We start from the raw sequence: 57,554 nt of genomic DNA, 5'->3' as shown, positions 1-57,554 counted from the left end.
GGCGTTCTACCAACTGAGGCAGTTTCTGGAATACAAGGCGAGAGTTGCGGGGGTGACTGTGGTGCTGGTGCCGCCCGCCTACACCAGCCAGACCTGCCACAAGTGCCTGCACATCCATCCCGACCCTGCGCAATCCTACCGCAGTGGTAAGTCGTTCAAGTGTGGACACTGTGGATGGGAAGGGGATGCGGACTTTAATGGTGCGAATGTGATTGCGCTTTTGGGGGCTGTCGTAAACCAGCCTAGAGGTTCGGGCCTGTTTTGTTCTCTGGTAGAGCAAAGCAGGCTCAGGGCTGCTGAAAGCCCGCTCCGTACCGCTTAGCGGTCGGAGTCGGGTAGTTTACGCTTTGCCGCAAAACATTTTTATTCTTGGGCTTTCTTGGGCTCTGCCACTTCGCCAAGCTCAGCAAACGGATGGCGGGATCCCAGGCAATGGCCAACGCGGGGCAGGAAACGCGCTAGGCTAGAGGTTCGAATAGCGGAAAGGCTCTGCACCGTTCAAAGGACAAGGGCGGCACAGGGCTTGTGCAGATGCAAGTCGGATCCACATCATGCGCATTGTCATCACGGGTGGAAGTGGTTTTATCGGGCGTCGCTTGGTGGCCCGTCTGCTGGAGCAAGGGGATCAGGTTTTGGTCTTGACCCGCCGCCTGGAGCAGGCCCGCCGCATTTTGGGGGAATCCCCCAACCTCAAGCTGCTGCCCTACGATCCCTACCAACCGCAAGCCTGGGCAGCCGCCCTGGAAGGGTACGAGGGGATTGTCAACTTGGCCGGAGAGCCTTTGGCTTCTTCTCGCTGGACAGAGACCAAGAAAAAAGAAATCCGTCGTAGCCGTGTGGAAACCACCCAGGCCCTTGTCCAAGCCCTCGCCTCCCTCAACCAAAAGCCCCAGGTGATGATCAGCAGCTCGGCGGTGGGTTACTACGGATCCCATCCAGAAGGGGATCCCCTGACGGAGACGGATCCCCCGGCCCAAGATTTTCTGGCAGAAGTCTGTCAAGCTTGGGAAGCTGCCGCCCGGCCGGTTGAGGAATTGGGGATCCGTTTGGCCATCCTGCGCACGGGGATTGTGTTGGGGCCGGATGGAGGAGCGCTGGGGCAGATGCTGGCCCCCTTTCAGTTCTTTATCGGCGGAACGATCGGCTCCGGCAAACAATGGCTGTCTTGGATCCACCGCGAGGATTGGGTGAGCTTGGTCTGCTTCCTGCTGGAGCAGGGATCCGGAGTGTTCAACGCCACCGCTCCCAACCCGGTGCAGATGGAAGAGTTTTGCCGAACCTTAGGCCAGGTCTTGGGTCGCCCCTCTTGGTTGCCTGTGCCGGAGCTGGCGTTGGAACTGCTGTTGGGCGAGGCAGCTCAAGTGGTTTTGACGGGGCAGAAAGTGATCCCGCAAGCGGCTTTGCAGATGGGCTTTACCTTCCAGTACCCACAACTGAAAGAGGCATTACGACAGATCCTCCTCCCCCGCTGACTTCTCTCTACGCCAATTATTCTTCCGTGAAATCGGCTTCCACCACCCCTGAAGCAGAGCTGGGATCAGGGCTGGCAGCCGCAGTGGGTGCCGGAGCCGGTCGCGATGCCTGGGGCACTTGCACAATTTGGGGAGTAAAGATGAATAGGTTGTACACCGTGTTGCGGCGGATGTTGTCCATCATCTCCAGGAACAGCTCGTAGCCCTCGTTCTTGTACTCGATCAGGGGATCCTTCTGACCGTAGCCTCGCAGGCCCACAGCTTCCCGCAGCGCCTCCATCTGCTGCAGGTGTTCCCGCCAGAGGGTGTCCACCTGTTGCAACAGGAAAAAGCGCTCTGCCTTGCGCATCAAACCGGGCTCAAAGGTATCCAGAAAAGCCTCTTTGGCCTCATAGGCCAGCTCTGCCTGCTTGATCAGGTAGTCCAAGATCTGCTCGTAGGAGAGATCCCGCAGATCCTCAACCTTGAGGTTCTGCTTCAAGAGCGGCACAAACTCCTGCATCTTGGCAGTCAGCTTGTCGATTTCCCACTCTTCCGGGGGCAGCTCCGGGTTGACATGAGCCCGCACAATCTCGCCGACGGTTTTGCGCACGTAGTCGAGGATCTTGGTCTTGAGGTTCTCCCCCTCCAAGATGCGCCGCCGCTCCGAGTAGATGGCCCGCCGCTGGTTGTTCATCACCTCGTCATACTCGAACACCTGCTTGCGCATGTCGAAGTAGTACACTTCCACTTTTCTCTGCGCGTTCTCCAGGCTGCTGCTGAGCAACGGGTGCTCAATGGGCATGTCCTCTTCCACCCGGAACATGTCCATGAGCTTGGCTACCCGGTCGCCACCGAAAATCTTGAGCAGGTTGTCTTCCAAGCTGAGGAAAAACCGCGAAGAGCCGGGATCCCCTTGCCGCCCGGCACGGCCCCGCAACTGGTTGTCGATGCGGCGGGATTCATGGCGCTCCGTACCGATCACGTGCAGGCCCCCCAGCCTCACCACCTCTTCGTGCTCGGCCTCGGTAATTTTTTCGTACTCGGCTTTGATGCTGTTGTAAACCTCCCGCAGTTGCAAAATCAGCGGATCCTGCACCGGCGCTTTCTCCGACGCCACCGCAATAAGATCTTCCACCACCAGCTCCGGCAGACGGTTCAACCCGTACTTGGTCACCGCTGCCGCCACCACTTCGTCCAAGGCTTGGCTGGTGCGGGCCGACAGCTCACAGGGGTAAAAATTGGGGGAGACCACCGTCCAGGATTTTTTCGGCTTGGGTGTTGTCCCACCAAATCCTTGGCCGCCTCCCCGTCCTAGCATCTGAACGGATCCCAAGGGGTTGTCGGCGTCCAATTGGGCCAGCTTGGGCATCAACCGTTCCCGCAGCTTGAGGCGAGCCATGTACTCCGCATTGCCTCCCAGGATGATGTCCGTGCCTCGCCCGGCCATGTTGGTAGCAATGGTTACGGCACCTTTTCGCCCCGCCTGGGCAATGATCTCCGCCTCCCGCTCCACGTTTTCCGGCTTGGCGTTGAGGAGGTTGTGAGGGATCCCCATTTCCTTGAGCATGGCCGAGAGGCGCTCGGATTTCTCCACGCTGGTTGTCCCCACCAGTACCGGTCGCCCCCGCTCATGCATCTGGGCAATTTCCTCGGCAACCGCCTGCCACTTGCCCCTTTCGGTCTTGTACACCAAGTCGGGGGCATCTTTGCGGCGGATGGGTCGGTTGGTGGGGATCACCGTGACTTCTAGGTTGTAGGTTTTGCCGAACTCGGCCTCCTCGGTGCGGGCCGTGCCCGTCATGCCAGAGAGCTTGGGATAAAGCAGAAAAAGGTTTTGGTAGGTGATGGTGGCCAGGGTTTGGCTCTCGCTTTGAATCGGCACCCCCTCCTTGGCCTCCACTGCCTGGTGCAGCCCATCGGACCAGCGACGACCGGGGAGCACCCGCCCGGTGAACTCGTCCACGATCACCACCTCTTGGTTGCGGACGATGTAGTGGACATCCTTGATGAAGAGCTCTTTGGCCTTCACGGCGTTGAAGACAAAGTGCGCCCAGGGATCCTTGGGATCAAACAGGTCAGAGACTCCCAGCAACCGCTCGGCGGCTTCAAACCCCTCGTCGGTAAGGATGACGTTGCGGGCTTTTTCATCCACCTCATAGTGTTCATCCCGGATCAGCTCCCGCGCCACCTGGGCTGCCCGCAGATATTTTTCGGAAGGACGAGCCACTTGGCCGGAGATGATCAGGGGAGTACGGGCTTCATCAATCAGGATCGAGTCCACCTCGTCGATGATGCAGTAGTTAAAGGGCCGTTGCATCACCTCTTTGATGTCGGTGGCCATGTTGTCCCGCAGGTAGTCGAAGCCCAGCTCGCTGTTGGTGCAATAGGTGATGTCGCAGTTATAGCTGCGGCGCTTTTCTTCGGGCGACATGCCCTCTTGCACCAGACCAACCGTCAGGCCCAAGAAACGATGCACTTGTCCCATCCACTCCGAGTCCCGACGGGCCAAGTAGCCGTTGACGGTAACAATGTGAACCCCTTTCCCGGTGAGACCGTTGAGATAGGCGGGCAGGGTGGCGACCAGGGTTTTCCCTTCACCGGTTTTCATTTCGGCAATCTGGCCTTCGTGCAGCACCATGCCGCCGATGAGCTGTACGTCGTAATGGCGCAAGTTCAAGACCCGCTTGGCAGCCTCCCGCACCACGGCAAATGCCTCCGGCAAGAGATCATCCAGAGATTCTCCTCTGTCTAAGCGCTGGCGAAACTCCGTGGTCTTGGCCTTGAGCTCCGCATCCGAAAGAGAGGCGATCTCGATCTCCAGCGAGTTGATCAGCTTGACGACAGGACGGTACTGCCGGATCTTCCGATCGTTGGGATCCCCAAGGAGCTTTTGTAGGGTTTGGAGCATGGGCAAGCCTAGGCCAATGAAGGACATTGATTGATTAACGATGCAATTCTACCATTTTGACTTGGCCGGCCAGGGAGAGGTTGGCCTGGATGAGCTGAGAGCAAAACACCAGAGCCATCGGATAGATGAGGAGAGCCGGCAGTTACTTGCAGTCCGCGGCGAGAAAATGTCAGTCTAGGGAAGGGATCCCGAGCAAACCGTACTCTGCAAAGCTCATGAATTTTTTGGGTGTTGGACTGCCGGAAATGTTGGTTATCTTTGCGGTGGCTCTTCTGGTTTTCGGGCCCCGCAAACTGCCGGAGATCGGTCGCACGCTGGCCAAAACCCTGCGCAGCCTGCAGGACGCTTCCAAAGAGTTCGAGGCGCAACTGAACAAAGAGGCCCAAGAGCTGGAAAAAGCCACCCGCGGGACAACGGCTGCCGCCCCTCCCAAGGTTTCCCGAACAGCAGTCACCGAGTCAGTTGCCGATACGCCCCCCCCAGAGACGGATCCCGTCCCATCCGTAGCCGACGACGCTCAAACCGCAGACGCTGCTTAGTCTATGCCCCGCTTTAACCCCCTTTGCTTCGGCATGGAAATTACGCGCTTGTTCGAGCAAGGGCAGTCCTACTTCGCTCCTGCCAAGGTGGAGACCTGGCTGCGGCAACATGGTCAGAACCCGTCCGACTATGAGATCTCGTTTCACCAGGAACTGCCCCCTGCCGGCTCTTCTGCGGCGATGTGGATTCGCATCGACCTAAAGCGTTGGGATGGCCAGCCGGTGGATTCCTGGCTGTTGGAAGCGATCAACCGGGTAGATTGAAAACGGCTTGCTCCGCAGTAAAACCCAGCCCTACGGTAAGAAGGTTGAGGCTTTTTGTCCACCTATGCCCAGTGCCACCCTGTTGGTATCTTGCCCCGATCAAAAAGGGTTGGTAGCCAAGCTCTCCAGCTTCATCTACAGCTACGGCGGCAACATCATTCACGCCGATCACCATACGGATCCCGAAGCAGGACTGTTCTTGAGCCGCATCGAGTGGGACTTGCAGGGCTTCCAACTGGAGCGAGGGGAAATTGTCCCCGCCTTTTCAGGCATTGCCCGTGGGATCCAAGCCAACTGGGAACTGCATTTTTCCGACACTCGCCGTCGCATTGCGTTGTGGGCCAGCAAGCAAAGCCACTGCCTTTTGGATCTGATCTGGCGGCAAAGGGCGGGAGAACTGCCCGCCGAGATCCCCTTGATCATCAGCAATCACCCCGACCTGGAATCGGTGGCCCGCTCCTTCGGTATCGATTACTACCACATCCCCGTTTCTCCAGAGGGCAAAGCCGCAGCCGAAGCCCGTCAGCTCGCTCTCCTGCAGGAATATCGAATTGACCTGGTGGTGTTGGCCAAGTACATGCAGATCTTGAGTGGGTCGCTGCTCCGCCAAGCCCCGCCGGTCATCAACATTCACCATTCCACCCTGCCCGCCTTTGCCGGAGCCAACCCCTACCACCGCGCCCATCAACGGGGAGTGAAAATCATCGGCGCCACCGCCCACTATGCCACCGAAGACCTGGACGAAGGGCCGATCATCGAGCAGGATGTGGTGCGGGTCAGCCACCGCGATACCGTTGCCGACCTCGTCCGCAAAGGCCGCGACATGGAACGCCTAGTCCTGGCACGGGCAGTGCGGTATCACCTGGAGAATCGGGTGCTGGTATACCACAACAAGACGGTGGTGTTTGCCTGATCAGCCTGCGGGCGCAGCGTTGCTCAACGGGATCCCTTTCTGTTCTCGCAGGAGAGCCAAGATCTCGTCCTTCACCTCCTGAAAAGAAGAAGTGCGCTTGAGGCTGTAGTCGCGCCGGCTGGGGAAATCAACTCGGATCTCCCGTTTCACCCGCCCAGGATGGGACGTGAGTACATAGATGCGCTGGGCCAAAAAGACGGCTTCTTCCACATCGTGGGTGATCATCAGGATTGAAGTGCGCGTGCGCTGCCAGAGATCCAGCAAAAACTCCTGCATGGTCTCCTTGGTTTGCACATCCAAAGCGCCAAAAGGCTCATCCATCAGCAAAATCTTCGGTTGGGCCGCCAGAGCTCGCGCAATCGCCACCCGCTGCTGCATACCGCCCGAAAGCTGCTTGGGCAGAGCCTTGGCAAAACGCTCCAGGCCGACGATCTCCAGAAAATAATCCACACGGGCTTCCCTTTCCTGCCGTTTTACCCCCTGCAATTTCAGGCCAAAGCCGACGTTCTCCGCCACGGTCATCCAGGGGTAGAGGGTGTAGGACTGGAACACGACTCCCCGATCCGCTCCCGGCCCAATCACCGGCTCCCCATCGACGCTGATGGATCCTCGGCTAGGCTGCTCCAACCCGGCAATCAGGCGCAGTAGGGTGGTTTTACCAGAGCCGGAAGCCCCCACCACACAGACAAACTCCCCCGACTCCACATGCAAATTCACCCCATCCAGAGCCAAGATAGGTCCACGACGGGTGGGGAAGGATTTGCTCAGGCCGACCACTTCCAAATGCACGACACCACCTCATAAAAAGGCCCAACGACAGGTCAAACGTACCAAGCGTCGCAGCAGCCAATCCAGCAGAAAGCCGATCAGCCCCAACACAATCAAGCACGCAAAAATCTCGTCGGTTCTAAAGAAGCGCTGGGCTAGCTGGATCCGCCTACCCAAACCCTCATTGGCGGCCACCAATTCTGCCACCACCACCAAGTTCCAAGAGGCAGCCATGTTGACGCGGAAGGTGTCGAGAATGTTCGGGGTGATGTATGGAGTGATCACCTGCAGCAACACCTGCCAGCGCCGCCCCCCCAAGGTGTAGGTGGCCTCGATCAGCTCTTTGGGAATGAACTTCACCGCATCCATGATCATCAGCATGTTGAAGAAAACGGTGCCGATGAAAATTAACCCGATCTTGGGGGCCTCATCCAAACCCAAGTAAATAATCAACAGCGGGGTGAAGGCAGGAGCGGGCATGTAGCGAAAGATGCCGCTAATCGGCTCGATCAAGGCGCGGATGCTGGCGAAGGTGCCCATGGCAATGCCGATGGGGGTCGCCACCACTGCTGCCAACAGAAAACCGCTGCTAACCCGACTGAAGCTGGCCAAGGTATCCTTCCACAGCAGGCCGTCTCGCCACAGGCGCAGCAGGGCCGCCCATACCGAAGGGGGAGAAGGCAAAAAACGCGGCGGTACCCACCCCGAGACCGATAGGCCCCACCACAAGCCGAAAGGCACCAGCACCGATAGCGCCGTCAGCAGCAAGGCCAAGGGGCGCGGGATCTCTTCGGCAATGCGCCAAAACACCGTCGGGGGCAGACTGGGGCGGGTGGGTGGAGGCGATTCAGCCGGAGCAGTCAGCATCGTACCTTACCTCACTGGTGGCCCATGAAGGGATCCCGGATATCTCTCACCGTCTAACACCCACCGACTCGGCATAGGCGCGAACGAAGCGGTCATCGAACAATGTCTCCAGATCCTTGGGCCCCTCCGAGATGAAGCCCACTCTCACCATGAAGTCCACCATTTGTCTGGCCGCATAGGGCATGTGCTGCATTCCCTCGCCGGGGCTGAAGGCTTTTAGGTTGTCTTCTATGGTGAAGAAACGAATGCCATCTTTGAACAGTTGCAGCTCCTCTGGGGTGACACCGGCACGTCTGGCCATGATTTCGTCGGCTCGCTGCGGGTTCTCCTCCATGAACTTCAGAATATCGAACCAGCTATTCACCAAAGCCTGCACCTGATCCGGCTGCTCGTCAATCAATTTTTGGCTGACCACCAACAAATCGGGAATGGCCCCTGGGAACTCCGCCGAAGAGAACAGCTCCTTGCTTCCAGGGCGCTCCAGGGCTGTCAACCAAAAGGGCGGAAAGGCTCCCACCGCATCCACCTGACCGGCAGCAAAAGCAGCGGCGGCGGCTCCGGTTTCCAAGGGCACAATGATCACATCGTCGCGGGAAAATCCCTCCCGCTCCAGCCCCAGCGTCAGCAGAAAGTCACCCACCACGCCTTCTTCCACAGCCACCCGCTTACCCACTAGGTCGGCAATGGTGTTGATCCCTTCCCGGACGATGATCTTGTCGTTGCCTGCCGAGTTGTCGTTGACCAGCACCACCACCTGACCATTCACAGATTTCGGCGCGAAGGAGAGCGTATCGTTCAGGGTTTGGGTATTGGCATCCAGTTGTCCGGCGGCAAAGGCTTCCATCGACTCAATGTAGCCATCGAACCAGCGCAACTGCACGTTGGCCCCATTTTTCTTGAAAATGCCCTCTTCTTCTCCAATGGCCCACGGCCACCAACCTGCCCAATTGCTGTAGCCCATCTGAATGGGGGGTCGGGCCAGAGCGGGAGAGGAGCTTCCCAGCAAAAGGGTGGGCAACAACCCCAGCACCCAGGACAAAAACCGGCGGCGACGCGAGATCTGTGGAGAAGAAGTCATAAGCCTGGAAGTTTAAGTAACTGTGCAGCCAGCTTGAGAATGGCTGTTCGCTGGCCTGGATTCTAGGGTCGGCTTGAGACGAGCAGCAAATAGTTAATTTGGCTACAAAATCCCCCAACTTGTTGCTTGGGTTGGCTTTGGATTTTCCGATCTTCCAGAGTGATGGGACTTAACCAAGGGGATCCCTCAGTACTCAAAGGTCATGGGTGGGAAGCGGGAAGGGCGAGATCTGAGCTGGGCGGGTTCAGAGGCAGGAGCGGGATCCCGAAAGGCTTTTGCCTCCTGCTGAAGGTGTTGCATGGCCTGCTCGATTTCCTGAAGTCGCGCGTGGATTTGCCCTTGCCGCTCTCGAATAAACTCTAGCTCTTGGTTGAGCCGCTGCTTTTCGACAGTGAGCTGCTGCATTTCGGCATAGAGGGCGGATTCGGTTTGGCGGCGAGGGATCGAGCGCAGCTTGGGGCGAGGTCGAGTTCGGGGCACACGGGGCAAGCTCATAAGGGGGGATCCCGGAAAACGGCTTGCGCCTATCCTAGCGTGCTCTTGGCGGCCCTTCTATTCCTAGGTAGGATCCATTCGTCCGGTGTGGAAAACAGCGATGGTGGAAACTGGAGCAGACCTGTTGCAACGCTACGGCAGCGGTGAGCGGGACTTCAGCAACAGCCAACTGGCCGGAGCTGATCTGGCCGGGGCCGACTTGGCCGGGATCGACTTGGGGGGATCCATTCTCCAGCAGGCAAAGCTGGCTTCTGCCAACCTGGAGCGGGCCTACCTGAGCGGCGCCGACCTCAGCCAAGCGGATCTGCAGGGATCCAACCTGCGGCTGGCCAACCTAGAGAAAGCCAAGCTGCAGGGATCCCGATTGCAAGGAGCCAACTTGCGTGGGGCCAACCTGGCCGAAGCGGACTTGAGCGAAGCCGATCTCAGCCAAGCGGACCTGGCAGGGGCCAATCTCACCGGGGCCAACTTGAGAGGAGCCCTTCTTGCCCAGTGCAAACTCAAGCTGGCCAACCTGCGAGGGGCTTGCTACGACGCCACCACTCAGATGGAAGCGGGTGTTACACCGGTGGAGCTGGGCATGGTTCAAGCCTAGAGGGGGAAATGGGGCTAGTCCTCCGGCTCCAAGTCCAGGATCTCCTGAATTTCGGCATCGGTATAGCCCACCGCCCGCAACTTCTCCGATACCGTCTGAATCTCCCCTGGAGACAAATCCTGCTGCCGTACCCGATCCCAGAGATTGGCCACAATCTGCAGCAGCAAACCGCTGCTCTCCGCCTCAAACAGCTCAAAAGCCGTGGCTAGCTCAATGGCCTGCAACACCTCCTCGGCACTGCCAATCGGCTGATCGAGGGATCGTTCCTCCAGCTCCACCAGCAACTGGCGCAGTTGGTTCAGGCCATCCCCAAGAGCAGACATACAGCAGGCTCCACAACGGCACTCGAACCCTCACCCTAGCAGACCCCTATCATTCCGCAAAAGGAATCCCGCCAATTCTGCGGCAGCTACAGCTATTCTGGTTAAAAGAGCGATCTAGCCGCAATCGAGGCGATTGTCGAGTCAGCATAGACAATCAACAACACCCAAACAACACCGAGAGGAGATGCATGAGTATGGCCCCAGCGAACGTCCTGCCCAATACCCCCCAGCCTTTGGCCAATGAGGGTGGCACCACCCTGGACTACGGCAGCGCGGTTTACCGGCAGGCCTACTCTCGCATCAACGGCATTGTGATCGAAGGGGAACAAGAAGCCCACGACAACTACCTCAAGCTGGCCGAAATGATGCCGGAAGGGGCAGAGGAGCTGCGCAAGCTGGCCAAAATGGAATTGCGGCACATGAAAGGCTTTCAATCCTGCGGCAAAAACCTGCAGGTAGAGCCGGATGGGGAGTTTGCCCGCGCTTTCTTCGCCCCTTTGCGCCACAACTTCCAAAAGGCGGCAGCAGCCGGAGATCTGGTTGCCTGCTTGGTCATTCAGTCCCTGATCATCGAATGCTTTGCCATTGCCGCCTACAACATCTACATCCCCGTCGCCGATGAGTTTGCCCGCAAGATCACCGAGGGGGTGGTCAAGGATGAATATCTGCACCTCAATTTTGGAGAGCGCTGGCTAGGGGAGCATTTTGGCGAGGTCAAAGGGCAGATCGAAGCGGCCAACGCCCAGAACCTGCCCTTGGTCTGGCAGATGCTGCAGCAGGTGGACCAGGATGTAGAAGCCATCTATATGGATCGCGAGGCCATCGTCGAGGATTTTATGATTGCCTATGGAGAGGCGCTGGCCAACATCGGCTTCAGCACCCGCGAGGTGATGCGCCTCTCAGCCCAGGGTTTGCGGGCAGCATGACCCACCTCAGCATTCATCCTCTGCCGGCGGACTGCAGTTCTAGGCTGGCTACAGGCGGGTATGGACATGTTTTGATGGGATCCATCAGTTATCCAAGCGGGTAAATCTCTATGTTCGGCCTGATTGGGCACTTGACCAGCCTGGCCCATGCGAAGCGGGTGGCAGACAAGCTGGGTTATTCCGAATATGCGGAGAGCGACCTGGAGTTCTGGTGCATGGCTCCCCCTCAGGTGGTGGACGAGATCACGGTAACCAGCATCACCGGCCAAAAGATTTATGGGCAGTACGTCGAATCCTGTTTCTTGCCGGAGATGTTGGCGGGGGGACGGGTGAAGGCAGCTTGTCGGAAAGTGTTGAATGCCATGGCCCTAGCCCAGCGGCGCGGCTTGAACATTACTGCTTTGGGGGGATTTAGCAGCATCATTTTTGAGACTTTTCGCCTCGACAGTCTCCGGCGAGTCCGCAACATTGACTTGGAGATCCAACGCTTTACCACCGGCAATACCCACACGGCCTACATCATCTGCCAGCAACTGCAGTTGGCGGCCCAGCGCTACGCCATGGACTTGGCAGCCGCTACGGTTGCGGTGGTGGGGGCGACCGGAGATATCGGCAGCGCCATTTGTCAATGGTTGGTGGCCCACACTCACTTGGGCAAATTGTTGCTCATCGCCCGAGAGCGACGGCGTCTGGAGGAATTGCAGGCCAAGCTCAAGCAGGGGGAGATCTCTTCGCTGGAAGAGGCCCTGCCCCGCGCTGACTTTATCGTTTGGGTGGCCAGCATGAGCCAAGGCATGGCCCTCGATCCCCAAGTTTTGCCGGATCCCTGTGTCATCATCGACGGTGGCTACCCAAAGAACATCGCCTCCAGCTTGCAGCGAAAGGGACTCTACGTCATTGACGGGGGGATGGTGGAGCACTCTTTGGATATTGAATGGAACATCATGCAGTTTTTGAATGTGGCCAACCCGGCCCGTCAGCTTTTTGCCTGCTTTGCTGAATCCATGCTGCTGGAGTTTGAGGGGCTGTACACCAATTTCAGTTGGGGCCGTAATTTGATCACCCTTGAGAAATTGGATCTGATCGGGCAGCTTTCTCGCAAGCATGGGTTCCGCCCCCTCATGCCCGAAGCCTAATTGAGATTCAAAATGAAGAAAGCCTCAGCCCCAGCAGAGGTGCTGGCCCTGGTCAGGTCAATCACCAATCGAGTAAACTACCCGACACCAACCGCTAGGCGGTACGGAGCGGGCTTTTAGTAGCCCTGCAGTTAGCAAGCCAACCACGAGCCTCTGGGGTGGTTTACTGCACCCCCAATCGACCGTTACCAGTGCCTTAAAAAAAACCGTTTCTGGTGCCCGCAGTATTATTATAGCATTCCTCCCAACACTGACTTTATAGGTACAGTGCGGGGCTCCTGCAATTTCTAGCTGAAGACCAAACGCCGAGAGACGGTCGCCATGCCCCAGTCCTTTACAGCCCACCTTTGGCAAGCCATTCAGCCCATCTACAAGCAAATCCTCGATCACCCCTTCAACCGAGAGTTGGCAGCGGGCAGCCTATCGCGGCAGCGGTTCCAGTTTTACTTGCAGCAGGATGCTCTTTATCTCACCGACTTTGCCCGCGCCCTGGCCTTGATTGGAGCTCGTTCCGAAGGGGCTGAGCAGGTGGTGAGTTTCTTGAACTTTGCCCTGGGAGCCATTGTGGCCGAACGCAGCCTGCACGAAAGCTATTTTCGCCTCTACGACATTCAACCCGAAACAGCCTATGCCCCTGCCTGCTTCGCCTATACCCGTTTTTTGTTGGCTGCGGCGGCTGTGGATCCCTATGAGGTGGCCATTGCCGCTGTGCTGCCCTGCTTTTGGATCTACCGAGAGGTGGGATCCGCCATCTATCGCACCGCGCAGCCTGACAATCCCTACCAACAGTGGATCGACACCTACGCCGGGGAAGAATTTGCCCAAGTGGTGCAGCAGGCTTTGGACATCACCGACTCCGTCGCTCAGCAGGCTACAGAACCGCTGCGGGAAAAGATGAGGGCAGCTTTTGTCACTGCCTCCCGGTTGGAATGGCTGTTTTGGGACAGTGCCTATCGCCTCGAATCTTGGCAACCCGCCTAATCCTCAGCCGGTCGGGCTGGCTTACCAGACAGCAACTGCTGGGCTTGCGCGAAAACGGCATCCAACATCGGCTCCGTCAGCAGCCGTGTGGCGGTGTTGCGCCGGCTGGGATGGTAAGACGCCAGCAAATAGCGACCCTCTGCCAGGGGAATAACGCAGTTGTGGCCAAAGCGGGGGCGGGGCCTGAGAGGCGACAAGAGCATCAGAGCGTGTTGGAAGGCAAAATGCCCCAACGTCAGGATCACTCGCACCTGGGTTAGCAGCTCCAGCTCTTGCTTCAGGTAGCCCAGGCAGGTCTTGGCTTCTATGGCGGTGGGGCGGTTCTCCGGGGGCACACAGCGCACCACTGCCGAGATGTAGCAATCCTGCAATTGCAGGCCATCCTCTCGGTGGGTAGAGGTGGGCTGATTGGCAAACCCGGCTCGGTACAGGGCGCGAAACAGCCAGTCCCCGCTGGGATCCCCGGTAAACACCCGCCCGGTGCGGTTGCCCCCATGGGCTGCCGGCGCCAACCCGATCACCCACAGCCGCGCCTGCGGATCCCCAAATCCCGGAACGGGCTTGCCCCAGTAGGACTGCTCCCGAAAACGGGCCACCTTCTGAAGGGCGACTGACTCTCGCCAAGCCACCAAGCGGGGACAGCGGCAGCAACTGACGATTTCAGTTTGCAAAGTGGCCCAATCCTGGATCCCCAGCGCCTCACTCCTCCTCGTCGTCATCCTCCTCTAGCTCGTCGAAGGCAGGGGTGGAATCGTCGATCAATTGATCATCTTCCAAGATCAAACGAGGCGGCAGCTCCGGCAACACCGCAGGCTCTTCCTCCTCTTCGTCAGGCTCCGGCTCGGCGGCAATCTCCTCGTAGGTGGTGAAGCCCGTGCCTGCCGGGATCAAGCGCCCGATGATCACGTTTTCTTTCAACCCGCGCAGCCAGTCGGATTTGCCCTCGATGGCCGCCTCAGTCAGCACGCGGGTGGTTTCCTGGAAGCTGGCCGCCGAGATGAAGCTGTCAGTGTTCAAGCTGGCCTTGGTGATCCCCAGCAGGACGGGCGTATATTTGGCCGGCGCCCCTCCGGTAATGGCCATGGTGGCATTGATCTGCTGGATTTCCCGCAACTCCACCAGCTCCCCCGGCAACAGGATGGTGTCGCCACCATCATCCACCCGCACCTTGGAGGTCATCTGGCGCACCACGATCTCGATGTGTTTGTCGGAGATCTCCACCCCCTGGGAGCGGTAGACGTTCTGCACTTCGTTGACAAAGAAGCGCTGCACCTCCCGCAGAGCCAACCGTGCGGCTTGGTCATCTCCCAAGGTTTGGCGATGGTACTCGTAGTAGATCTCCAAGAGGTCGTGGGGGTTGGCAGGGCCATCGGTTAGGGGATCCCCCACCCCCACCGGCTGTCCATCTACCACGATCAAGCTCTGCCCCGGCAGCACAGGATAGTCTCTAACCGTGCCATCGGCTTCGATGACCTTGAGATCTGGCTCTTCTCCCCGCCAGCTCAGTTGAACGGTGCCGGGCCGCTTGGCCAGAACACACATTTCCTTGGGCTTGCGGGCCTCCAGCAGCTCCTCAATCCGCGGCAGACCCTGGATGATGTCCCCCGTCTTGGCCCGCTCAAACACCAGGAGGGCCAGGGAATCCCCCCGCTGCACCAGATCGCCATCTCGTACCTGCAGAATGGCACCCGCAGAAACCAAGTAGGGCCGCGCTATCCGCAACACCACTTGGCCGTCCGTTATCTGCATTACCTGTCCCGACTGTGGAGAAGGGATCCCGGGAGCAAGCTCGTCCCCAGCCCGCACCAGCGCCCCCACTTCCACATTGGCTGGGCCCGTCAGGGGCACCTGCACCAGATCGTCGTCGGTAATCACCAGCACCCGCCGTACCACCTCCGCTCCCTCGCGGATCCCTTGGACGATCCCGGCCTTTTTGGCTTGGATTTCGGTGCGGGCGATAACATCTCCGCTGGCGATGGAGTCTCCTTCCTTCACCAACAGCCGCGTGTGGGTACTCCCCTGCGTCAGATCCGCTTCCACGTCGCGGCGCAGCAACAGGGTTTCCAGAATCACCAGTTGCAGGCGGCGAATATCTGGATCCTTCTCATCTTGGATCAGCTCGATATCGGCCTTCAGTTGTGGGGCGTCGGTATCGATTTCCAGCACCAGTTGGGTGCGCAGGAGCTCTACAGGGCCTACCGACTTCACCCGCTCCCCATCTTTGAAGGGAACCCGCTGCACCGCCCGCAGACGAATGGAGCGACCGGACTCGCTGGTGGACTCTTGAGTGGGCACCAAGGGCCGGTCGGGGATCTCGTACTCCTGCACCGGACGCAGCAGCAAGCCTGGGCCTTCGGGAGTTTCCACGTGTTCCAGGTAGACCAGTCGGTCGGGAACGATGCTGCTGAGCACCGGTTGCCCTGGCTGGATTAGGGTGCCACTTTTCACTTCCAAGTCGGCGGGGTTGTCCACCAGATGCAGGGATCCCGGCTTGATGACAATCTCCCGCAGAATGTCGTTCTTCTGGATGACTTCGACAACACCGGCATTCTGGCAAAAGATGTCTTTCACTACCTCGGTGCCCGCTTCCACATACTGGCCGTCGTCCACGTTCAGCAGGGAGATGTCCTTGTTCACCTCGTGGGTCTCTTCCGGGATCCACAGCAGGGTGCCGCCCTGGATGACTTCGTAACCTTGCTTGGCCTTGCCGCGCCGTGCCACCTCAATGCCGGCGAACTTCACCAAGCCTCCTGTCTGACTGCGGAAGTGGTTGTCGATCAGCTCCGCCACCACCTCATCGTTGCCCACTTTGGTGCCCGGAGTAGCCTTGAGAACAAAGGTCTGCCCACTGGAAGTGTCCAGCAAAAATTGTTCCCGCCCCTGGTGGGATTCCACCCGTACCCGTGCTTCCCGCAACACCACCGAAGCGTTGATGATCTCCACCTCGCGCCCACTTCTGGTGTCGCTGCGCTCCGGTAGCCGCACAATGCCGCCATGCTCCGTCACCAGCGAGGTTTCGGCGATCACATCCCCCGCCTGCACCCGATCCCCGTTTTTCACCACCGGCTCGGCCCCCGGAGGCAGGTTGTACACCTGTCCAGACATCACCCAGATCAATCCCTGCCGCTGGGCAGTGTAGGTGGTGTTACCCTGGCGGTCAGTCTTCTCCTCGATGGGCAGATCGGCAAAGCGAATTTCTCCGGCCAGGTCGGCCACCACCTCTTTCTGGGCTTTCTCGGTGCTCTTACGGCTGGCCTTGGCCAGGGACACCTCTGCAATCAACTGATCCCGCTGCACCTGGGCTCCGTCCCGCACCAGCAGGGTGGATCCCTGAGTCATGTCGAAGGACTCCCGTTGACCGTTTGGGCCTTCCAAGATGATTTGGTTGTTTACCTCCACTTGTAGAGCATCGTCGCCGTGGCGGGTACGGAAGGGGCGGGTGCGCAGATTTTTCGGGAACCGCACCATACCCGCAAAGGGGGCGCGAATTTGGCGGGCCACCTCCCCTGTAAACACGCCTCCCGTGTGGAAGGTGCGCATGGTCAACTGGGTGCCCGGCTCCCCAATCGATTGGGCGGCGATGATCCCGACCGCTTCCCCCAGATCCACCAAGCGGGAATGGGCCAAGCTCCAGCCGTAGCACATCCGGCACACGGAGCGGTTGGCCTCACAGGTGAGGGGAGAACGCACCATCACCTGCCGGATGCCGGCCTCCACAATCGTCTTGGCCAGGTCGTGATCCACCTCTTGGTTGCGACGGGCAAGCACCACCTGGGTTTCTGGGTGCACCACGTCGCGCGCCAGCACTCGGCCCACCAAGCGCTCCTCCAAAGACACCACCACCTTGTCCCCATCCATCAGGTATTCCAGGAGAATGCCCTGCTCAGTGCCGCAGTCGGATTCCCGCACGATCACATCCTGAGACACGTCCACCAAACGGCGGGTGAGGTAGCCGGAGTCGGCGGTGCGCAGAGCCGTATCCACTAAACCCTTGCGGGCCCCATAGGAAGAGATGATGTACTCGGTAACGGTCAGGCCCTCGCGGAAATTGGTTTTGATGGGCAAATCGATGATCTCCCCCTGGGGGTTGGCCATCAGGCCGCGCATGCCCACCAACTGCCGTACCTGGGAGACATTCCCCCTCGCCCCCGAGTTGGCCATCATGTAGACGGAGTTAAGGGGATCGTTCTGCCGGAAGTTGCTGAGCATCTCCTCCTTGATCTGGTCGTTGATCTGGTTCCAGGTGTCGATCACCTTTTGGTAGCGCTCCACCTCTGTGATTTCTCCACGGGTATAGCGCTCGGTGGCCGCCTCGATCTCGGCTTCCGCTTGCGCCAACAACTGCCGCTTGCTGGGGGGAACGCGCAGATCTTCGACGCTGATGGAGACGGCTGCCTGGGTGGCGTATTTGAAGCCCAGGGTCTTCAGAGCATCCGCCATCTGAGCGGTGCGGGCTGTGCCGTAGCGGGCAAAAGACCAGGCAATCAGGTTACGCAGCTCTTTTTTGCCAATTTGATAGTTGCGAAAGGGCACAGGGGGCAAGGGGGTGTCGGCTTTGTTACCGTCGGCAGCCTGCCGCGCCAGGCCAGCGGAAAATCGTCCTTTTTCGCTCATGATGCCTCGCTAGAGAGAAGAGGAGAGAGGGGAGAGAAGAGCCGTCCTACGGCAGAGGATGAACTACGCAGACAAAATATCTTGCACGGTCTTGTTAAAAATGATCCGGCCCGGCGTGGTGCGAATGTACTGGCTGATCACGTTGCCGTTTTGATCTTCGCGGATACGGCGGTAGTTGGTGATCTTGAGGCGAATGCCGCCCGGTTCTTCGATGATTTGCGGCTCGGACTCTTTTTCGCCCTTGCCCAACTCCATCGGGCCGTGGTAGCGCACCCAGACCTTGCTGTGCAGGCCGATGGCGCCGCGGTCGTAGGCGATGAGAGCATCTTCCAAGCTGGCGAAGAAGCGATCGCCAATATCTGGCGCGTGGGGGTTGTCCGCCGTCAGGTAGTAGCACCCCAACACCATATCTTGGCTGGGGGTGATGATGGGAGCGCCGGTGGCCGGGGAGAGGATGTTGTTGGTGGCCAGCATCAGCAGGCGCGCTTCCGCCTGGGCTTCCAACGACAGGGGCACATGCACCGCCATCTGGTCGCCGTCGAAGTCGGCGTTGAAAGCAGGGCAGACCAAGGGGTGAAGTTGAATCGCCCTTCCCTCCACCAGGATCGGTTCAAAGGCTTGGATCCCCAGGCGGTGCAGCGTGGGAGCGCGGTTGAGCAAAACCGGGTGGCCGTCGATCACGTCCTCCAGCACATCCCAAACCTGCGGGTCGTTGCTTTGGATCAGCTTTTTGGCGGCCTTGATGTTGTTGACGATGCCCCGCTTGATCAATTTGTGGATGACAAAGGGCTGGAACAGCTCGATGGCCATCTCTTTGGGCAGGCCGCACTGGTGCATGCGCAGGCTGGGCCCCACCACGATCACCGAACGTCCGGAGTAGTCCACCCGTTTGCCCAACAGGTTTTGCCGGAAGCGCCCCTGTTTGCCCTCGATGATGTCGGAGAGGGACTTGAGGGGACGGTTGTTGGCCCCCGCCACTACGCGCCCCCGCCGACCGTTGTCGATCAGCGCGTCCACCGCCTCCTGGAGCATGCGCTTTTCGTTGCGCACAATGATCTCCGGCGCCATGATCTCCTGCAGCCGGGCCAGACGGTTGTTGCGGTTGATCACACGACGGTAGAGATCGTTGAGGTCGCTGGTGGCAAAGCGGCCCCCATCCAACTGCACCATGGGGCGCAAATCCGGCGGGATCACCGGCAGCACCCGCAACACCATCCACTCCGGACGGGATCCGGTGGCAATGAAGTTGTCGATCACCCGCAGCCGCTTGATCAGGCGTGCCCGCTTTTGGCCGCGAGCAGTGGTGATCTCCTCCCGCAGTTGCTCCGCCTCTTTTTCCAGGTCGATATCCTTGAGCAGGCGCTCGATGGCCTCCGCCCCGATCATCGCCCAGTTCTCCGGCAGTTGCAGTTCGGATCCCTCCTCGTACATCTGATCTTCGATCTCGAGGAATTGATCCTCCGTCAACAGTTGCTTGTAAGAGAGATTCTGGGCATTGCCCGGATCCACCACTACGTAGGCGTTGAAGTACACCACTTGCTCCACATCCCGCAGCGGCATGTCCAACAGCGTGGCAATGTGGCTGGGGATCCCTTTCAAATACCAAACGTGGGTGACCGGAGCGGCCAACTTGATGTAGCCCATGCGGTGGCGGCGCACCCGCGACTCGGTCACCTCCACCCCACAGCGCTCGCAGACGATCCCCCGATGCCGTACTCGCTTGTACTTACCGCAGTGGCATTCCCAGTCTTTGGCCGGCCCAAAGATGCGCTCGCAAAAGAGACCATCCATCTCCGGCTTGAGGGTGCGGTAATTGATGGTCTCAGGCTTGGTGACTTCCCCCACCACTTGACCATTGGGCAGGGTGCGCTGGCCCCACTCCATGATCCGCTCTGGAGAAGCCAAGCCAATTTTGACGTAGTCAAAGCGTTGCTCTGTTTTGGCCATCGCCATTCTCCTCCTGACTTGCTGCCCTGGCACCTAAACCCAAAGGAAAGGCAAACCCCGCCCTCCTTCGCGGGCTGAATGGGATCCCCGTCGCGTTCGCGTCAGCGGCACGGAGCCCTCTCAACACTCAAAAGTCATCTTCCTCTTCTCCGTCCTCATCTTCCTCACGGCTACGGCTGGCATTCGCGTCAGCGGTGCGGAGCACTCTGGTAAAGGCTGGTGATGGCGAGAGATCCTCAGACGTAACCGATTCATAAGTGGGTCGAGAGGGAGTATGACGGTTGGAGGTATCGGCCATCAGATCCACTTCCACATCGTGGGTTTGCCCTTCGCTGTCCACCTCCACCTTGTGTACCGACACATCCAGGCAGAGGGACTGCAGCTCCCGCACCAGCACCTTGAAGGACTCCGGCGTGCCGGGTCGAGGGATGGGCTTGCCCTTGACGATAGCGTTGAGAGCCTCGTTGCGCCCCACCATGTCGTCGGACTTGACGGTGAGCAGCTCCTGCAGGATGTAGGCCGCCCCAAACGCCTCCAAAGCCCACACCTCCATCTCCCCAAAGCGCTGGCCGCCCTGCTGCGCCTTGCCCCCCAGCGGTTGCTGGGTCACCAAAGAATAGGGGCCGGTGGAGCGAGCGTGGATCTTGTCGTCCACCAAGTGCACCAGCTTCAGCATGTAGGCGCGGCCCACCGTAACGGGCTGGTCGAAGGGCTCCCCGGTGCGACCGTCAAACACCTGGATTTTGCCGCAGTACTTGCCTTCCGGGTTGAAGATCCAGTCCTTGCCGGTCTTCTCTCGGGCTTCCCTCAGCTTGGCCTCCACCGTCAGACGGGAGGCTTCTAAACCGTGCATCTCATCAAAGGGCATCAGCTTGAAGCGCACCCCCAGATGTTCTGCTGCCCAGCCCAGCAGGCACTCGTACACTTGGCCCACGTTCATCCGGGAAGGCACCCCCAAGGGGTTGAGCACCACATCCACCGGTGTGCCGTCCGCTAGGTAGGGCATGTCCTCAATCGGCAAGATGCGGGAGATGATGCCTTTGTTGCCGTGACGGCCCGCGATCTTGTCCCCCACCTGGATTTTGCGCTTGAGGGCAATGTAGACCCGCACCACCATGTTGGCGCCGGGAGGCAGCTCATCCCCCTGTTCGCGGGTAAAGATGCGTACATCCACCACCCGACCGCGCTCGCCGTTGGGCACCCGCAGCGAGTTGTCCCGCACATCCCGAGCCTTTTCCCCGAAAATGGCCCGCAATAGCCGCTCTTCTGGGGGCTGATCCGACTCCCCTTTGGGGGTGACTTTGCCCACCAAAATGTCGCCGGCCTCCACCCAAGCCCCAATGCGCACAATGCCGTTCTCATCCAGGTCCCGCAGGGCATCTTCCCCCACGTTGGGGATTTCGCGGGTAATCTCCTCAGGGCCCAGTTTGGTTTGCCGGGCCTCGATCTCGTGCTTCTCGATGTGTACCGAGGTAAAGACATCGTCGTAGACCAGCCGCTCGCTGATCAAGATGGCATCTTCGTAGTTGTAGCCCTCCCAGGGCATGTAGGCCACCAACACGTTTTGGCCCAAAGCCAACTCGCCCCCTTCGGTCGCCGGGCCATCCGCCAGCACCTGGCCAGCCACCACCCGATCCCCCGTATAGACAAGGGGACGCTGGTTGAGGCAGGTGTCTTGGTTGGAGCGCTGGTATTTCTGCAGGCGATAGACAATTGGATCCCCGCCGTCGTCTGGCCGAACCACGATTTCGTCGGCGGAAACGTAGGTCACCACGCCATTGGTGCGCGACACCACCACCATGCCGGAGTCCCGTGCCGCCTGGGCTTCCAGGCCAGTGCCCACATAGGGCCGATCCGGCTTGAGCAGGGGCACCGCCTGCCGCTGCATGTTTGCTCCCATCAAGGCACGGTTGGCGTCATCGTGCTCCAGGAAGGGGATCAAGGAGGTGGCCACCGAGATGACCTGCACCGGCGCCACTTGGACGTAGTGCACTTCTGTGGGGTGGGCGGTGGTGAACTCTTGGCGGTAGCGCACCGGCACCAAATCGGCAGTGATGCGGCCTTCGGCATCCACCGGCACATCCCCAGGGGCTACGCGGTACTCGTCCTCTTCATCGGCAGTGAGGTAGACCATGCCCAGATCTTTGCGCACCACGCCGTTCTCGACCCGGTAATAGGGGCTTTCGATAAAGCCGTACTGGTTGACGCGGGCGTGGGTGGCCAGGGATCCGATCAACCCGGCGTTGGGGCCTTCTGGGGTTTCGATGGGGCAGATGCGCCCGTAGTGGCTGGGGTGGATGTCCCGCACGGCAAAGCCGGCCCGTTCCCGACTCAGGCCGCCGGGGCCCAGGGCAGATAGCCGCCGCTTGTGGGTCAGCTCCGCCAGAGGATTGGTCTGATCCATGAACTGGGAGAGCTGGCTGGAGCCGAAGAACTCTTTAATAGCCGCCACCAAGGGTTTGGGGTTGACCAAAGAGGCCGGGGTGAGGTTTTCCGACTCGGAGACCGTCATCCGTTCTCGGATGATCCGCTCCAGGCGATTTAGGCCCACCCGCACCTGGTTTTGCAGCAGCTCACCCACAGAACGCACGCGGCGATTGCCCAGGTGGTCGATGTCGTCCACATGGCCGATGTCGTACTCCAAGTTGATCAGGTAGTCGATGACGGCCAAGATGTCGGGGACGGTAAGCACCCGCACATTTTCCGCTACGTTGAGGTTTAACTTTTTGTTCAGCTTGTAGCGCCCTACCCGGCCCAGATCGTAGCGTTTGGGGTCGAAGAAGCGGGATTCCAGCAACTGCTGGCCACCCGATACGGTGGGGGGTTCCCCGGGCCGCAACTTGCGGTACAGCTCCATTAGGGCTTCTTCTTCGGTGTAGGGCCCCTCTTTCTCCATGGTTTTCTGGAAGAATTCGGGGTGGCGCAGGTTGTCGTAAATCTCGGAGTCGCTCAGGCCCAAGGCTTTCAGCAGAACTGCCGCCGAGAGCTTGCGGGTTTTGTCGATGCGCACCCACACCAGGCCGTTTTTGTCGGTCTCGAACTTCAGCCAGGCACCACGGTTGGGGATGAGGCTGGCGCTGTAGGTACGACGCCCGTTTTTGTCCAGCTCCGACTTGTAATAGACGCCGGGGCTGCGCACAATTTGGTTGACGATCACCCGCTCGGCGCCGTTGATGATGAAGGTGCCCCGATCCGTCATCAAGGGCAGTTCGCCGATGAAGACGTCCATGTCTTTGATCTCGCCGGTCTCTTTGTTGATCAGGCGAGTGGGCACCCGGATCTGCGCTTGATAGGTGGCATCCCGCCGCTTGGCCTCCTCGGGGTCGTAGCGGGGGCGGTTGATCTTGTACCCTTTGGAGGGATCCCCAGGGCGATATTCAGGCAGGAAGTGCAGCTCCAGCTTACCAGTGTAATCGATGATGGGGGAAAAGCTGAGAAGCTCCTCTTCAAACCCTTCTCGCAAAAACCACAAGAAACTCTCCCGCTGAATCTCCACCAGGTCAGGAAAGGTAGGAGCGACAGGGGATTGCACTGCTAATTGTGTCATGCGTTGCTCGGGAGGGGTCGCGCTGCAGTCAGGCCTTCCATTATAGAAACCCCGCCAACGATCGTCAACGAACGTTACAAAGGTCGAGGGACTGTCCGGATCCCGTGGGGGCGCACCTGGAAAATCTCGGCAAAACCGCTTGGGATCCCCTTTTGGCTGCCGGGGCAGGGGCGGTTTCCGCCATGCCTTAAGGATTGTTCACATCCATTCACACTCAAGCAGATTATTCTAATCTTTAACCGTTTTTGCGGATCATCCGCTGCTCCAGCTCGGATTTCTGGTCAACCTTGGGGATCGGAGGGGTGGCTCTGACAGGCTCAGCCGGTCGACAGAGTGGACTTGGCGCCGGTTTGCGTCGCTTTTGAGATGCACGCTGTTGATGCAGGCTGTGGCGGAGCCATCAACAACAATCATGAGAAGGGGTTAGGAATGGGTTTACAAAGCTTCTCAGGCTGGGGGAACCTCGGGATGGCTTGCGGGTGATCTGCGGGTGATCTAATGAAGCACAGTTTGTTGGCGAGGAGGGTTTTGTGAGTCAAAGTCAGAACAATCAGAATAAAAGAAGTGATCTGTATAACCGGGACCACAGCTTGTCGGCCCAGTTGCGGGAGGGCACCAAGCAGTCCCACACCATGGCCGAGAACATGGTGTTTATCAAGTGTTTCCTGAAGGGAGTGGTGGATAAGCGGGCCTACAGCCGCTACGTGGGCAATTTCTACTTTGTCTACAGTGCTCTGGAAGAGGGCTTTGCCCAACTGCGAGAGCACCCGCTGGTGGGCCGGTTCTACTACCCGGAGCTGTGGCGCAAGACCAGCCTGGAGAAGGACTTGAATTATTTTATCGGCCCCAATTGGCGCGCTGTGGTCAAGCCCTCCCCTGCCTGCCAGGTCTATGTCAACCGCATCCGAGAAGTGGTGGAAAAAGATCCACTTCTCCTGATCGCCCACGCCTATACCCGCTACATCGGTGACTTGTCGGGCGGTCAAATCCTCAAAAACATCGCCCGCCGGGCCATGGGCTTGCCGCCAGGGGAAGGAACAGCTTTTTACGATTTCGAGCAGATCCCCCACGAGGGCAAGTTCAAGCAGCGCTACCGTGCCCAGATGGATGCATTGGGGCTGGATCAAGCCACCATCGACCGCATTGTGGCAGAGGCCAATTATGCCTTCAAGCTGAACATGGACTTGTTTAGGGAGTTGGAGGGCAATTGGCTGTTGTCGATGGCCCGCTTGGCCTGGAATTCGCTGCTCAGCCAGTTTCAACGCAAGCCCACCCGTTCTGAGGCAGCCGCTCCCAGCTCCTAAAATCCGGATTCCAGAGGGCAGTGAGGCGATGGGTTCTGCTGCCTATCTCCCCTCTCCCTCTGGGAGAAGAGCCGGGGGTGAGGATCAGTCACATTCAAGAGTGTCGCGGGTGGCCCGACCGGTTACAGGGTTAACGCCGGTGGCCCGTTCGCAAAGGATGGAGAGGGCGTCTTGCCGTATCAACGCATTGGTGAAATCCGCCCCATCAATTTGGATCCCTTCGACTCGGGCCAGCCACATCATGCTGTCCTGCAGTTGCGCTTCTCGCAGATCCGCACCCTGTAAGTTGGCCATGTCCAAAGTGGCCCCCCGCAGGTCGGCCCCGCGCAAGTTGGCTTTGCTGAGATTGGCCCCGAATAGGTTTGCCCCTGCCGCCTTCACGTGGCTGAGATCGCTTTGCCGCAGGTTGGCCTTGAGAAACTTCCAGCCGCTCAGGTCTTGCCCTGCAAAGCTCACCCCCTGCAGATCTCGTTTGGTGTAGTCCTCTGCCTGGGCCGGGGATCCCAGCGGAGTAACCCCCAGGCAGAGTATCAGCCCGCAAAGCACCATCCCCCGCAGGAAACGGCTCAGCCAAGACCGCCTCGCCAGAACCGAAGCCAGCCAAGCAACAGACATCGTGGATCCCTCCCTCAAGGAAACCTCCATGGCTTGGGAATTGCTTCTGGTTTTATCTTACCGGATAGGGATCCCGCCGGCAGGTTGGGCTATCTTAAAGTCTTCTACAGACCAGATCCGCGATTGGCGAGGGGGCGACAGGGATCCATGTCCGAGATCGAGGTCTTCGATGCGGAGCAGTTGGCCGGGCTGATCGAGGGTCTGGCAGAGGCGATCGGCAGGGATCATCCCCACCTCCAAAAGTTGACGTTGATCGGCATTCGCACCCGGGGAGTTCCCCTGGCCTACCGCCTGCGGGATCGGATTGCCACTCTGCTGGGGATCCCGCCCCAAGTGGGGGAGCTGGACATCACTTTTTTCCGCGACGATTTGAGCGCCGGCGGGTTGCGCACCCCCGATCGCAGCGAAATGCCGCGTGACCTGACCGGCCAAGAGGTGGTGCTGGTGGATGATGTTATCTTTCGCGGTCGCACCGTGCGAGCAGCTTTGGAGGCTCTAAACCACTTTGGGCGACCGGAACGGGTGCGATTGGCGGTGTTGATCGACCGGGGTCACCGGCAGTTCCCCATCCAGCCCGATTACTGCGGTTGTCAGCTTTCCACAGAACCGGAGCAAACGGTGAGAGTCCATCTGCGGGAAACCGATGCGGAAGAGCGGGTGCTGTTGATAGACAAAACGGCAAAGATCAAGTCCTGAGCCGGCGCTGGGGTGCGGTATTTTGGGGATGACCTGCTAAAACTTGCCGCCATGCCTCGGTTGCCGGAAACCCGCCGTTACGCTGTTTTGGGTACGGGTGCTTTGGGAGGATTTTATGGGGCGAAATTGCAACAGGCGGGCTTTTCGGTGCATTTTCTGCTGCACAGCGACTATGACCATGTTCGCCAAAGCGGCCTCTGGGTGCAGTCCTGCTGGGGGGATTTTCATTTGCCCCAGGTGAATGCCTACGCAGCCGTGGAGGACATGCCGGCTTGCGAAGGCGTGATCGTGGCTTTGAAAGCCACCCAAAATGCGCTTCTGCCGCACTTGATCCCGCCTGTGTTGGCCGAGAATGGCGTGGTGATCTTGTTGCAAAACGGGCTGGGGGTGGAACCCGAGATTGCCGATTGCGTTGGCCCAGAGCGGGTCATGGGGGGCCTCTGCTTCATCAGCTCCAATAAGGTTGGCCCCGGCCACATTCACCATCTGGATTACGGTTCGGTGCTGCTGGCAGAGTACGGCCCTGGCTATGCCCCCCAAGGGATCACGCCCCGCCTTCAACAAGTTCAAGCCGATTTTCAACGGGCAGGGATCCCGACTTCGCTCTCACCAGATTTGATGTTGGCCCGCTGGCAGAAACTGGTCTGGAATATTCCCTTCAACGGCCTCTCGGTGGTGTTCAATGCCGATACTCAGCAAATGATTCGAGACCCTGAGGCCCGTGCTTTGGCGGAAACGCTGATGCAGGAGGTGATACAGGGAGCTGCAGCTTGTGATCGCCTGCTTCCCGACTCCCTGATCCAAGAAATGCTCACCAATACCGAGAAAATGGCCCCCTACCGCACCAGCATGAAAATCGACTATGAGCGCAAACGTCCTCTGGAACTGCAGGTGATCTTCGGCAACCCACTGCAGTACGCTCGACAAGCTGGGATCCATCTGCCACGGGTTGAAATGCTCTACCGACAGTTGCAGGTGTTGGATCGCCTGAATCGAGGGATCCCTGGGGAGCAGCAGGCTTAAGTTTTTCAAGATCCGGCGGAGCGATCCCAGGGCTGGAGCAGGCTTTCTCCTTTGCTTGCGGGTAGACTGAGCCGCAGTCGTGTACTGTTGCTCTGGCTTTATGCCGCTGGGATCCACCCACGATCGCATTACCCTCTGGACGGCCCCCGGCATCACCCTAGCCGCCGGTGTGTTGGGGAACAGCACCACAGTTGCCCTGGCTGTGGGATCCGCCTATCTGTTCAGCGGCCTGATGTTTTCTGGAGATCTGGACACCTGTTCCCGACAGTATCAACGCTGGCTGTTCTTGCGCTGGATTTGGCTGCCCTACCGCAAGTGGATGCGGCATCGCTCCTTTTGGTCTCATGGGCCGATTGTGGGCACCGCCGTGCGGGTACTGTACTTGAGCCTATGGGCAGGAGGAGCTGGCCTGCTGGGGGCTTGGCTGGGATCCCGGTTGGGCTGGTGGATGTGGCAACCCTGGGTGTGGGGCAGCGATCTCTGGCAATTGCTGCAAGTTCACGCCGAGATGCTCTTTTGGATTGGGATGGGGTTGGAACTGGGATCGGTGAACCACAGCCTAAGCGACTGGATGGTCTCCCGCTGGAAACGCTGGCGCAGAAAACGCCGTCAGGTTCGATCTCCTGCCAGGCGACTCAGCTATCGTGGCTAGGGATCCATTGGGCCAAAAGCTGATTCTTGCCTGCCCCGGCATTTGAATGGCGGTGAGATTGCCTACTGTTCCGCAACGCGTAGTCATTTATCTCACCGTCAAGGTGAAACAAACGACCGGTTGCTTCCTGCTAAGGCCTCCGGCCCGCTACGCGAGCAGTTGAAATAGAGGGTAATAAGAACCACGACTGCTATCAGCCCCTCACCCCCCCTTGAACCTGTGCTGTGCCCACAACTCCGCGACCTATCCTCTCAAGAGGGCTGAAACTGCAAATCTTGGCCAATTACCCTTTAGCCCAGGTACTCTGCTTGTGGCCATTTCGATTCAAACTGGGACACTGCACCCACACCTAAAGCCTTGAATACAGGGAATCAGAAGGCTCTCCTCAGTAGCCCAAGCGTCTCACCCTAACTTGAAACGACTACTTGAAGCAGTTTTGTCAAGAACATTTCCTCTTACGTTGGCTAGGTATTGCGATTCAATCTCAATAAAGCTATGCTGTTACTCAGTTGAGTGGTGGAGTCATATCCATCAGTCTTCCTCTCTTGTCTTGGATGCGGCAGGGATCCTGTGCTGGCAGAGCTGGCCATTGCGTCAGCAGGGATCCCTTTTTCTCCTCTCCAAGGCTAAGCAAGGTTCTGTGCTAATGAGAGTCAGAATCAGTTGATAGAGAGATTTTTTGCTTATTCATGTCAATCTGTGGAAGTGGCAGTGTAAAGGAGCAACAGCGGCTGAGGGTTATGGCTTTGGAAGGGGGCAATCTGGCTTCGGGAACCGGAAGACAAGACCGAATACAAAGATTGCTGCTCTAGTTTCCTTTGCAAACCTGTCAGAAGCTAAGGAAAAAGACCAACCTTTTGGGACAAACTGTCTGTCCTATGTCTTGTTTTGTCGTTCAAAAATTTATGTTGGGCTCAAGAGAAACTCTAGAAAAAAGTTGAATCAGGTGGAAGAATCAGTTAGAATCTAGCTGGCGTTAACGCTAACCGCGACGAAGAGACTGGAGGGAGGAAAGCCTAACAGCCTCTCTCCTTTTTTCTGTAGGGGTTACCCTCACTCTCAAACCCCATCTCATGAGAAGGGAGGAAGACCAAATACCCTATGACTTGAAATAGCAGCATTTTCATTAACTTTTGTTTTACTCTCTATGCCAAACTTGATACTAAGCTAAAGAGTTGCTCCTCGATCTTGTAACCATTGGACAGCCAGCCTGTGTTGGCGTTTTTGTGCATAGGCTAAGGGGGTATGCCCATCTTCATTGCGAGGGTTTAGTTCGGCTCCATTTTCCAGCAAAAGCTCCAGGATTTCGATGTGTCCTTCCCAAGCAGCCCAGTGCATCGGTGTCGCCCCGAATCGGTTGCGCGCATTGGCATTGGCCCCGTACAAGAGCAAAAAGCGAGCGATGCCCAAATCCCCTCGGGTGGCGGCTTCATGCAGAGGGGTTCGGCCTGTTTCGTCAGTGGCATCCACCGGCGCTCCCTTGGATAGTAGGCGGGCCAGAATGCTTTTTCGACCGGTGGCTGTGGCCCAGTGGAGAACACGACCAGTGTTGGCTCCCTTTTGGATGAGCAGACCGATTACTTCTACCTGATCGGTTAAAGCAGCCCGATGGAGAGGGGTATAGCCATGGTTATCTGGGAGATTGACATCACTGCCTGCCCTCAAAAGACGCTCCACCAGCTTGACCTGGCCGCTGTCGGCAGCCAAATGGAGAGGGGTAGCACCTGTGGGATCTAAGGCATTGGGGGAGGCGCCATATACTAAGAGCAAGTCCAGCAGTCCCAGATGGCCAAGGAGTGTCGCTTTATGAAGCAAAGTCATTCCCTGAGCATCGACAGCATTCACATCTTCCCCCCGCTGCAAATGGGCCAATAATTGTTTTAGATCTCGATTGGCAAGAGCTTGATGAAGCGCTTCACTCATAACAGATAGAAATAAAAAAGCCAAGTTGCAATGAAGTTGGGCAACAGGAAGGGATCCTCGATAGGCCGGAATGGAGGCTCCAAACAACTTGGGCAAAGTCTAACACTGGATCCCTGCTGCTGAGGGAAGCGGGAGAACCAAGCGCTTGGTGGGATCCCTTGGTCAAGCCGGGGCCGCAGCGATAGACTAGAGCTGGTTTTTGGCCAGGTCTTTTCCCGATCCCTTAGTTGCGCCACCGTTTATGGATTACTACGCGATCCTGAACCTATCTCCTGCAGCGGACATTGAAGAGATTAAACAGGCGTTTCGACGGTTGGCGCGGCAGTTTCACCCTGATGTGGCAGGGGAGGGATCCCGAGAGCGTTTCCAACAAATCCACCAAGCCTACCAAGTGCTGAGCGACCCTGAGCAGCGGCGGCGCTACGATGCACAACGTCAATCTGCACAACGTCAATCTGCACAACGTCAATCTCCACCCAGCTCTCCTGCTGCCGGCGAAAGGCGGGTGGTCATTCGCAGCATAGGCCCCTCATCGGCAGAGCAGCCCAATCCGGAAGGGCTCAAGGAGGGGATTGCCCGCGTCAAGGCAGCCTGGCGGGAGCGGAAGTTGCCCACGGCGGTGGCCCAGGCGGAGGCGCTGCTGAAACGGTTTCCCAACTCCAGCGAGGCCATCCACATCTTGGCGTTGGCCTACCAGCGCTTCGGCAACCATTTGATCTACGAGGGGCGCTATCAGCAGGCGGAAGCCTACTTGAGAAAAGCTTTGGCCACGGAGCCGCACAACCGAGAATTGGCCTTTGAAATCAAGCGAGATTTAGCCCGTCTGGGCATTCGGGAGGGATCCCGCTAACTTGCCTGCGTTGGGATCCCCAACGTCTGAGCTGCCCACTGCCGGAGTTGTTGGCGGTTGACTTTGCCCTGAGGGTTGCGCGGGATCCCCGTACACCACAGCCAGTGCTTGGGGTGCTTGAAGGGACTCAGTTGGCGGCTCAGGTGTTGCTTCAGGTGCATTTCCAGCTCTTTGGGGATCCCCGTTTTGGGGACGACCACCGCCACCACCTGCTGCCCCCATTCGGCATCCGGTAGGCCCAACACGCACACATCTTCCACCCAGCCGCTGGCTCGGATCTCCCCTTCCACTTCTGCAGCCATCACCTTTTCCCCGCCGGTTAGGATTAGGTCATCGGCTCGACCTAACCAATAGAGGGATCCCTGTCGGTCTAGATAGCCCAAATCGCCGGGGGTAAAGCCTTGCTGTTGCCCTTCGCGTAAGCGGTGCGTAGCACTTAGGTGCGGGTAGTAGCCCAGTGCCAGCGACTCTGCCTGAATGTGAATGTAGCCCACAGCATGGCTGGGCAGGGGATCCCCTTTTTCGCTGCGGATCTGGAGCGTGGCGTGGGGCAGAGGCCGACCCAGACTGTCGCTCCCTTGCCAAAAGGCTTCTGGCAGCAACGTACACACCTGGGAGGCGGTCTCGGTCATACCGTAGGTGAGGGCAAGGGGAAGGTGAAGTTGCCGGGCCTGTTGCCGCAAGCTGGGCCAGGTGGGGCCACCGCCGACCAAAATGGCCCGAAATTGGCGCAGGCTCTCCAAAACTCCCGGATGGGCGCTGAGCAACAGCCGTTGCAACTGAGTGGGCACCAGCGATAGAAAGCTCCCCGGCAAAGGGGGATCCCAAGACTCGGCCTGCTGTTGCCGTTTCCAATCCCAGACAACCCACTGCCCACCGCTCAGCCAGGATCGGACTGCCTGCATCAAGCCGCTGACGTGGTACAAGGGCAGAAGGCAATAGCTGTGTACAGGCCCGACGGCAAAGTGCTGTTGGTGGGCTTTGGCCGAGGCACTGAGGGTCAGCCAAGAGTGCATGGCCCATTTTATCTGGCCGCCGGAGCCACCGGTGGGGATGCCGATCAGCGGCCAATGGGAGCTGGGCAAAACTTCCCGCAACTCTCGCAGGCGCGGATTCAAGGGGGCGGGATCCCCTTCCAGTCGGCCCTGGCGCCAGCACCAGCCGGATCCCATATCCGCCAAAGCCTGTCCCCATTCCCGTTCTCCCCAGTGGGGATTACCCAGGAACAGCGGGATCCCCAAGCGTTGGCAGGTCAAAACTGCCGCCCACACCTGCACCGGATCGGAGTCTGCCACCAGCAGGGGAACGGCCTTGTCTGCCAAAGGGCGCAGTTGCTCTTCCAGTTTGGACAGGCACTCCTTCAAGTCTCCGCCATCCCCGGGCAAGGCAATTGATCTCATGGGTTGTGGGTGTGCAACCTCAACGGCTTCGCCGATTCCCTGCATTGTATTCGAGGATGCCCGCTCAATTCCCTTGACAGGAAAGGGTGAGGATAGGTTTGGGCTTGGCTTATCATGATCTAGGTTTGAACTGGGAGGTCTGTGTTGTGATCGAGCCGATTTTGTTGGGGATCGTGTTGGGAATGGTGGTGGTCACCTTGGCGGGCTTATTCGTGGCAGCCTACAGGCAATATCAACGCAGCAATAAGATCGGCCTGTAGGAGCAGCCTTTGGGGGGTTGGAGAAAACCCATAGGGGAGAGAGAGATTGAGGTGGCATGGCGATGCACTGGCTGCGCACAGTTGCTGCTTTGCGGGAGCAGGTAGCCAATTGGCGGGGATCCACCATCGGCTTGGTGCCCACGATGGGATCCCTGCATGAGGGCCATCTCAGCCTAATCCGCCGCTGCCGGCAAGAGTGTGACCACACGGTGGTCAGCATTTTCGTCAATCCGCTGCAATTTGGCCCCAACGAAGACTGGGATCGCTATCCCCGCGACGAAGAGGGGGACCGAGCTTTGTGCGAGGCAGCAGGTGTGGATGTGGTCTTTGCCCCTGACCCGCAAGAGATGGGAGCCGACCCCGCAACCGGAAGCGACCGCACCTGGGTCATGCCCCCCGAATCCCTTCTGCAGACCCTCTGCGCCCCCCACCGACCTGGCCACTTTCGCGGTGTAGCCACCATTGTGCTGCAACTGCTGAACCTGGTGCAGCCGCAGCGGGCCTACTTCGGCCAAAAAGACGCCCAGCAACTGGCGATCATTCAGCGTTTGGTTCGGGATCTGCAAATACCCACCACGATTGTTCCCTGCCCCACGGTGCGAGAAGCCGATGGCCTCGCCTGTAGCTCCCGCAACCGCTACCTTTCTGCTGCTGAACGACAGGTGGCTGCCGGGCTGTACCGGGCCTTGCGTCGGGGATATGACCATTGGCAGGCCGGGGATCCCTCAGCAGAAGGGATCCTTGCCGCCGCCCGTGCTGAGCTGGAGCATACCCCAGAGCTGCAACTGCAATACCTGGAATTGGTGGATCCCCAAACGCTACAGCCGCTGCCGCGGGTGGAAGACAAGGGCCTGCTGGCCATTGCTGCCTATGTGGGGCAGACTCGCCTGATCGACAACCTGCTCCTTTCCCCAGAGCAAGGGGATCCCTCGCCGGAGAGAGTCCAGCATGCGGCACCGCCCTCTTCCGGCACGACCTCTCCCCCGCGTCGCCCGCTGATTGCCATTGACGGCCCGGCTGGAGCCGGAAAATCCACCGTGGCGCGGGCAGTGGCAGCCCAACTGCAACTGCTCTACTTGGATACCGGAGCCATGTATCGGGCCATCACTTGGCTGGCGCTGCAACGGGGGATCCCTTTGGACGATGCCGAGCAACTGACCCAACTGGCCGCCCAAACCCAGCTCACCCTGCAGAGTGGCACCTCTTCGACAGAGCCGACCCGCATCTGGGCCGATGGCGAAGAAATTACCCAGGCCATTCGCTCTCCGGAAGTGACCCGCTGGGTCTCTCACGTGGCGGCAGTGCCGGGAGTACGCCAGGAGCTGGTGAAGCGGCAACGCAGCATTGGCCGGGATGGCGGTGCCGTCTTAGAGGGACGGGATATCGGCACCCACGTCTTTCCCGATGCAGAGTTGAAGGTCTTTTTGACTGCTTCTGTCGGGGAGCGGGCGCAGCGTCGGCAACACCAACTCCAAGCCCAAGGGCAAATGGTACCCCTTGAAGAATTGAAGGCGCAAATCGAGCAGCGGGATCGCCGTGATAGCGAACGGCTGATTTCTCCTTTGCGGCCTGCCCCCGATGCCATCTTGATCGACACAGATCACCTGAGCCAATCCGAGGTGGAAGACAAAATTGTAACGTTGTACCGGCAGCTTTTGGAGCGATCTGGCCCGGCCCGTTTAGATCAGTAGCTTTGACTCAATCAAGACTAAATCAACGGGACAAGTCAGATTTCCGCATGATTTTCAGGGAGCTGGCCGGTTTGAACAGCTTGATCCCTCTCTCATTTCTCATTGAAGATTTTCGTTGAAGATGCAGTTGATGAGGGGGCACGGATGCCGAGCTATGGGTTGAGTGATGAACTTTGGCAAAACCACCGAGGTGTTGAGGTGCCGGAGGGGATCCCGTTGATGATGGAAATAGGCCGACCCGCTTTTCTCTCGATGAGCCAATGCTACCTGTATCCCGTTCCGCCGTCGCGAACGGAGCGCTATGGTTAATGTCTTTCTCTTGGCCTTTCTGCTGCTTCTCTCAGGAGCTTGCTCTGGCGCCGAAACGGCCATCACGGCCATGGACAACCTGCGCCTGGAATCTCTGATCGAAGAACAAGGGGATCCACAGGGCTTGTATCGACTGGCCCAACAACAGCGCTCGCGGCTGATCACCACCCTGTTGCTGGTGAACAACTTTGTCAACATCGGCATTGCCGCTTTGGCCACAACCCTCTCCATTGAACTGTTGGGAACCCAGATTGGAGCTTTGGCCGCCACCGTGCCCACCACAATTGTGGTGCTCCTCTTTGGAGAAGTAGCCCCAAAGTCCTTGGCGGTGAGCCATCCGCTAGGGGTGTTCCGCTGGGTGGTGCGGCCTGTTCATGTCCTATCGGTGCTGCTGCGCCCTTTTAGCGACGCTTTTGAGTGGGTTGTCAGCAGGCTCTTCAATCTATTGGAATTCTCCCCCCTGACGGCCACCGCTTCTCTCAAGGATTTGGAGCTGCTGATCGATGTGTTGGGGCAGCGGGGGCTGCTGGATTGGCAAAAACGGCGGCTGTTCCGTGGGGCCTTGGCTTTGGACTTGCTGCAGGCGCGGGACGTGGCCAAGCCCAGAGTTAAAATGGAGACCATCTCCCACGACAAAACACTGCAGGATGTGGTGAAGCTCTGTTTGGAAACGGGCTACTCGCGCATCCCCGTGCAGGGAGAATCCAAGGACGAGATCGTCGGCATTATCCACCTCAAGCAAGCCTTGCGCTATCTCGATCAAAAAGGCAATGCCGAAGTGACCCAGGCGATGGCACCGCCTTTTTTTGTGCCGGACACCAAGCGGGTCAGCTTGTTGCTCAAGGAAATGCTGCGCTCTCGCCAACACCTGGGGATCGTGGTGGATGAGTTTGGCGGCACCACCGGCCTCATCACGCTGGAAGACATTTTGGAGGAGCTGGTGGGGGATATTTACGACGAGAGCGACCTCTCCCCCCTGCTGCTGCAGCGACAACGACGACAAGGTGGCTCTTCTGCCCCCTCCGGTTGAGCACCATGAGCAATCGGGTTGTCCACCCTCTGAGTCTTAGCTGGCCCCTGAGGGATCCGTCTCCGCGGCTGTTGGGTTTTCGTGCGCGCCGGGAGTGAGCTCCCCAAAGCCGGCCTCGACGGGATAGCGGGCCACAAAAAAGATCCAGAAGCTGTGGATCCCTAGCCCCAAAGCCCACCAGCCCAACAGGGGCACCAGCCACGGCCAATCCGCGCGGTACAGTTGCTGAAAAAACACCAGCCCAGACCCGCTACAGAGGAAAACAGACAGGTGGGCGGCATAGGTATAGCGATCATCCAGCTTGCGAAATTCGGGATCCCGACGGGAGGGCTTCCGGGGCCAGCGAGGCGGCATGGCAAAACCATCCAGTTAAAACCTTCTCCAGTGTAGAACAGCCGTCGGCGGGGATCCCTGAGACTTGGGAGCGGCATTTCTGCTGCGGAACCCCAGTTTCAACGCCCGTTTGCCCAGCCAGTACACCAGCAAACCCATCAGCAGCACTGCCAGCCAAGGGGCCAGCACCGCCACCACCGCCAGCAGCAGAGAAGTGACGTTTTCGCCGGTGGCCAACAGCGGGTTGCCCAGCCCCCCTGTGGTGGTGGTAGAGGTCACCAGTGTGGCACAAAAATGCGAAACTGAGGCCCAACCCCCAAAAAATGGCCGGTATGCCCTTCATATCCTCAGCGTTGATGGGAGTGCTCCCGCCAAGCGCAACTGGGGGGATCCGTCTCGGCTGGCTGAACCTCGAACTCCAGCGGTCCCTCTTCAGTGTACAGGTGCAGGTCGAACCAGAAGGTGGATCCCTGTTCTAGCTTGCTCTCCAGGCAGATGCGGGTTCGATGTTTCTCCAGGATGTTGCGCACGATGGCCAACCCCAGGCCGGTGCCCTCTAGGGTGTGGACCCGGTTCTCGACACGGAAAAAGCGGTCGAAAATCCGCTCCTGATCTTCTGGGGCAATGCCAATGCCTGTATCGGCCACCGCCACCCGCACTGCCTGCGGGGATCCATCCGCCTGAACCACCAGGTGGGCATGTACCGTCACCAGGCCCCCTGAGGGGGTGAACTTGAGGGCATTGCCCAGGAGATTGGTCATCACCTGCAGCAGCAGATCGTAGTTGCCCCAGACCAGCGGCAGATCCGGATCAACGAATTTGCGCAACTGGATCCCTTTGTCGCGGGCCTGCAGTTGGTGGGTGCGCAAAGTCTGCTCGATCACTGCCGCGATGTCGACACCTTCAAAGTGGTACTGCTTGCCCGATTCCAGACGAGACAAATCCAAAACATCGTTGACCAGGCGGGTGAGGCGATCGGTTTCGCGGTTGGCAATTTCCAGGTAGTCCAGCCGCTCCGCCGAGGACATCTGCTCGCCGTACTCGTAGAGGGTCTCGATAAAAGACTTGATGCTGAAGAGGGGGGTGCGCAGCTCGTGGCTGATGTTGCTGATGAATTGAGCCTTGGCTTCGTTGAGCTCTGCCTCGCGGGTGATGTCCTGCACCGTCATCACGATCCCCTTGAGATTTTGCCGCCGCGGATCCGACACCGGCGAAAGCAGGATGCGGATAACACGCTTGGTGGGGCCGGTGAGGTTGACGCGAACTTCCTCTGCTTCTTGATCCCCGCGGGCAATTTGCATCAGGGGGCGGGCCAGTTGCTGCTGCAGATCCTCCGGCAACAGCTCCGGCAGGGGTTTGCCCAAAACGGGATCCCCTTCCCAGCCAAACATGCGGGAGGCAGCAGGGTTGAGCAGCAGCACCCGCAACTCGGCATCCAGCAAAATGGCAGCATCGACGATGGAGAAGACCAAGGTCTCCAACTTGGCTTTGGCGGCAGCCAGTTCCTCGATGTTTTGCTCTTCGTAGCTTTGCAGCCGCTCCGCCATCTCGTTAAAGCTGTCGATGAGCTGGGCCAGCTCTCCCCCGAAGGGCAGGTCGATGCGCTGCTTGAAGTTACCTTTGGTGATCTCCTGGACACCTTTGACCAGCTCTTTGATGGGATAGGTGATGGTGAGGGCATTGACCACCGCTCCCAGGATGGCCAAGACCCACACCGCCAAAAACACCCCAATCGAGACCTCCCGCGCCAATTGTGTGGAGCGCACCAGGGCGGGATTGGGATTGATGCCCAAGCCGAGGGTGCCCAAAAAGCGGCCCTGATGGTAGATGCCGACGAAAATATCCGTCACCCGCCCAGCAGGGGTAAGGTGGGTGCGCACCAGCGGTTGGCCCTCAGCAGGAGGACGGTTGTCCGGCAGTTGCATGCGACGGGTAAGGCTGAGGGAGGTTTTCACCTCCTGATTGGAGAACGGGATCCCGTAGTAGATGTTTCCTTCGGGATCGGCGTAGAGCAAATAGCGGATGCTGCTGGTGCTCTCAAAGTACTGGCGGGACAGTTGCGCCACTTCGCCAATGCGATCTTCCGCAATCAGGGGGGCGACATTGGCGGCCAAGAGCAGCCCCAGATCTCGGCCAAAGCGGGCTTCGTTGAAGCGAGCATCCTGCTGCACGGTGCTGACGGCCCAGAAGGTGAAACTGCTCACCACCAATGAGACCACCAGCGTTGCCACAAAGAGCAACTGAGTTTCCAACCGCAGTTTTTGCTTCCATCGCGCCCACCAGCGCCGCAGGGATCCCATAGAGATCCCGGTCGTTGTTGGCACTGACATGTCCACAGCGCCAGGCAATGGCTCGGCAGGAGAAGAAGCCAGCTCAGGAGATTGGACTTCGGCAATGGGCTCGGCTGGCTCGACAGTGCTGACAGGAGGCATGAACCCAACGTGAACAGATAGCGTGAACGGATATAGGGCGGTGATTCGCCACCATTCTGACATGGGCAGGCGATCCCTTTGTCTCAGCCAAGGCCGGGTGAGAACCGGTATGGGATCCCGGCTTCGCAACGCAACCTGCTCCAGCCGACCTGCAGGGGAATGGTTGCCAATACCGATAAAGGTATCCCCAAGCAAAGCTTGTCAGCGCCCCTAAAGTTGATAGACTAGAAAATCGTGCTTCACCAGGTCAGAGTGACCGGAAAAATCGTGACCAACAGCCCCGTCAGCCAATTTATCCAACATCATTTTCGCCACTTCAACGCAGCCGCGCTGGTGGATGCGGCCAAGGGCTACTGTGCTCACCTGGAAAAGGGCGGCAAAATGATGGTGACCCTGGCCGGCGCCATGAGCACAGCGGAGCTGGGCCTTTCCCTAGCTGAGATGATCCGGCAGGGTAAGGTTCACGCCATCTCCTGCACCGGCGCCAACCTAGAAGAGGACATCTTTAACCTCATCGCCCATGAGTTCTACGAGCGGGTGCCCCACTACCGCGATCTTAGCCCGCAGCAGGAGCAGGAGCTGCTGGAGCGGCACCTGAACCGGGTAACCGATACCTGCATTCCCGAAGAGGAGGCGATGCGGCGCCTAGAAAAAGCCCTCTTGGAAGAGTGGATGGCTGCCGACCAGGCCGGGGAACACTACTTCCCGCACGAGTTTATCTACCGCATCCTGCGCAGCGGCCGGCTGGAGCCCTACTACCAAATTAATCCCCGGGATTCTTGGGTTTACGCCGCTATGGAGGCCAACTTGCCCATCTATGTGCCGGGATGGGAGGACTCCACCACCGGCAACATGTATGCCGCCCACTGCATCACGGGTGAGATCCGCAATGTGCATACCGTCCGCACAGGGATCGAGTACATGATCCACCTGGCGGATTGGTACCTGCGCACCTCGGCGGAGTGCTCCATTGGCTTCTTTCAAATTGGCGGCGGCATAGCCGGGGATTTCCCCATCTGTGTGGTACCCATGCTCCATCAAGACCTGGGCCGCCAGGGCGTGCCCATGTGGGGCTATTTCTGCCAGATCAGCGACTCCACCACCAGCTACGGCTCCTATTCGGGAGCAGTGCCCAATGAGAAGATCACCTGGGGCAAGCTGGCTGTCGATACCCCCAAGTTTGTCATCGAGTCGGATGCCACCATCGTGGCGCCTTTGATCTTCGCCTGGGTGCTGGGGTGGTAGAGAAGGGGAATCAATCTGTATGCCCGTCGGTTGAGGCGGAGCGGGGCCAGCGGGACAACAGGGTTGCAGCTTCCCAGCGGCGCAGATCCTGGGCGATGCGCAGGGGCGTGAGGCCGTAGCCGTCCGGCTCGTCGATCTCGGAGCCATGTTCCAGCAGCAGCCGAACGACCTCGGGGTTGCCGGACCAAGCGGCAAAATGCAGGGGAAGGCCACCGGCGCCAAAACGAGCGTTCACCTCGGCCCCTCCCTGGAGCAGGGCTTTCGTAACCTCAGGGTTGCCCAGGCGAGCCGCTTGGTGCAGTGGGCTAGCTCCCCCATGGTCTAGTTGATTGGGATCCGCCCCCGCTGCCAGCAAAAGACGGGCGTTGAGGCCGCTTTCTACGAAAAACAGGGCTGTCTTGCCCCGCTCATCGACAGCGTTGGCGTCTTTCCCCAGCCAGAGGGCCAGTTGCAGCCGCAGCGGGTTGGCTTGGGCCAAGGCTTGTGGATCTTCTGGTAGGGAGTATCCATAGAATCCCAGACCCCCCACTAGCAGGGATCCCAGTCCGACAGCGATTTTTAGGACCTGACCTCGCATAGCCCTATTCCTCAAAGAAAAGGATGGCGAGCCCCTGCCTGGGCAGAGCCTGGGCCGAGAGCAGCAACGGGTTGCTGAGGGCAGGTTGCGGGGCAGCAGCGGGGAAGAGACGCAAAAACTCCTGCAGCGGCAGCAGCTCGCATTGGGATTCCTCGGCGGCGGCCGTGCGATACATGGTGGGGATGACCAGCTTGGGCTGCAGCGCCTCAATGGCCGCCTTGGCCCCGGCAGGATCGTAATTTTTCGGCCCACCCCCCACTGGCACCAGCAACAGGTCGGGACGAGCAAGCAGGATGGACTGCTCCCGCGTAATTGGCTGCAGCGCCCCTCCCAAATGGACAATGTCGATCCCAGCCATGCGCCAGCGCCAACCCACGTTTACGCCAAAGCGAGGGCCACGGGGCATGCGTACTCCTTGCACCCGGATCCCGTCAATCAGATAGTCTCCCGGCTGAAACAGCACCTTGGGGTTGCCGGGCACCACATCCAAAGCACCCTCATCCAACAAGCGGCTGCTGAGCAACACCAGATCGGCAGCAACTCGTGGGGCAGGATAGCCAGCCGTACAGCCCGCCGGCCGAAACGGGTTGACCAGAAACCGTCGGCCCTCCCCCTCGAACAAAACACAACTGTGGTGCAGCCAAGTCAGTTGCAGCCCCTGCGAGCTGGAGCCGGGAGTGAACTCTATAGACCCTGGGGTTGTTGGCGTTTCCGAACCTTGTGCCGGCGCTGTCTGAGCGCCCGCTTTGCGCCCTCTGGCCAGGTTCACGGCCATCGATCCCAGCAGCCCAGCGCTGGCTTGCAGAAGCTGGCGACGCTTCATGGAGTGGGGATCCCTGATGTAACAACGGCAACGGTTTCCTGAGGTTTCTGCGAAACATTGGGCTGAGCAGCAGTTGAGGCTTTGGCGCTGCGCAGGAAGTTGCTCAACAAGCGCTTGCCCTCTGCAGTCAAGATGCTCTCCGGGTGGAACTGCACGCCCTGAACGTGGGGATAGCGGCGGTGGCGTACCCCCATGATGATCCCATCGCCTGTTTGAGCCGTCACCTCCAGCTCGTCAGGACACGTAGAAGGCTCGATCACCAAGCTGTGGTAGCGGGTGGCCGTGAAAGGCTGGCTCAACCCCTCAAACACCCCCACCCCTCGATGGTAAATGAGCGAGGTTTTGCCATGCATCAGCTCAGGTGCGCGCACGATCTGACCACCATAGACCTGGCCAATGCACTGGTGCCCCAGACAAACCCCCAAAATCGGCAGCTCTGGCCCCAGCTCCCGAATCAACTCCAGGGAGATCCCGGCATCTTCCGGCCGCCCTGGCCCAGGAGAGATGACCACCGCTTGCGGCTGCATGCGGCGCAGGTCGTCAACGGAGAGCTGGTCATTGCGAAAAACCTGTAGCTGGGCTCCCAACTCCCCCAGATACTGCACCAGGTTGTAGGTGAAGCTGTCGTAGTTGTCGATGACGACCAGCACTTCAACATCCGGCAACGGCACCCCATTTTATCACTTCCACTGGACTGAAGGAGATTGGGTCACGGGGACAGGCTAGAGTGAAGGAGCCAGACTCCTGTGCTTTTGAGATGGATTTATGTCGGCCCTACCCATTCCCCTGCTGGGGCAGTCCTTGTCTGCTCTGAAAGACTGGGCAGTTGCTCAAGGTCAGCCGGCCTATCGCGGGCAACAACTGCATGCTTGGATCTACCAAAAAGGGATCCGCTCCCTGGAACAGGTGACGGTGTTTCCTAGGGCTTGGCGAGAGGCGGTGCAAAGCTACCCAGTGGGACGCTCGCGCATTGTGCAGCGGACAGAGGCCCGCGATGGTACTGTGAAGTTTCTGCTGGGGTTGGCGGATGGGCAGTTGATCGAAACGGTAGGGATCCCAACGGCCAAGCGTCTGACGGTCTGTGTCTCTTCTCAGGTGGGCTGCCCTATGGCCTGCGATTTCTGTGCCACCAGCAAGATGGGCTACCGACGCAACCTAGAGCTGCACGAGATTTTGGATCAGGTGTTGACGGTGCAGGAAGATTTTGGCCGTCGCGTCAGCCACGTGGTCTTTATGGGCATGGGGGAACCTCTGCTCAACCGCGATACGGTGGTGCAAGCCATCCGTAGCCTGAATCGAGATATCGGCATCGGCCAACGGCACATCACCCTCTCGACGGTGGGCGTACCCCGGCAAATTGCCTGGCTGGCGCAGCAGGATCTGCAAATCACCCTGGCCGTCAGCTTGCATGCTCCCAATCAAGATCTGCGGCAGCAGTTGATCCCCTCGGCAGCCCACTACCCTCTGGATGCTCTGATCCAGGATTGCCGTGACTACATGCTGCGCACCGGGCGGCGAGTCAGTTTTGAATATACCCTGCTGTCGGGGGTCAACGACCTGCCCATTCATGCCCGCCAACTGGCGCAATTGCTGCAGCAGGCCAGCCGGTCAGGGGTGCAACTGCACGTGAACCTGATCCCTTACAACCCTATCTCTGGAGCCGACTATCAACGCCCCCACCCGGCACGAGTCAAAGCGTTCGTCCGCCAGCTTGAGCAACACCAGGTGCGGGCCACCGTGCGCCAAACCCGTGGTTTGGATGGCAATGCCGCATGTGGTCAACTGCAGGGATCCTTCCTGCGCTCTTTGCCAGGGCGCAACGCTTTTGCGAGTACATCAGCTCAGTCCGCAGGCGCGTCGTAACCAGGCGGCATCCTGTTCTGGCAAGGTGGCGTGGTGCATGGCGTAAACCTGCCGGTGATACTCGTCCAGCCAGGCTCGCTGCGCCTCGTTTAACAGTTCCCAATCGATCAAGCGCCCATCGAAAGGGATCCAAGTCAGGGAGCGAAAGCCCATCCAGCCCTCCGGCTCGGGAATGGCAATCACCTCGTAGAGATTCTCCAGGCGGATCCCACCCCATCCCGGCTGGTAGTAGCCCGGCTCAATGCTGTTGATCATGCCCACCTTGAGAGGGGTGTTGGCGCGGCGGTGGATCCCGTTGGGCCCCTCGTGGACGTTCAAAAAGGCGCCGACACCGTGGCCGGTGCCATGGCCATAGTCCAGCCCGGCCTGCCAAAGGGTAGAGCGGGCGATCCCATCCAACGAGACCCCATAGGTGTCAGGGGGGAAGATCTGGCGGGCGCATTGAATGTGGGCCTTGAGCACCTCGGTATAGCGCCGCTTGCACAAGGGATCCGCCGGCTCCTGGCCAATCCAAACGGTGCGGGTATCGTCGGTGGTGCCCCCCAAGTAGTGGGATCCGGAGTCCAACAAAAACAGTTCGCCCGGCTGCAGCAGCTTTTGGGGATCCGGAGTGCTGTAGTGGATGATGGAGCTGTTGGCGCCGGCGCCGGCAATGGTGTTAAAGCTCAGGCCCACCCACTCCCCTTCCTCCCGGTAATGGGCCTCCATGATGGCGGCCACATCGGCTTCGCTGATGGGGATCCCCTGTTGGATTTGCCGGTCGATCCAGGCCAGGGTGCGAATCTTGGCCCGGCTGGCCTTGCGGTTGGCGCGGCGCATTTGCTCCAGCTCGGTGGGGTTTTTCACGGCCTTGAGGGCTTCCACCGGGTGCTCCAGCTCGCGGCAGCTCGCATCCTGCAGCAGCTCCTGGGTGCCCTGGGTGGTCTGCTTGGGATCCAAGCCCACCGGCGCGTAGCTCTTGGCCCATTGGGGCAGTTGTTGGCTGTAGGTCTCGTAGGGCCAGAGTTCCACCCCGGCTTCTGCCAGAAATTGCCGAGATCGGGGACTGAGCCGCTCCAGATCTGTGAATAGAGCCGCTCTATCTAGGCTGACCAAAGCATAGGCCCAAAACACCGGGTTGTAGGGGATGTCGGATCCCCGCAGGTTAAACAGCCAGGCCACCTGATCCAATTTGGTCAGGGGCAACAGTCCCACCCGCTTGCGGCGCATCTCCTGCCGGACTTGGGCCAGCTTTTCTGCAGGGGTGGCCCCGCTTAGGTGGGTGGGTACCGAGTCAATGGGCCGGTCAAAGGGAGCGACAGGAGCGGATCCCTGAGCCAGCTTATCCACCAAGTTTTCCATGACCGGGATCAAGAGCACCCCTCCCGCTTGGGCATGGGCCTGCAACTGGCGATAGGTGGCCACCGCCACCGTAAAGGGATCCACCCCCAGGCGAAAGCCGGATCCCAGCTCTTCCACAATCTCCATCAGGCTGGGCTGATTCGGCAGACCTCCTTTGATCACTGTCAATAGATTGGGATCCACCTCCCGCTCCGCCTGTTCGTGATAGCGGGGATCCACCCACAGCCAAGCCCTATCCCGACTGATCAGGGCATCCCCCACCGAGCCGGTAAAGCCTGTGATCCACTGGCGCCGCTTGCGATGTTCCGGCAAATACTCGTTGAGATGCTCATCGGCAGAGGGAACCCAAAAGCCATCCAGATCTTGCTCTTGCAGAAGCTGGCGCAACTGCTGCAAACGGGCGGCAACATCCAGGCGGGGCAGGGTTTGGAGCATGGCAGAGGGGTAAAGCTAAACGGCCAGGCTATCGCCATTCTAAACAAGGTTGGGCCGCCCCCACTTCCCGCCTTCAGTGGTCGGCCATTTCAGATAGCAGCCAGATAGCAGCCAATACCTCCCTCTTCCTATGGGTGAGGGAAGAAATCCGCCAGCTCTAGCGCTCCTCAGGAAAACCCGCTTCCCGCCAAGCCCGCATGCCCCCATCCATCGAGATCACCCGACGATAGCCCATTTTCTGTAGGTTATCGGCTGCCAACGCCGAACGAAACCCGCCGCCGCAGTACAGGACGATCTCCGCTTCTTTGTCGGGGATCACCCTCTCGATGTCCCGCTCAATGATCCCTTTGCTCAAATGGATGGCTCCGGCAGCGTGGCCGGCTTGCCACTCCGACTCTTCCCGCACATCCACAAAATAGAAGGGATCCCCTTGCAGTTGTTTTTGCCTGACCTGCTCGACTGTCAGTTCTTGGATGCGGCTTTTGGCCTCGTTGACCAGGGCCAAGAAAGCTGGAGAGTGCTGGGGAGCCATGGAGAACAGGCGCTATGAGCCAAAGCTTATTCCAATCGATCTTATCTGGTCTGGACTTTGGGATCCCAACTGCCCTGAGGCTAGACTGGGATCCAGATTTGCCGGCTGGAGGCCCACAGCTTGAGATCCCGATCTAACTTTCCGCAACTGCTTTGGCCCCTTGCTCTGGCCGTGAGCTGGAGCATCCCCCTTGGATTGACAGCCGGTCACGTCAGCCGGACGGAGTCCTCGGCTTGGGCCCAAGCTGCCCCGATGCCCCTAGAAAGTGGGATCCAGCGGCAAGTTTCCAGCCCACCGCCAGCCGCCCTGGTGGAGTGGCTAAGCCAGCAGGTGGCCGCCGCCAACCGGCGGGATTTGCCAGGGGTGATGGCCGGCTACAGCCCCGACTTCCGCCACCGAGATGGGCTGGACCGGGAAGAGGTGGAAGGTGCCATCCGCAAGCTGTGGAGCTCTCATCCCAAGCTCACCTATTCGGCCCAGATCCTCTCCTGGCGGCAGGTGGGCCCTGAGATTGTTGCGGATATTCTCAGCCAAGTAGAGGGATCCCAATCCTCGGTGCGGGGGGACTTTCAGGTAGAAGCCTCTGCCCTGGTGCGCAATCGCTATCGCCCGGATCCAGCCAATCCCGGACAACTGCTGTTGATTGACCAAGAAGTGCTGCGGGAGGCCAGCACCCTCACCTCTGGATCTGCCCCTCCCACCGTCACCTTGAACCTGCCGGAGGTGGTCAAACCGGGATCCACCTATTCGCTGCAGGCGATTGTGGCAGAGCCTCTCACCCACTCTTTGCTGTTGGGCGCCGTTGCCGAACAACCCGTTGCCGGGGCGGGCTACCCAGAGGTGACCTCGTTTGCTCTCGAACCTCTACAGGCCGGAGGGATCTTCCTACAGGCGGATGCTCCGCAAGAACCCCGTTCTGAGTGGATTTCTGTGATGTTGGTTAACCAAACCGGCATCACGCTGGAGAGTCGGCGTCTTATCGTCAGCGATCGCTTGGCTCTGGAGGGATCCCTGGCCATCCCCACCGTCCCTTAGGAAATCTTCAGGATGATGAGGAATGGCTCTGGGGTAATCTGGACAGGCAGTTGAGCTTGTTAAGATGGGAAACTATGCGCCCCTCAGCTTGTTTGCTTTCTGGTGCTGGCCCTATTTTTGAGCGGTTGCGATAGCGGCGACTCCCTTGGTGCTCCGGTGGTGGATCGCCCCACTCCTGCCAGCAATTGACCGAACAATCCCGAGGGGTCTCGAAAGGTTGGGTCGAGGTGTCTTGAAAGGACCCAACCTCAAGAAACATTGGCATCTTTAGACGCCCGTCCATTCCAAGCCCCGCTACAGCTATCTGCAAAACTATCCGCTCTCTCCCACCCCCAAGGCAACAACAGGCGGTCAGGGAAAGAGCGGTCTAGCGGGCCTTCAACTGGAACCTGACTGCCGGGAGGAACTCCAAGCGAGCCAGAACGTGAAGACTCTTCAGCAGACTGAAGGATCTAAGTTCAGACCGTTAGAGAACAGCCCCGGCGCACAGCCGGCTGAACCCAACTTGACGACCCTTACAACTACTACTATCTGGCATCCGCAGGAACCTCCCTTACTAAACGACACCCTGAGACTAGCACAAATCTTTTCTTGTTTTCTCGATCAGGGAGTTCATGCGGTGGTTTGTTGGAGCCGTTTGAGAGCTCCAGGCGCTCTGGGTGACCGTGGGCTTCGGATCCCCTGTCCCACAAGAGGGGTAAGGGATGGACTGCTGAGGATAAGGCAACAGCGTAGGATAGAAGGACGCCCTCTAGTTGGCTCGAGTTGCCGTGGACTACAAAAGTACCCTCAACCTGCCCCAAACTCAGTTTCCCATGCGGGCAGAGGCCGCCAAGAGAGAACCCGCCATTCAAGCCTTTTGGCAGGAAGAGCAAATCTACCAGCGCCTTGCCGACCACAATCCTGGGGATCCCTTTGTCCTGCACGATGGACCGCCCTACGCCAATGGCGATATCCACATGGGCACCACCCTCAACAAGATCCTCAAGGATATCGTCAACAAGTACCACATCCTGCAGGGGCGCAAGGTGCGCTATGTGCCCGGCTGGGATTGCCACGGCCTGCCCATCGAACTGAAAGTGTTGCAAAGCCTCACTCCGCAGGAGCGGGAAAACCTCACCCCTCTGCAGCTGCGACAAAAAGCCAAGGAGTACGCCCTGCACTACGTTGATGTGCAGCGGGCCAGTTTTCAGCGCCTGGGGGTATGGGGATCCTGGGATCGGCCCTACCTGACGCTGTCGCCGGAGTACGAAGCCGCACAGATTGAGGTGTTTGGACAAATGGCCCTCAAGGGCTACATCTACCGCGGCCTCAAACCCGTCCACTGGAGCCCCAGCTCCCAGACGGCTCTGGCGGAAGCGGAGCTGGAGTACCCTGACAACCACATCTCCCCCAGCATCTACGTGGCCTTTCCCCTGCAGAGCCTCAGCCCGGCGGCGCAGCCGGTTTTGGAGCCTTTCATGCCGGGCCTGCGGGCAGCCATCTGGACCACCACCCCTTGGACGATCCCGGCCAACCTGGCTCTCTGCTTTAACCCCAAGCTCACCTATGCAGTGGTGGAGTCTCCCCGCTTCGGCCTGCTGTTGATCGCCGCCGATCTGCGGGAGCGGCTGGAGAAGGTTCTGGAGACCCCTTTGGAGATCAAGGCTACCCTGCCGGGATCCGCTCTGGAATACAGTCAAGGACGGCACCCCCTCTTCGACCGCGCCAGCCTCTGCGTGCTGGGGGACTACGTCACCACCGAGTCCGGCACCGGCATTGTGCACACGGCTCCGGGGCATGGGGAAGATGACTTCAAAACCGGCCAAAAGTACGGTCTGCCCATTCTCAGCCCTGTGGACGATCAGGGGAGATTTACCGCCGAGGCCGGATCCCAGTTCGTCGGGTTGGATGTGCTCTCCAAGAAGCCGGAGACCAGCGGCAATGCTGCTGTCATCCAGGCTCTGCAGGCTGCGGGGGCTTTGCTCAAGGAAGAGCCCTACAACCACAAATATCCCTACGACTGGCGCACGAAAGAGCCAACGATTTTCCGGGCCACCGAGCAGTGGTTTGCGTCTGTAGCTGGCTTCCGGGAGCTGGCCCTGCAGGCCATTAAAACCGTGAAATGGATCCCGGCCATCGGGGAGAACCGCATCACTGCTATGGTGTCGGAGCGCTCGGATTGGTGTATTTCCCGCCAGCGGGCTTGGGGTGTGCCCATCCCCGTCTTTTACGACGAAGAAACCGGCGAGGTTCTGCTCACCGCCGAGACCCTCGACCACATCAAGGCCATTTTTGCCCAGGAGGGATCCGACGCCTGGTGGCAGCGCCCGGTGGAGGAGTTGCTGCCGGAGAAGTACCGCCACAATGGCCGCACCTACCGCAAAGGGATGGACACCATGGACGTGTGGTTTGACTCCGGCTCTTCCTGGGCGGCAGTGGCCAAGGCGCAGGGGTTGGGCTACCCGGTGGATCTGTATTTGGAGGGCTCCGACCAACACCGGGGCTGGTTCCAATCCAGTTTGCTCACCTCCGTGGCCGTCAACGGCCATGCCCCCTACAAGGCGGTGCTCACCCATGGGTTTGTGCTGGACGAGAAAGGCCAGAAAATGAGCAAGTCCCTGGGCAATGTCATCGATCCGCTGGTGTTAATTAACGGCGGCAAAGATCCCCAGACGGATCCCGCCTACGGGGCAGATGTGCTGCGCCTGTGGGTCTCCAGTGTGGACTACTCCGGGGATGTGCCGCTGGGTAAGACCATTCTTGGGCAAATGGCGGATGTATATCGCAAAATCCGCAACACAGCTCGCTTTTTGCTGAGCAACCTCTACGACTTCAATCCAACTCAGGATGCCGTTCCTTTTGAAGCCTTGACGGAGCTAGACCGCTACATTTTGCACCGCCTGCACGAGGTGGGATCCGAGATCGGCGAATCTTTTGCCAGCTATCAGTTCTACCGCTTTTTCCAGGCGATTCAGAACTTCTGTGTGGTGGATCTCTCCAACTTTTACCTGGATATTGCCAAGGATCGCCTCTACATCAGCCATGCCCAAAGTCTACGGCGGCGCCAATGTCAAACGGTGCTCTCCCTGTTGCTGGAGAACTTGGCCAAGGCCATCGCCCCCGTTCTCTCCCACCTGGCCGAAGAGATTTGGAGCCATCTGCCCTATCCCAAGCCCACCCGTTCGGTGTTTGAGGGGGGGTGGATGAAGCTGCCGGAGCACTGGCGGGATCCCCAGTTGGCGGCCATTTGGGAGCAGCTGCGAGAGGTGCGCCAAGAGGTGAACAAGGCTCTGGAGCAAGCCCGTACCGGTCGCGTTAGCGGGACGGAGTCCTTTAAGCCCATCGGCGCTTCCACCGAGGCCAAGGTAATCCTGAAGGTAGCGGATCCCAGCCTATACGCTCTTTTGCAGGAGCGGGCTGCCGAGTTGCGCTACTTGTTCATCACCTCACAGGTGGAACTGGAGAAAACCTCAGGTCAAGGCTTGGAGGTCTCTGTTTTTCCGGCTGACGGCCAAAAGTGCGTGCGCTGCTGGAACTATTCCACCCGTGTGGGGGAATTTGCCGAACATCCAGAGCTGTGTGAGCGTTGTGTAGCCGCTCTGGCCGGGGAGTTTTGAATTCGGGACCCCGTCCCGCTGGCGGGAAGGGATCCCCCTCTTTGAATTGGCTCTTTCTCCGGACAGGTCTTGTCGGCCTTCTTCGGGATCAAGGGGCAGAGCTGCGGGATGGGATCTCCTCGACATGGGTGTGCAACACCTTGCCGCACAGGGTTTTCTCCAGCCAGGGAGTCGCTGGCGATCGGGAGTGGAGAGTGGCCGCAGAAACCGTCCAAGGGTGGGTGGGATCAAACAGCACCCAGTCGCTGTGGGGGGTGAGGGTGGGCGGATCTAGGTTTAGGCAGCGGGCCGGGTACAGGCTGAGGGCAGACCACAGTTGCAGCGCCGTCAGGGATCCCGTTGCCACCAAATGTTGCCACAGCAGCGGCAGAGCCAGCTCCAGGCCCATCGCCCCCGGCGGGGCATCGGCAAAGGGCAGGGTTTTCTCTTCGTAGGTGTAGGGGTGGTGATCCGTAGCGATCCCCAAGTTGCCGGAACGGATCCCGGCGATCAGAGCCTCTCGGTCGCCGGCGCTGGGAAGAGGGGGCAGAAGGCGAAGGTGGGGATCGTAGCGGTGCTCAAAGACGGCCTCTTCGGACAAGATCAGGTGCATCCAAGTGGCGCTGGCGGTAACCGGCAGTCCTTCGGCTTGGGCCTGTTGGATCAGCTCCAGGCTGCGGGCTTGGCTCAGGCGCATGATGTGCACAGGCGGAGGGGAAGGAACGCTCCTGATCACCTCCAAGAGACGGGCCAGAGCGGCAGTTTCGGCACTGGCAGGGATCCCTTTCAGCCCCAGGCGCAGCGCCCAGATCCCTTCGTAGAGGCTACCTTGCCCGGCCAAGGTGGGATCCCAGGCCCAGAGCAGCAGGGGTTTATTCTCCAGCCGCAAATACTCCAGAGCCCGCCGCACCAAAGCCAAGGAGCGCAGTGGCTGAACTTCTGCAAAACCAACTGCTCCCGCTTGCGCCAGTTCTCCCCAGGGGGTTGGAGTTTCTCCTTGGCCACCCACGCTCAGGGCAGCCCAGGGCAGCCAGCGGGGATCCCCCAATTGGCGGGGGTAGCGGTTCAAGTGCTCCGGGCGATCCAGCACCGGAAAAAAGCCGCTTCCGGGAAGGGGGGTGGGCAGAAGCCCCACCTGGGTAAAGCCTCCCGCCAAAGCCGCTGCAGCCAAAGAGGTCAGGGTTTCCCGACTGTGGGCCAGAAAGTGCTCCGCACCGCTTACGCGACCGTTGCCAACCCCCTCGCCGCTGTGGGCATACAGATCCAGCAAACCCGGCCCCACCACCCAACCTGAGCCATCGATGGTGGGGATGTCGGCAGGGATCCCTGCTGGCTCGGTGGCCCGCAGGCGACCCTCTTGCAACCACACATCGGTTACTTCATCCCGCTGGCGCAAGGGATCCAATAGGCGCACTCTCTGGAGACACACATCTGGTAAGGACTCCGTCCCGCTAACGCGACCGGTCAGCTTGCGGAGAGGAGAGGATCCCATCTTCACAAAGCTCCAGCGGTGGTGCAGTCCAAGATCTGGCCCGACAGATGGGTGGTGAGGTTCAACACCTTCAAAACCGGGGCACCCTCCTTGCCTTCTGGATAGTCGATCACCGTAATGGCGCCATTCCCCTGCTTGAAGATCCAAAAGGCTTGGGGGGAAAGGTCGAACAACTGACAGATGATCGCCTTGTTGATGGCATCGTGGGCAACAACAACCGCCGTGCCCTGAGGAAACTGGGCTGCGGTGATGGCCAAAAGCTCCTGCCAAGCGGAGCGAGTGCGCTCCCACACCTGGTGAAGGTTTTCCCCATTGGGCATCTGCACACTGGCGGGATCCCGTTGCCAGCGCTCCAGCTCGCCGGGGTATTCGGCTTCGACTTCGCTTTGCAGCTTGCCCTCCCAGTCGCCGTGGCAGATCTCTTGCAAGTCGGGCATTGGGCGCAAAATGAGGTTGCTGTGGTTGCTGCAGATGGCATCGGCTGTGGCCCAAGGGCGCTTCAGGGGGCTGGAGAAGGCCAGTTGCAGAGGTTGAGTGGCCAAAAATTCTGCCACCTTGGCTGCCTGTTCCTCCCCGGTGGCATTGAGGGGGATATCCCGCTGCCCTTGAAAACGGCGCTCTCGGTTCCATTGGGTTTCCCCATGCCGCACCAGCAAGATGCGCATCCCCTGCTTGCGCTTGGGCAGGGCTTGGCCGAGGTGAGCGGTGATGTTCAGAGATTCCAGTTGTGGCGGCCCCTGCAGGCCCTCGGGAAAATTGAGAACGCTGATGGCGCAGTTATCCTGCCCAAGGCGGTGATAGTGGTGTGGCCCCAGGCCGATGGCGGTGCTGACCAGGGCGCGATTGATGCCGCTGTGGCCCACGATGAGGATATTGAGGGGCTGCCTTGGGGAGGGATCCGCTCCATGGTTCCAGGGGCCCGAAGCCGATTGCAGATGGAAAGCCAGCATTTCCCAAAACCCCTGCGCCTGCTGCCAGAGATCCCGCACCGGAAAGCGGCCCTCTAGCTCCAGGGTGTCGGGATGGTGCCGCCACAGGTGGTAATCTTCGGGGTATTTCTCCTGCACCTCGGCAAAGGTCAGCCCTTCCCAGGCCGTCAGGTCGATCTCCCGCAGTTGATCGGTAACGTGCAGAGGGATCCCTTCTCGGTCTTTCAAAAGGATGCGAGCTGTCTCGAGGGCGCGAGACAGGGGGCTGCAATAGGCGCAATCCAACGGGATCCCGGCCAGGGCCTCGGCTACACGCTGCGCCTGCACTTCTCCAGTGGGGGTGAGCCGGGAGAGATCGGAGCGGCCTTGAATGCGATTTTCCAGGTTGAAGGTGCTCTCACCATGGCGCACGATCAAGATGCGCAGGGCAGGCTGGTCGCGGTAGCGGGACGGAGTCCTTGCCATCGCTTGCATGGACTTACTCATCGCAGTAGCGGGACGGAGTCCTTAGAACACCTTCTAGAGTACCGCCACTGGGCGGCGCTCGCCTTCGTCAATTCACCGGTTGGGCTGCCGACTGAGGCGTATTTGGGCTGGTCGCCGCCGGTGATGAGGGCATCCTGGGAGAAGGACTACCGTGGCCGTGCTGCGTTCCCGTTGGCAGGGGTTTTGGCGGGAATGGATGCTGGCGACGCTGTTGGCGCAGTTCTTCTTCCGTTTACTGATCCCTCAAGAGATCCCTTGCCACCGCTAGATAGAATCTGAGGGGACAAAACGTGGGATCCCTCTCCCCTAAGCAAGCACTGCTATGGATTCTCCACAAGTGGCCGGGGATCCCGGATCCCTGACCGAAAGCCCCAACCCGGCTACAGCCGAGATCGACCGTCTCAGCACCTTGGAACTGGTGAAACGGATCAACGCCGAGGATCGGCAGGTGCCGGAAGCGGTGGCTGCTCAGGCGGAGCCGATTGCCCAAGCCATCGATGCCATTGCCCAGCGGATGCGTCACGGCGGGCGGCTGATCTATATCGGGGCAGGAACCTCAGGTCGCCTGGGGGTACTGGATGCGGCTGAGTGCCCACCCACTTTTGGCACTTCCCCCGCACAGGTGGTGGCTTTGATCGCCGGGGGGGAAAAAGCCCTGACCCAGGCGGTAGAGGGTGCAGAGGACGACGCAGAAGCGGCTGCCCGCGCGCTGGAGGGTCTTCACCTCCAAGCTCAAGATAGTGTGGTGGGAATTGCTGCCAGCGGTCGTACCCCCTATGTGCTGGGTGGGATCCAAGCCGCTAGGAGCATGGGGGCGCTCACGATTGGCCTGGCCTGTAACCACCCTTCCCCGCTAACCGAGCAGGTGGACATTGCCATTGCCCCTTTGGTGGGGCCGGAGGTGATCCTCGGATCCACCCGCATGAAAGCCGGCACAGCCCAAAAGCTGGTGTTGAACACGATCTCCACTGGAGTGATGATCCGCTTGGGCAAGACCTATGGCAACCTAATGGTGGATCTCCAGGCCAGCAATGCCAAGCTCAAGCAGCGGGCGGAGCGAATGGTGGCCCTAGCCTGCGATCTGGATCCCGCCGCGGCTGCCCAATTGCTGCAGGCTTGTGATGGAGAGGTGAAAACCGCGATCCTTGTGGCCTTGCTGGGGTGCTCTGCTCAGGAAGCTCGTCAGCACTTGCAACAGGCCCAGGGCAACATTCGCCAGGTGCTTGATGCTGCTCTGGCGCAGCAGTAGTGATGACAGCTGGGTGGCTTGTCCATGAGCGTTTGCGGCTACCTCTACACGCCTTCCCATGCTCCTTTGCCGGAACAGGAGTTGGCCTGGCTCCAGGGGCGAGGGGCCGATCCCATCCTGCACGATTGGGGATCCCGAACTCATTTGGAGGAGCTGTTCCGACGCATCACAGCCGGCTTGGTGCAGGAAGTGCTGCTCTTGCGCCTGTCGGATCTGGGGGATCGGGCGGATGAAATCCACGAGCGGCTGCTGCAAATCCAACACTCCGGGATCCGCCTCAGCTTGGTCACCGAATCCGGCCTGCAAACCCCCACCAAGGCTGCCGATTGGATCCCGCTGCTGGCCGAGATCCCCCATCAGTTGCAAAGCCGCCGCCTCTGCTGCAGCCAAGCCCAAAACCGCCTGGCGGGCAAACCCCCCCCTGGCCCTGCCCCCTTTGGCTACCGCCGCGAAGGGGAACGCTACGTGCTGGATCGCCGGCAGGCCAGCATCGTTCAGGATTTTTTCCAGCACTTTCTCCTCTACGGATCCCTGCGGCAGGCGGTGCGCTTCTTGGAGGAAAAACACCACAAGCGGATTTCTGTGGCCACCGGACGCAACTGGCTGCTCAACCCGGTATACCGCGGGGATCTGGCCTATGCCGACGGCACCACCCTGCGGGACACTCACCCGGCCCTTCTCAGCCGCACGGAAGCCGCCCAGATCGATCGCTGGCTCAAACGCAACCAAGGGATCCCGCGTCGCAGCGCCAGCGCCCCCCGCGCTTTGGCCGGCCTGGTTCATTGCTGCGCTTGTGGCAGCCTTCTGCGCATTGTGCAAACCACCCCTCGCAAGGGGAAAAAGAACGGATCCCCCTACCTCTATCTGCGCTGCCAAACCTGTCGCTACAGCCTCCCCTACACCGAAGTCCTGCAGGAGGTGATCCGGCAGGTGTGCGAACAACTGCCCCAACGCGCCCAGACGCTGGATCGACAAGCCCTCACCCAAGTCCGCCAAGAGCTGCAAGCCCAAATCCAGGCCAACGCCGAGCGGCTGCGGCAATTGGAAGAGCTACAGCAATCTGGACTGATGGACGAAGCCTCTCTGGCCCAGCGTCGCTACCAGTTGCGAGCAGAGACGGCCCGCTTGGCCCAAAAGCTGGAGCAACTCCCCCCCGCCAACCTCACCCAGACCATCCAAACCCTCTCCATCCCCCCCTTCTGGCAAGACCTCAGCGAGACCGAACGGCGTGCCTACCTGCGGGAATTCCTGCGCCGTATCGAGGTGGATTCTGCAGGAGCGGTGCGAGTTACGTTTGCCTTTGATCCCTGAGAGTGAAGGGTTCTCCCCACCTTCCCCGGAGAATTGAGACCATTCTTGATTCTTTCTCGACTCAGCCCTGCCTCAGCGACAAGCCAAGAGGACGGGATCAGCGCCATGGCATAGCTGAATCCTTCCCGATTTGGGTGAATTGTCATCTGGAATTGTTTTCTTTTGATCACTGATGAAAGTATATCTAAAACTAAAATCGGGAAAAACATCAAAAATCGACTTGAGAAGCCCTGGGAACTTTCTTAGGACCATTTGCAAGATCTGGGAACTTCTAGCTTTTTGAGGGATCCACCTTTATCCTTCGCAACAGTTCTCAGGGGGCGGGTTGGCTGCCGATAATGTCCCTTGTCTGCCCCATGGAGGAACGCGCTGTGAAATTGGCGGTTTACGGAAAAGGTGGGATCGGCAAATCCACCACCAGTTGCAACATCTCGGTGGCCTTGGCCAGGCGGGGCAAAAAGGTCTTGCAGATTGGCTGTGATCCCAAGCACGACAGCACCTTCACCCTGACCGGCTTTCTCATCCCCACCATCATCGACACCCTGGAAGCCAAGGGCTATCACCACGAAGACATCTACCCAGAAGATGTGATCTACCGCGGCTACGGCGGCGTGGACTGCGTGGAAGCGGGTGGGCCCCCGGCAGGGGCCGGCTGTGGCGGCTATGTGGTGGGGGAAACCGTCAAACTCCTGAAGGAGCTGAACGCCTTCGATGAGTACGATGTCATCCTCTTCGATGTGCTGGGGGATGTGGTGTGCGGCGGTTTTGCGGCTCCCCTCAACTACGCCGACTACTGCCTGATCGTAACCGACAACGGCTTTGATGCCCTGTTTGCCGCCAATCGGATTGCTGCCTCGGTGCGAGAAAAGGCCAAAACCCGCAAGCTGCGGTTGGCCGGGCTGATCGGCAATCGCACCAGTAAGCGGGATCTGATTGACAAATACGTCTCGGCAGTTCCCATGCCGGTTATCGAGGTGCTTCCCCTCATTGAAGATATTCGCGTCTCGCGGGTCAAGGGCAAAACCCTCTTCGAGATGGCGGAAACCGATCCCAGCCTGGAGCCTGTCTGCCAGTACTACCTGAACATCGCCGATGAGCTGCTGGCCCGTCCGGAAGGGATCGTGCCCCAACCTGCCGAGGATCGGGAGCTGTTTGCTTTGCTCTCCGACTTTTACAACACTCCAGCCCGCCAACTGGCCTTGGTGTAAGGGATCCCCTGCCGGCTTGGGCAGTGTGTCCAAAGATGAAGCCACTGTTTCGGAAAACCGTCGCAAACCTTATCAATTTGTTGTCCGATCCGCTTTCCCCCCCAAGATGGATCCTGTAGGGATCCCGCTTTGGGAAGGAAATGGCACAGGAGTTGGATATGCAAGGACAAGAGCAACCCACCGTCGTGATTACCGGAGCTTCCTCGGGTGTTGGCCTATACTCAGCTTTGGCCTTGGCCAAGCGCGGCTGGCACGTGGTGATGGCCTGTCGGGATCTGGACAAAGCCTACCGGGCGGCCCAGCAAGTGGGGATCCCCCAGGGCAGCTATACCCTGATGCAGATCGACCTAGCCAGCTTGGCCAGCGTGCGGCGGTTTGTCGAGCAGTTCCGCAACTGGGGCCGTTCCTTGGACGCCTTGGTCTGTAATGCCGCCATCTACATGCCCTTGCTCAAGCAGCCCTTGCGCAGCCCGGAAGGATATGAGCTGACCATGGCCACCAACCATCTGGGGCATTTCTTGCTCTGCCATTTGATGTTGGAGGATCTGAAACGCTCCACCTATCCAGATCGGCGGCTGGTGATCTTGGGCACGGTTACCCACAATCCCAAAGAGCTGGGGGGTAAGATCCCACCCCAACCCCACCTGGGGGATCTGCGGGGATTTGCCCAGGGCTTTAAGGATCCCATCAGCATGGCCGATGGCGGCAAATTCGATCCGGTGAAAGCCTACAAAGACAGCAAAGTCTGCAATATCCTCACCATGCGCGAGCTACACCGCCGCTTCCATGAGAGCACAGGCATCACGTTCCTCTCTCTCTATCCGGGGTGTGTAGCCACCACGGCTCTGTTCCGCCATCACTATCCCCTGTTTCAAAAACTTTTCCCCTGGTTTCAAAAAAACATCACGGGCGGATTTGTTTCTCAGGAATTGGCCGGAGAGCGGGTGGCCCAAGTGGTGGCCGATCCCGAGTTTCGTCGGTCGGGATTCTACTGGAGCTGGGGTAACCGGCAACGCAAGAATGCCAAGCCCTTTAACCAAGAAGTCTCTGACGAGGCGGCAGACGATGCCAAGGCCAAATTGCTTTGGGATCTCAGCGAAAAATTGGTGGGTGTGCCCCAGTTGGTAGCCCTCTAGTTGGCAACGTTCCCTTCTTTTATGTTTTTAGGAGACGAGCATGAATGCTGCTTTGGATAGTGCCAACGCCCTTAACTTTCAGTGCGAAACCGGCAATTACCATACCTTTTGCCCGATTAGCTGTGTAGCTTGGCTTTATCAAAAAATTGAAGACAGCTTCTTTTTGGTCATCGGCACCAAAACCTGTGGCTACTTTCTGCAAAACGCCATGGGGGTGATGATCTTTGCCGAGCCCCGCTATGCCATGGCGGAGCTGGAAGAGGGGGATATTAGCGCCAAGCTCAACGACTATGAGGAGCTGAAGCGGCTGTGCCTGCAAATTCAGCGGGATCGCAATCCCAGCGTGATTGTCTGGATCGGCACCTGCACCACCGAGATCATCAAAATGGATCTGGAGGGCCTAGCCCAGAAGCTGGAGGGGGAGATTGGGATCCCGATTGT

49 protein-coding genes and 1 pseudogene (2 of these 50 cut by a window edge) are annotated in these 57,554 nt (G+C 59.3%); 27 read left to right on the top strand and 23 right to left on the bottom strand.

Annotation, left to right across the window (positions count from 1 at the left end; all coding sequences use genetic code 11):
* Together NW870_RS01900 and NW870_RS01895 are read left to right on the top strand one after the other, a co-directional pair.
* Window positions 1-322: part of an RNA-guided endonuclease InsQ/TnpB family protein coding region (locus NW870_RS01900; RefSeq protein WP_414373611.1), annotated on the top strand (this coding region is incomplete at its 5' end). The annotated region extends 660 nt beyond the left edge of the window; the window shows 322 of its 982 annotated nt.
* 229 nt (window positions 323-551) lie between these two features.
* Entirely contained in the window at window positions 552-1,472 is a 921-nt protein-coding gene (locus NW870_RS01895) for a TIGR01777 family oxidoreductase (protein WP_414373609.1), read from the top strand.
* A gap of 16 nt (window positions 1,473-1,488) precedes the next feature.
* On the opposite strand, the gene secA is transcribed toward NW870_RS01895, so the two are convergent.
* Entirely contained in the window at window positions 1,489-4,362 is a 2,874-nt protein-coding gene (gene secA / locus NW870_RS01890; RefSeq protein ID WP_414373607.1) for a preprotein translocase subunit SecA, read from the bottom strand.
* A gap of 215 nt (window positions 4,363-4,577) precedes the next feature.
* Between secA and NW870_RS01885 the strand changes: the two genes are divergently transcribed.
* The 3 genes from NW870_RS01885 (at window position 4,578) to purU (ending at window position 6,078) form a co-directional block, all read left to right on the top strand.
* Window positions 4,578-4,901: a TatA/E family twin arginine-targeting protein translocase gene (locus tag NW870_RS01885; protein ID WP_414356721.1), complete on the top strand. Its 324-nt coding sequence runs from the start codon at window positions 4,578-4,580 to the stop codon at window positions 4,899-4,901.
* 33 nt (window positions 4,902-4,934) lie between these two features.
* The gene (locus NW870_RS01880; protein ID WP_414356722.1) at window positions 4,935-5,165 is read left to right on the top strand and encodes a hypothetical protein; all 231 of its coding nucleotides are present in this window, start codon (window positions 4,935-4,937) and stop codon (window positions 5,163-5,165) included.
* Between the two features lie 64 nt (window positions 5,166-5,229).
* The gene (purU, locus tag NW870_RS01875) at window positions 5,230-6,078 is read left to right on the top strand and encodes a formyltetrahydrofolate deformylase (protein ID WP_414356723.1); all 849 of its coding nucleotides are present in this window, start codon (window positions 5,230-5,232) and stop codon (window positions 6,076-6,078) included.
* Here the strand turns inward: purU and NW870_RS01870 are convergent, their stop codons facing one another.
* From NW870_RS01870 to NW870_RS01855, 4 genes are all read right to left on the bottom strand, one after another.
* Complete coding sequence (locus NW870_RS01870; protein WP_414356724.1) at window positions 6,079-6,867, bottom strand: ABC transporter ATP-binding protein; 789 nt, start codon at window positions 6,865-6,867, stop codon at window positions 6,079-6,081. It lies immediately after the preceding gene.
* A 9-nt stretch (window positions 6,868-6,876) separates the two neighbouring features.
* Window positions 6,877-7,713 (bottom strand): ABC transporter permease, encoded by an 837-nt coding sequence (locus NW870_RS01865; protein WP_414343731.1) that lies wholly within the window; start codon window positions 7,711-7,713, stop codon window positions 6,877-6,879.
* 46 nt (window positions 7,714-7,759) lie between these two features.
* Complete coding sequence (locus tag NW870_RS01860) at window positions 7,760-8,791, bottom strand: ABC transporter substrate-binding protein (RefSeq protein WP_414356725.1); 1,032 nt, start codon at window positions 8,789-8,791, stop codon at window positions 7,760-7,762.
* Between the two features lie 186 nt (window positions 8,792-8,977).
* Window positions 8,978-9,286 (bottom strand): gas vesicle protein GvpV, encoded by a 309-nt coding sequence (locus tag NW870_RS01855; RefSeq protein ID WP_238376787.1) that lies wholly within the window; start codon window positions 9,284-9,286, stop codon window positions 8,978-8,980.
* Between the two features lie 100 nt (window positions 9,287-9,386).
* Between NW870_RS01855 and NW870_RS01850 the strand changes: the two genes are divergently transcribed.
* The gene (locus NW870_RS01850) at window positions 9,387-9,881 is read left to right on the top strand and encodes a pentapeptide repeat-containing protein (protein WP_414373605.1); all 495 of its coding nucleotides are present in this window, start codon (window positions 9,387-9,389) and stop codon (window positions 9,879-9,881) included.
* A 14-nt stretch (window positions 9,882-9,895) separates the two neighbouring features.
* Here the strand turns inward: NW870_RS01850 and NW870_RS01845 are convergent, their stop codons facing one another.
* Window positions 9,896-10,204 carry a hypothetical protein gene (locus NW870_RS01845; protein WP_414330858.1) on the bottom strand — a complete coding sequence of 103 codons (309 nt, stop codon included), beginning with the start codon at window positions 10,202-10,204 and terminating at the stop codon, window positions 9,896-9,898.
* A gap of 194 nt (window positions 10,205-10,398) precedes the next feature.
* On the opposite strand from NW870_RS01845, the gene NW870_RS01840 reads away from it, so the two are divergent.
* From NW870_RS01840 to tenA, 3 genes are all read left to right on the top strand, one after another.
* Entirely contained in the window at window positions 10,399-11,130 is a 732-nt protein-coding gene (locus NW870_RS01840) for an aldehyde oxygenase (deformylating) (RefSeq protein WP_414373617.1), read from the top strand.
* Window positions 11,131-11,240: 110 nt separating this feature from the next.
* Window positions 11,241-12,266, top strand: coding sequence for a long-chain acyl-[acyl-carrier-protein] reductase (locus NW870_RS01835; RefSeq protein ID WP_011434004.1), 1,026 nt, complete (start codon window positions 11,241-11,243; stop codon window positions 12,264-12,266).
* 321 nt (window positions 12,267-12,587) lie between these two features.
* A complete protein-coding gene (gene tenA, locus NW870_RS01830) occupies window positions 12,588-13,247 on the top strand; it encodes a thiaminase II (protein ID WP_011434003.1) in 660 nt (219 codons plus the stop codon).
* Here tenA and NW870_RS01825 read toward each other — a convergent pair.
* The 4 genes from NW870_RS01825 to rpoB all read right to left on the bottom strand — a co-directional run bounded on the left by NW870_RS01825 (window position 13,244) and on the right by rpoB (window position 23,355).
* Entirely contained in the window at window positions 13,244-13,966 is a 723-nt protein-coding gene (locus tag NW870_RS01825) for a uracil-DNA glycosylase (RefSeq protein ID WP_414373603.1), read from the bottom strand. The two genes, tenA and NW870_RS01825, sit on opposite strands and share 4 nt — an antisense overlap.
* Window positions 13,947-17,861 (bottom strand): DNA-directed RNA polymerase subunit beta', encoded by a 3,915-nt coding sequence (locus tag NW870_RS01820; RefSeq protein ID WP_414373601.1) that lies wholly within the window; start codon window positions 17,859-17,861, stop codon window positions 13,947-13,949. The genes NW870_RS01825 and NW870_RS01820 overlap by 20 nt, the downstream gene beginning before the upstream one ends.
* Window positions 17,862-17,924: 63 nt before the next feature.
* On the bottom strand, window positions 17,925-19,808 hold the full coding sequence (locus NW870_RS01815) for a DNA-directed RNA polymerase subunit gamma (RefSeq protein WP_414373598.1): 1,884 nt from the start codon (window positions 19,806-19,808) through the stop codon (window positions 17,925-17,927).
* Between the two features lie 127 nt (window positions 19,809-19,935).
* Entirely contained in the window at window positions 19,936-23,355 is a 3,420-nt protein-coding gene (gene rpoB, locus NW870_RS01810) for a DNA-directed RNA polymerase subunit beta (protein WP_414356735.1), read from the bottom strand.
* Window positions 23,356-23,945: 590 nt separating this feature from the next.
* Between rpoB and NW870_RS01805 the strand changes: the two genes are divergently transcribed.
* The gene (locus NW870_RS01805) at window positions 23,946-24,659 is read left to right on the top strand and encodes a heme oxygenase (biliverdin-producing) (RefSeq protein WP_414356736.1); all 714 of its coding nucleotides are present in this window, start codon (window positions 23,946-23,948) and stop codon (window positions 24,657-24,659) included.
* A gap of 84 nt (window positions 24,660-24,743) precedes the next feature.
* Here the strand turns inward: NW870_RS01805 and NW870_RS01800 are convergent, their stop codons facing one another.
* The gene (locus tag NW870_RS01800) at window positions 24,744-25,274 is read right to left on the bottom strand and encodes a pentapeptide repeat-containing protein (RefSeq protein ID WP_414356737.1); all 531 of its coding nucleotides are present in this window, start codon (window positions 25,272-25,274) and stop codon (window positions 24,744-24,746) included.
* A 147-nt stretch (window positions 25,275-25,421) separates the two neighbouring features.
* Between NW870_RS01800 and pyrR the strand changes: the two genes are divergently transcribed.
* The 3 genes from pyrR to NW870_RS01785 all read left to right on the top strand — a co-directional run bounded on the left by pyrR (window position 25,422) and on the right by NW870_RS01785 (window position 27,645).
* On the top strand, window positions 25,422-25,970 hold the full coding sequence (pyrR, locus tag NW870_RS01795) for a bifunctional pyr operon transcriptional regulator/uracil phosphoribosyltransferase PyrR (protein WP_011433996.1): 549 nt from the start codon (window positions 25,422-25,424) through the stop codon (window positions 25,968-25,970).
* Between the two features lie 51 nt (window positions 25,971-26,021).
* The gene (locus tag NW870_RS01790) at window positions 26,022-26,993 is read left to right on the top strand and encodes a putative 2-dehydropantoate 2-reductase (protein WP_414373596.1); all 972 of its coding nucleotides are present in this window, start codon (window positions 26,022-26,024) and stop codon (window positions 26,991-26,993) included.
* A gap of 79 nt (window positions 26,994-27,072) precedes the next feature.
* Window positions 27,073-27,645 carry a metal-binding protein gene (locus NW870_RS01785; RefSeq protein WP_414341609.1) on the top strand — a complete coding sequence of 191 codons (573 nt, stop codon included), beginning with the start codon at window positions 27,073-27,075 and terminating at the stop codon, window positions 27,643-27,645.
* A 1,167-nt stretch (window positions 27,646-28,812) separates the two neighbouring features.
* Here NW870_RS01785 and NW870_RS01780 read toward each other — a convergent pair.
* Window positions 28,813-29,568 (bottom strand): ankyrin repeat domain-containing protein, encoded by a 756-nt coding sequence (locus tag NW870_RS01780; RefSeq protein WP_414373595.1) that lies wholly within the window; start codon window positions 29,566-29,568, stop codon window positions 28,813-28,815.
* Window positions 29,569-29,809: 241 nt separating this feature from the next.
* On the opposite strand from NW870_RS01780, the gene NW870_RS01775 reads away from it, so the two are divergent.
* Window positions 29,810-30,418, top strand: a complete 609-nt coding sequence (locus tag NW870_RS01775; protein ID WP_414373594.1) for a DnaJ domain-containing protein — start codon at window positions 29,810-29,812, stop codon at window positions 30,416-30,418.
* On the opposite strand, the gene NW870_RS01770 is transcribed toward NW870_RS01775, so the two are convergent.
* Window positions 30,415-31,818: a 2-succinylbenzoate--CoA ligase gene (locus NW870_RS01770; RefSeq protein WP_414373592.1), complete on the bottom strand. Its 1,404-nt coding sequence runs from the start codon at window positions 31,816-31,818 to the stop codon at window positions 30,415-30,417. The two genes, NW870_RS01775 and NW870_RS01770, sit on opposite strands and share 4 nt — an antisense overlap.
* 146 nt (window positions 31,819-31,964) lie before the next feature.
* Between NW870_RS01770 and petG the strand changes: the two genes are divergently transcribed.
* The 4 genes from petG to NW870_RS01750 all read left to right on the top strand — a co-directional run bounded on the left by petG (window position 31,965) and on the right by NW870_RS01750 (window position 35,108).
* Window positions 31,965-32,078: a cytochrome b6-f complex subunit V gene (gene petG, locus NW870_RS01765; protein ID WP_011433989.1), complete on the top strand. Its 114-nt coding sequence runs from the start codon at window positions 31,965-31,967 to the stop codon at window positions 32,076-32,078.
* Window positions 32,079-32,140: 62 nt separating this feature from the next.
* Entirely contained in the window at window positions 32,141-33,769 is a 1,629-nt protein-coding gene (locus tag NW870_RS01760) for a bifunctional pantoate--beta-alanine ligase/(d)CMP kinase (protein ID WP_414373614.1), read from the top strand.
* Window positions 33,770-33,928: 159 nt separating this feature from the next.
* Complete coding sequence (locus tag NW870_RS01755) at window positions 33,929-34,078, top strand: hypothetical protein (RefSeq protein ID WP_414373591.1); 150 nt, start codon at window positions 33,929-33,931, stop codon at window positions 34,076-34,078.
* On the top strand, window positions 34,071-35,108 hold the full coding sequence (locus tag NW870_RS01750) for a hemolysin family protein (RefSeq protein WP_414373590.1): 1,038 nt from the start codon (window positions 34,071-34,073) through the stop codon (window positions 35,106-35,108). Before NW870_RS01755 ends, NW870_RS01750 begins: the two co-directional genes overlap by 8 nt.
* Before the next feature lie 36 nt (window positions 35,109-35,144).
* On the opposite strand, the gene NW870_RS01745 is transcribed toward NW870_RS01750, so the two are convergent.
* From NW870_RS01745 to NW870_RS01735, 3 genes and pseudogenes are all read right to left on the bottom strand, one after another.
* Entirely contained in the window at window positions 35,145-35,462 is a 318-nt protein-coding gene (locus tag NW870_RS01745) for a hypothetical protein (RefSeq protein ID WP_414373588.1), read from the bottom strand.
* Between the two features lie 15 nt (window positions 35,463-35,477).
* Window positions 35,478-35,747: pseudogene (locus tag NW870_RS01740) on the bottom strand (DUF4126 family protein); the annotation flags it as partial.
* Window positions 35,748-35,788: 41 nt separating this feature from the next.
* Window positions 35,789-37,771 (bottom strand): ATP-binding protein, encoded by a 1,983-nt coding sequence (locus tag NW870_RS01735; RefSeq protein WP_414373612.1) that lies wholly within the window; start codon window positions 37,769-37,771, stop codon window positions 35,789-35,791.
* A gap of 369 nt (window positions 37,772-38,140) precedes the next feature.
* Here NW870_RS01735 and NW870_RS01730 point away from each other — a divergent pair, with 369 nt between their 5' ends.
* Window positions 38,141-39,118 (top strand): deoxyhypusine synthase family protein, encoded by a 978-nt coding sequence (locus NW870_RS01730; RefSeq protein ID WP_414373587.1) that lies wholly within the window; start codon window positions 38,141-38,143, stop codon window positions 39,116-39,118.
* 10 nt (window positions 39,119-39,128) lie between these two features.
* Here the strand turns inward: NW870_RS01730 and NW870_RS01725 are convergent, their stop codons facing one another.
* From NW870_RS01725 to NW870_RS01715, 3 genes are read right to left on the bottom strand one after another with little or no spacing between them, the layout of a single operon-like run.
* Window positions 39,129-39,695, bottom strand: coding sequence for an ankyrin repeat domain-containing protein (locus NW870_RS01725; protein ID WP_011433982.1), 567 nt, complete (start codon window positions 39,693-39,695; stop codon window positions 39,129-39,131).
* A gap of 4 nt (window positions 39,696-39,699) precedes the next feature.
* Window positions 39,700-40,518 (bottom strand): MBL fold metallo-hydrolase, encoded by an 819-nt coding sequence (locus tag NW870_RS01720; protein WP_414331279.1) that lies wholly within the window; start codon window positions 40,516-40,518, stop codon window positions 39,700-39,702.
* Window positions 40,515-41,168 carry an anthranilate synthase component II gene (locus tag NW870_RS01715; RefSeq protein ID WP_011433980.1) on the bottom strand — a complete coding sequence of 218 codons (654 nt, stop codon included), beginning with the start codon at window positions 41,166-41,168 and terminating at the stop codon, window positions 40,515-40,517. The genes NW870_RS01720 and NW870_RS01715 overlap by 4 nt, the downstream gene beginning before the upstream one ends.
* Before the next feature lie 115 nt (window positions 41,169-41,283).
* Between NW870_RS01715 and rlmN the strand changes: the two genes are divergently transcribed.
* Window positions 41,284-42,381, top strand: a complete 1,098-nt coding sequence (gene rlmN / locus NW870_RS01710) for a 23S rRNA (adenine(2503)-C(2))-methyltransferase RlmN (protein WP_414373586.1) — start codon at window positions 41,284-41,286, stop codon at window positions 42,379-42,381.
* On the opposite strand, the gene NW870_RS01705 is transcribed toward rlmN, so the two are convergent.
* Together NW870_RS01705 and NW870_RS01700 are read right to left on the bottom strand one after the other, a co-directional pair.
* A complete protein-coding gene (locus NW870_RS01705; protein WP_414373584.1) occupies window positions 42,355-44,157 on the bottom strand; it encodes an aminopeptidase P family protein in 1,803 nt (600 codons plus the stop codon). The two genes, rlmN and NW870_RS01705, sit on opposite strands and share 27 nt — an antisense overlap.
* A 157-nt stretch (window positions 44,158-44,314) precedes the next feature.
* Window positions 44,315-44,689: a rhodanese-like domain-containing protein gene (locus NW870_RS01700; RefSeq protein WP_011432658.1), complete on the bottom strand. Its 375-nt coding sequence runs from the start codon at window positions 44,687-44,689 to the stop codon at window positions 44,315-44,317.
* 120 nt (window positions 44,690-44,809) lie between these two features.
* Between NW870_RS01700 and NW870_RS01695 the strand changes: the two genes are divergently transcribed.
* Entirely contained in the window at window positions 44,810-45,724 is a 915-nt protein-coding gene (locus NW870_RS01695) for a hypothetical protein (RefSeq protein WP_414373583.1), read from the top strand.
* A gap of 755 nt (window positions 45,725-46,479) precedes the next feature.
* Complete coding sequence (gene ileS / locus NW870_RS01690; protein WP_414373581.1) at window positions 46,480-49,323, top strand: isoleucine--tRNA ligase; 2,844 nt, start codon at window positions 46,480-46,482, stop codon at window positions 49,321-49,323.
* Window positions 49,324-49,411: 88 nt separating this feature from the next.
* On the opposite strand, the gene NW870_RS01685 is transcribed toward ileS, so the two are convergent.
* Window positions 49,412-50,794, bottom strand: coding sequence for a dihydroorotase (locus NW870_RS01685; RefSeq protein ID WP_414373578.1), 1,383 nt, complete (start codon window positions 50,792-50,794; stop codon window positions 49,412-49,414).
* A 2-nt stretch (window positions 50,795-50,796) separates the two neighbouring features.
* Window positions 50,797-52,197: a histidine phosphatase family protein gene (locus NW870_RS01680; protein WP_414373576.1), complete on the bottom strand. Its 1,401-nt coding sequence runs from the start codon at window positions 52,195-52,197 to the stop codon at window positions 50,797-50,799.
* A gap of 334 nt (window positions 52,198-52,531) precedes the next feature.
* Between NW870_RS01680 and murQ the strand changes: the two genes are divergently transcribed.
* From murQ to NW870_RS01655, 5 genes are all read left to right on the top strand, one after another.
* On the top strand, window positions 52,532-53,458 hold the full coding sequence (gene murQ / locus NW870_RS01675) for an N-acetylmuramic acid 6-phosphate etherase (protein ID WP_414373574.1): 927 nt from the start codon (window positions 52,532-52,534) through the stop codon (window positions 53,456-53,458).
* 24 nt (window positions 53,459-53,482) lie between these two features.
* Entirely contained in the window at window positions 53,483-54,769 is a 1,287-nt protein-coding gene (locus tag NW870_RS01670; protein ID WP_414373573.1) for a recombinase family protein, read from the top strand.
* Between the two features lie 371 nt (window positions 54,770-55,140).
* Window positions 55,141-55,977, top strand: coding sequence for a ferredoxin:protochlorophyllide reductase (ATP-dependent) iron-sulfur ATP-binding protein (bchL, locus tag NW870_RS01665; protein WP_041437180.1), 837 nt, complete (start codon window positions 55,141-55,143; stop codon window positions 55,975-55,977).
* A 158-nt stretch (window positions 55,978-56,135) separates the two neighbouring features.
* Complete coding sequence (locus tag NW870_RS01660) at window positions 56,136-57,113, top strand: protochlorophyllide reductase (protein WP_414349746.1); 978 nt, start codon at window positions 56,136-56,138, stop codon at window positions 57,111-57,113.
* 40 nt (window positions 57,114-57,153) lie between these two features.
* Window positions 57,154-57,554 carry the start of a ferredoxin:protochlorophyllide reductase (ATP-dependent) subunit N gene (locus NW870_RS01655; protein WP_414373572.1) on the top strand. It continues 1,000 nt past the right edge of the window, so the window shows 401 of its 1,401 coding nt (coding positions 1-401); it begins with the start codon at window positions 57,154-57,156; the stop codon falls past the right edge of the window.

Origin of the sequence: Synechococcus sp. R50.1, from assembly GCF_047462115.1 — a bacterium.
Taxonomy (GTDB): domain Bacteria; phylum Cyanobacteriota; class Cyanobacteriia; order Thermostichales; family Thermostichaceae; genus Thermostichus.
This window is presented reverse-complemented; position numbering and strand designations above follow the sequence as displayed.

Excerpts from the sequence above, each read along its gene's own strand:
- NW870_RS01895 (WP_414373609.1), top strand. The coding sequence starts at position 552 with ATGCGCATTGTCATCACGGGTGGAAGTGGTTTTATCGGGCGTCGCTTG.
- secA (WP_414373607.1), bottom strand. The coding sequence starts at position 4,362 with ATGCTCCAAACCCTACAAAAGCTCCTTGGGGATCCCAACGATCGGAAG.
- NW870_RS01885 (WP_414356721.1), top strand. The coding sequence starts at position 4,578 with ATGAATTTTTTGGGTGTTGGACTGCCGGAAATGTTGGTTATCTTTGCG.
- NW870_RS01880 (WP_414356722.1), top strand. The coding sequence starts at position 4,935 with ATGGAAATTACGCGCTTGTTCGAGCAAGGGCAGTCCTACTTCGCTCCT.
- purU (WP_414356723.1), top strand. The coding sequence starts at position 5,230 with ATGCCCAGTGCCACCCTGTTGGTATCTTGCCCCGATCAAAAAGGGTTG.
- NW870_RS01865 (WP_414343731.1), bottom strand. The coding sequence starts at position 7,713 with ATGCTGACTGCTCCGGCTGAATCGCCTCCACCCACCCGCCCCAGTCTG.
- NW870_RS01860 (WP_414356725.1), bottom strand. The coding sequence starts at position 8,791 with ATGACTTCTTCTCCACAGATCTCGCGTCGCCGCCGGTTTTTGTCCTGG.
- NW870_RS01855 (WP_238376787.1), bottom strand. The coding sequence starts at position 9,286 with ATGAGCTTGCCCCGTGTGCCCCGAACTCGACCTCGCCCCAAGCTGCGC.
- NW870_RS01850 (WP_414373605.1), top strand. The coding sequence starts at position 9,387 with ATGGTGGAAACTGGAGCAGACCTGTTGCAACGCTACGGCAGCGGTGAG.
- NW870_RS01845 (WP_414330858.1), bottom strand. The coding sequence starts at position 10,204 with ATGTCTGCTCTTGGGGATGGCCTGAACCAACTGCGCCAGTTGCTGGTG.
- NW870_RS01840 (WP_414373617.1), top strand. The coding sequence starts at position 10,399 with ATGGCCCCAGCGAACGTCCTGCCCAATACCCCCCAGCCTTTGGCCAAT.
- NW870_RS01835 (WP_011434004.1), top strand. The coding sequence starts at position 11,241 with ATGTTCGGCCTGATTGGGCACTTGACCAGCCTGGCCCATGCGAAGCGG.
- tenA (WP_011434003.1), top strand. The coding sequence starts at position 12,588 with ATGCCCCAGTCCTTTACAGCCCACCTTTGGCAAGCCATTCAGCCCATC.
- NW870_RS01825 (WP_414373603.1), bottom strand. The coding sequence starts at position 13,966 with ATGACGACGAGGAGGAGTGAGGCGCTGGGGATCCAGGATTGGGCCACT.
- NW870_RS01820 (WP_414373601.1), bottom strand. The coding sequence starts at position 17,861 with ATGAGCGAAAAAGGACGATTTTCCGCTGGCCTGGCGCGGCAGGCTGCC.
- NW870_RS01815 (WP_414373598.1), bottom strand. The coding sequence starts at position 19,808 with ATGGCCAAAACAGAGCAACGCTTTGACTACGTCAAAATTGGCTTGGCT.
- rpoB (WP_414356735.1), bottom strand. The coding sequence starts at position 23,355 with ATGACACAATTAGCAGTGCAATCCCCTGTCGCTCCTACCTTTCCTGAC.
- NW870_RS01800 (WP_414356737.1), bottom strand. The coding sequence starts at position 25,274 with ATGTCTGTTGCTTGGCTGGCTTCGGTTCTGGCGAGGCGGTCTTGGCTG.
- pyrR (WP_011433996.1), top strand. The coding sequence starts at position 25,422 with ATGTCCGAGATCGAGGTCTTCGATGCGGAGCAGTTGGCCGGGCTGATC.
- NW870_RS01790 (WP_414373596.1), top strand. The coding sequence starts at position 26,022 with ATGCCTCGGTTGCCGGAAACCCGCCGTTACGCTGTTTTGGGTACGGGT.
- NW870_RS01780 (WP_414373595.1), bottom strand. The coding sequence starts at position 29,568 with ATGAGTGAAGCGCTTCATCAAGCTCTTGCCAATCGAGATCTAAAACAA.
- NW870_RS01775 (WP_414373594.1), top strand. The coding sequence starts at position 29,810 with ATGGATTACTACGCGATCCTGAACCTATCTCCTGCAGCGGACATTGAA.
- NW870_RS01770 (WP_414373592.1), bottom strand. The coding sequence starts at position 31,818 with ATGAGATCAATTGCCTTGCCCGGGGATGGCGGAGACTTGAAGGAGTGC.
- NW870_RS01760 (WP_414373614.1), top strand. The coding sequence starts at position 32,141 with ATGCACTGGCTGCGCACAGTTGCTGCTTTGCGGGAGCAGGTAGCCAAT.
- NW870_RS01750 (WP_414373590.1), top strand. The coding sequence starts at position 34,071 with ATGGTTAATGTCTTTCTCTTGGCCTTTCTGCTGCTTCTCTCAGGAGCT.
- NW870_RS01745 (WP_414373588.1), bottom strand. The coding sequence starts at position 35,462 with ATGCCGCCTCGCTGGCCCCGGAAGCCCTCCCGTCGGGATCCCGAATTT.
- NW870_RS01735 (WP_414373612.1), bottom strand. The coding sequence starts at position 37,771 with ATGTCAGTGCCAACAACGACCGGGATCTCTATGGGATCCCTGCGGCGC.
- NW870_RS01725 (WP_011433982.1), bottom strand. The coding sequence starts at position 39,695 with ATGCGAGGTCAGGTCCTAAAAATCGCTGTCGGACTGGGATCCCTGCTA.
- NW870_RS01720 (WP_414331279.1), bottom strand. The coding sequence starts at position 40,518 with ATGAAGCGTCGCCAGCTTCTGCAAGCCAGCGCTGGGCTGCTGGGATCG.
- rlmN (WP_414373586.1), top strand. The coding sequence starts at position 41,284 with ATGTCGGCCCTACCCATTCCCCTGCTGGGGCAGTCCTTGTCTGCTCTG.
- NW870_RS01705 (WP_414373584.1), bottom strand. The coding sequence starts at position 44,157 with ATGCTCCAAACCCTGCCCCGCCTGGATGTTGCCGCCCGTTTGCAGCAG.
- NW870_RS01700 (WP_011432658.1), bottom strand. The coding sequence starts at position 44,689 with ATGGCTCCCCAGCACTCTCCAGCTTTCTTGGCCCTGGTCAACGAGGCC.
- NW870_RS01685 (WP_414373578.1), bottom strand. The coding sequence starts at position 50,794 with ATGGGATCCTCTCCTCTCCGCAAGCTGACCGGTCGCGTTAGCGGGACG.
- NW870_RS01680 (WP_414373576.1), bottom strand. The coding sequence starts at position 52,197 with ATGCAAGCGATGGCAAGGACTCCGTCCCGCTACCGCGACCAGCCTGCC.
- murQ (WP_414373574.1), top strand. The coding sequence starts at position 52,532 with ATGGATTCTCCACAAGTGGCCGGGGATCCCGGATCCCTGACCGAAAGC.
- NW870_RS01670 (WP_414373573.1), top strand. The coding sequence starts at position 53,483 with ATGAGCGTTTGCGGCTACCTCTACACGCCTTCCCATGCTCCTTTGCCG.
- NW870_RS01660 (WP_414349746.1), top strand. The coding sequence starts at position 56,136 with ATGCAAGGACAAGAGCAACCCACCGTCGTGATTACCGGAGCTTCCTCG.